This window comes from Salsuginibacillus kocurii DSM 18087, from assembly GCF_000377705.1.
Classification (GTDB): domain Bacteria; phylum Bacillota; class Bacilli; order Bacillales; family Marinococcaceae; genus Salsuginibacillus; species Salsuginibacillus kocurii.
In genome coordinates, this window is sequence record NZ_KB898635.1 from 1 (window position 1) to 54,577 (window position 54,577).

A 54,577-nucleotide genomic window follows, 5' to 3' on the forward strand; every position below is an offset into this window, starting at 1 on the left:
GCCAAGTAAGTAAGACCCCTCAAAGATGATGAGGTTGATAGGTCTGAGGTGGACGCGTGGCGACACGTGCAGCTGACAGATACTAATCGGTCGAGGGCTTATCCTAATGGTTTAAGTCAACGCACCGGTATTTCATCAACGACGCTATCCAGTTTTGAGTGAATAACACTCTATATTGGTCTGGTGGTGATGGCGAAGAGGTCACACCCGTTCCCATGCCGAACACGGCCGTTAAGCTCTTCAGCGCCGATGGTAATCGGGGGGCAACCCCCCGTGAGAGTAGGACGCTGCCAGGCAATTACAAACCCCTCGCATCGAATTGTCGATGTGAGGGGTTTTTTTAGCGAAGAGAAGTATATTATTTCTATTACTCAAGTATAAAAATTCTCCTCACTGGCCATTTTAATAGTATCATTGATTTTTAATACGTATTAAATGAGGTGGGCTTTGTGAATGAAAATGAAAATAGCTGCTGTGCTTTGTGTAAGGAAAATATTTCGTTCCCTTCTCTTACTATTTATGGAGTTCGACTCTGTTTAACCTGTGAGCTCTTGCTTACTTACGAACCAAACCCCGACCCAGCCCCGTTGCTTATTACTGGAGTGGACTATGACTTGGATTGAAAAAGTTTCACGTGGAACGTTCACAAGCTTCCTGGTTTTGCTCTTGTAATTTCAAAGTAAAGCACGTACATTAGCAGATAGAATGTAAGGTGAGAGAGCTGATGGTATGAATGATCAAAAGCAAATGCCTTTATATGAGGCCTTAGAGAAACACAACTCATTAGATGCCGTTTCCATGCATGTACCTGGCCATAAACATGGTCAATTATTTTCTACTTTGTCTTCAACAGCATTTCAACAAATTGGTGCTTATGATCAAACGGAGATTACAGGACTTGATGATTTATATGCTCCTTCTACAGTTATTATGGAAGCAGAGTCTCTTGCTGCCTCTTATTATCGTTCTTTTGCCACGTTGTTTTTAGTTGGCGGTTCCACTGTGGGAAATTTGGCAGCTATTCTTGCTTCTTTTCAAGAAGGAGATAAAGTGCTTGTGCAAAGGGATGTACATAAATCAGTATTAAATGGGTTGGAATTAGCCCGTGTTCATCCAGTATTTCTTGCTCCTGTAATCGAAAAGGAGACTGGTTTATCATTAGGAGTAAAAGCAGAAGAAGTCGAAAAAGCGTGTAAAGAAACCCCAGGCTTAGATGGGATTATCGTCACTTCTCCTTCTTACTACGGGGTTAGCAAGGAGATAAAAGAAATTGTACAAGCTGCTAAGAAATACGGGTTGAAAATAATAGTAGATGAAGCGCACGGAGCACATTTCACATCAAGCAACGCTTATCCGCCTTCTGCTCTTGAAGCGGGAGCGGACATAGTCGTTCATTCTGCCCATAAAACCTTGCCTGCTTTAACAATGGGGGCATGGTTACATGTAAGTGAACATTCGCAGGTAACTGTGGAAGAGTGCCGAAATGCTTTGGCCATGGTGCAATCCAGTAGCCCTTCCTATCTCATAATGGCCTCATTGGATATAGCTAGAGCCTATTTGGCTTCCTTGGAAAATGAGGACGGCTGGCAGCTTAAAAAAATGATGGAAAGGCGTCAAGAAGCGATAGCTAAAAAAACGGGCATACAGTTTATCAGACCAGCGACCGGAGAAATGGATCCATTAAAGTGGGTGATTCGCTCCCCGAAAGGTTTGAATGGGTGGCAATTCCAAGCTGCTCTTGAAAAAGAAAGGGTCTATCCAGAATTGGGGGACTTTTCTTATGTCTTGTTTATCTGGTCTCTTCACTCATCCTCAGAAGAAACAGAACGAGTCATAGAAGCTATAGAACGAGTAGTTAAGAGAGAAGAAGGTCGTCAGGCGGAAGTCGAACCTCTTGAAAGTATTATTTATCCTTCTGTTAGTGAATTGGCTCTAACCTATCAAGAATTGGGAAAAGCCGCTAAAGTAACAGTAGAAGCAAATGAGGCTGTGGGAGAAATTGCTGCAGCTCCTGTGACGCCATATCCTCCGGGCATTCCTTTGATTCAAAAAGGGGAACGTATTACTGCGACCTCCCTAAAGCTACTAAAAGAATGGAAACGAAGGGGTGGACACGTCCAAGGATTTGAACGAGACTGTGTTTTAATCGTTAGTGCTAGTTGTTAAAAGGCTTTATTAAAGGAGGTTTTGGATTAAGAGGGTTTACTTCCAAGAATGGCTCCACTCGTGCGGTGCCAAAGCCTGGCGAGAATGCGAAGAGTGTTAACCTGGGGAATCACGGGTTTGCCTGCGGAAAGGGAGGCCTGATGGGGACGATCAACACTACTTGTTAACAAAGCTAATAAAAAATAAAGAACAAAATGATTACTAAATAAGAAGCGACAGAGATCGCTCAATAGAATACAGAGCAGTATACAATGAACAATGCTCTTACGTAAAGTCCATATTAAGGAGGAAGAATGTGAAAAAAGAAGGGTGTTTTATTACATTCGAAGGCGGAGAAGGAGCTGGGAAGTCCACAGTTATTCAATATGTGTTAGAGAACCTTCAAGCTGACGGTTATGCATGTTTACATACGAGAGAACCAGGGGGCATACATATTGCTGAACAGATCCGTTCTTTAATTCTTGACCCTGAGCATACAGAGATGGATGGACGCACAGAAGCGTTATTATACGCCGCAGCTAGGAGGCAGCATCTAGTCGAAAAAATTGTGCCAGCATTGCAGGAGGGCAAGGTGGTTCTTTGTGATCGCTTTGTAGATAGCAGCCTTGCCTATCAAGGATATGCCAGGGAAATAGGGATGGATGAAGTCGGGGCGATTAATGACTTTGCCATTGAATCCTGGGTGCCTCATCTCACTCTTTATTTTGATTTAGAGCCAAGTGAAGGGTTGGAGCGCGTAAATGCAAATGAAAAGCGCGAGGTTAATCGCTTGGACATGGAGCATTTAACCTTTCATGAACATGTTAGAAAAGGGTATGAGCTCTTGCTTGCTAAGCATCCGGACCGTTTGGTTAAGATTGATGCTTCGCAATCATTGGAGCAGGTATGTGAAAATGTATTGAGCTGTGTTAAAACTGCCCTTTAAAAGAAAAACTAATAAGATATTTGCAAGGGAAAGGTTTCTCTTTCTGCCCCCTCGTAATAAAATATATAGTAAGAAAAATGAATGTATGTAAAGAGAGAATTCCGGAAAGGGTGATAAACCGTATGAAGCTGATTGTAGCGGTCGTGCAAGATAAAGACAGCCATCGCTTATCCAATGCACTCGTAGATGAAGAATACGGAGCTACAAAACTTGCTAGTACAGGCGGTTTTTTAAAAGCGGGTAATACAACGTTTCTAGTTGGGGTAGAAGATGAACAAGTGGAAGACGTACTTCGCTTGATCCAGAAAAATTGTGAAACCCGGGAACAATTGGTTGCGCCAGTTTCTCCCATGGGAGGAAACGCTGATTCGTATGTACCCTATCCAGTTGAAGTTCAAGTTGGCGGGGCGACTGTATTTATTTTATCCGTGGAGCAGTTTGAGCAATTTTAGCAGGAGGAACAGTAATGAATTGGAATTCCTTACAAGCAACTCAACCTGTCCCTATCCAATTATTAAAGGGAAGTTTAGTTAAAGAAAAACTACCCCATGCGTTTATATTTGAAGGCGAGGAAGGGACACCGAAAGAAGAAGCTGCTTTTCATCTAGCTAAAGCCTTCTTATGTATAAATCGCCAGGAAGCGGAGCCGTGCCAAGAATGTCCTGAATGCAGGCGGATTGAAAGCGGCAATCACCCTGATGTGATGGTTATCCGGCCTGAGGGCTTATCAATAAAGAAAGCACAAGTGGAACAACTTCAAAAAGAGTTTACGTATAAAGGAATGGAATCTGAACAAAAAATTTATATTGTATACCAGGCGGATACAATGACAGCCAGTGCAGCCAACAGTTTATTAAAATTTCTTGAAGAACCAGACGGCGAGACACTCGCCGTTCTTTTAACGGACAACCTTCACTTTCTTTTAGATACGGTTATCTCCCGTTCTCAAGTGATACATTTTTCTGCCTTACAAGAGGAAGAAAAAGCTGAGTACTTCATGTCTCAAGGGGAAGGCGAAACCGTTGCAGCACTGCGCGCTTACTTAGCTTCAGAAGAAACCTTATCGAATAAAGAAGAGCCAGCCGCGTGGATTGTACAAGGAAGAACTCTAGTGATACAATTAACGGAAGAGGTATGGAAACGACCTCAGCAAATGCTGTTAACTCTTCAGGATAAATGGTTGAATCATTTTATAGACCGTGATGATATCCAGGTGGGACTGGATATGTTTTTATATTGGTATCGGGATTTGTTATATACGAAGCTTGGGCATACTAAACTTGCCTACCCCGATCAGGTGGAGCGTTTGCAAAAAGAAGCGCTTTACCGTAAAGAACAGACCATTGCTTGGCAAATGGAGGCTGTGCTTGAGGCAAAGCGCCAACTCGCAGCAAACGTGAATCCGCAGCTTCTTATGGAGCGTTTATTGCTCCGCTTACAGGAGGGATCATGACATTGCATCATGTAGTTGGTGTACGATTTAAAAAGGCTGGAAAAATATACTATTTTTCCCCGGGTGACCTAGATCTGAGCGTTGAAGAATGGGTAATTGTTGAAACGGCGCGAGGGATCGAGATTGGTAAAGTAGTGTTAGAAAAGAAAGAAGTAGATGAGGAAGATGTCGTTCTCCCGCTTAAGAAAGTCATCCGTCAAGCAACTGAAAAAGACCGTTTAACGGCTCGGGAGAATAAGGAGCTAGCCAGAGAAGCATTTGATACGTGTCAGCAAAAGATAAATGAGCATGAGTTGGACATGAATTTAGTAGAAGTAGAGTATACATTTGACCGTAATAAAGTGCTTTTTTATTTTACAGCTGATGGCCGTATTGATTTTAGAAACCATGTAAAAGATTTGGCTTCAGTATTCCGCACGCGTATTGAACTTCGGCAAATCGGAGTGCGTGATGAAGCAAAAATGCTTGGGGGAATTGGGCCTTGTGGTCGTGTCCTTTGTTGTTCATCTTTTCTGGGAGATTTTGAACCTGTTTCAATCAAAATGGCAAAAGATCAAAACCTTTCATTGAACCCAGCAAAAATTTCAGGGCTTTGTGGCCGCTTGATGTGCTGTTTGAAATATGAAAATGATGAATATGAGGAAGCAAAACAAGAACTCCCAGATGTCGGCGAGACGTTGCGAACAGAGGAAGGTAAAGGAAAGGTCATTGGTCTAAATATGCTAGAACGGCTGGTGCAAGTCCAACTTTTTGATCCTGAACGTGTGACAGAATATACATTAGATGAGCTTCTTGAGCAAGGTTCACTCACGAACTAACGGTGTTGACGAGGAGACAAGGTGGGAACCGTCTTGAACAAAAAAGAAATATTCTCTCAAGTCATTCATATGGAAGAGCGAATCGGTTCGATGCATCATGAGCTTGGTGAATTAAAAGAACAGCTTGCGATGTTAATTGAAGAGAATCAAGCGCTGCTTCTAGAAAACAAACATTTACGAGAGCTTTTGGAAAATTCCAGTGAAGAGAACGATGCTAAGGAGCAAGAACCGGGTGAACCATCCACCCATATTCGTTCCCAGCTTGGAGAAGGACATGATAATTTAGCTCGTCTCTATCATGAAGGTTTTCATATCTGTAACCTTCATTATGGGAGTTTACGCACAGATGGAGATTGTTTATTTTGTCTTTCCTTTCTTCAGCAAAAATAAAGAAATAACCGGGTTTTAGTCAAAGTCAACTCCCCGAACGTTTCATGCAGCTTTTTCTCTCGCCACATCCATGGCGGGCCAAGGGCGAATGATATAAAGGTGGAGTTGGCTTTTTTGTGTAAACAGCCCTTCGCCCTTTGGTATAAGAGGCTGACGTGCGATTGTATGTCGTTCGTAGCTTGTCTAAATAAGAAAGGCTTGGGGGTTTTGGAAAGGGAGAAAAACAATGGATTTGAGAGTAGACGAGCATATAAACTATATAAATAATCGGTTACAAATTATTCAGAGTGATCATGTTTTTTCATTTTCAATTGATGCAGTCTTACTGGCCCAATTTGTCGGTCTAAGCAAATCTCATAGCCAGGTCATGGATTTATGTACTGGAAACGGCGTCATCCCGCTCGTATTATCCGAGCGAAGTAAGGCTGCAATCACTGGTCTTGAACTTCAGCCCAGGCTGGCTGAGATGGCGCGCCGCAGTATAGCAATGAATCAGCAATCAGAACAAATTAAAATTGTAGAAGGGGACGTTAAGGACGCAGGTAAATTATTTGCACTTGAGCAATATGACATTGTGACCTGTAATCCACCTTATTTTCGACGGAATACGGAGCAAGCATACAGCCAAAACCCTTATGTCGCCATTGCACGACATGAAATGTATTGTACGCTGGCGGATGTGTTGCAAGCTGCGGGCAAATTATTAAAACAGCGGGGGAAATTTGCTTGTGTCTATCGTCCAGAAAGATTAGTTGAAGTGTTTGAAACGATGAGAGCGTACCAACTAGAACCAAAACGAGTCTGCTTTATTCACCCTAAAAAAAGTGAAGCTGCCAATCTCGTGTTAATCGAAGCAATGAAAGGCGGGAAAGCGGGCCTCTTGACGCTCCCTGCTTTAGCTGTATATGATGAACAGAATCAGTATACGGAGGAGTTTCTAGCGTATTATGAAGGAGAAAACTGAACACTACGTATATATTCTTGAATGTTGTGACGGCTCGTATTATACCGGTTATACTACCGATCCCACCCGGCGCTTCCATGTTCACGAAAGTGGAAAAGGGGCAAAATATACGAGAGCGAGAAGGCCGCTTGCGCTTGTCTACACGAAACAATATGCTACAAAACAAGACGCAATGCGAGAAGAATATGCAATCAAACAATTAACGAGGACCCAGAAGGAACACCTCGTTTACAGCGGAGGGAAAAGAGATGCAAGTTCAGTCGCAAGGCCAAGCCAGTGAAGAACAAGGAGCTCTGTATTTAGTGCCAACACCGATTGGAAATTTAGAAGATATGACGTTTCGAGCGGTGCGCATTCTCCAAGAAGTGTCGGTTATTTATGCTGAGGATACCAGGCAGACAAGGAAGCTTTGCAACGCATATGAAATAGCCACCCGGCTTGATAGTTTTCATGAACATAATAAGTTGCAAAAGCTTCCGTCAATTATGGAGCAGCTCTCTCAAGGCTCCACGGTGGCACTAGTTAGTGATGCCGGCACCCCACTTGTATCAGATCCAGGAATAGAGCTCGTAAGGGCCTGCATTGAGAAGAGGGTCCCCGTGGTCCCGCTTCCAGGAGCGAATGCAGCCATCACGTCTTATATTGCTTCGGGACTTGGAAGCGGCAGTTATTACTTTTATGGTTTTTTGCCTCGTAAACAAAAAGCGTTTGAAACAGAAATTGAACATTTATCTATGATAACAGTGCCACTAGTGTTTTATGAAGCGCCGCATCGTTTAAAACAAACGTTGAAACAAATGGTGAAAAGTTGGCCAGAGCGCCAGGCTGTACTTGCTAAAGAACTAACGAAACGTTATGAAACATACGTACGTGGGACGCTTAGTGAGCTGTTAGGCTGGGCGGAGTCACAGGAGGAAGTGAAAGGCGAGTACTGTTTGATTGTGGATGGGATTAGCGAAGAGGAAAAAGAGGAGGCTGAAGGCGAAAAATGGTGGGACTCTCTCACCTATAAGGCCCATGTGGAATCTTATATCGCCGAGGGCCGTTCGCCAAAAGAAGCGATGCGAGAAGCGGCTAAAGACCGGGACGTGCCAAAACGAGACATGTACCAAGCGTACCATAATCTATAAACGAAATGGCGTTACAGTTGGAGAGGGACCGGGCGTTTTTCCCCACTCTGTAAAAAGACTGTTGACGATAAGAAGGAGCTGCTCTGAGTCTAGAGCAGCTCCTTTATATTGGCTATCGTTCGTCTATTATTAAGAACGAGTTTTATGGTTATCTACGTAGCTTTGCAGCTCTTGAATCACATTTTCTGCGCCTTCAGGGCTGAGAATGATTTTCCCATCTGCAAGAGAGAGGTTTTCATCAGAAACTTCACCAGTAATTTGGCAGGTCATGTTAGGCTTGTATTTTTTTAGAACAATTTGATCATTGTCTACATAAATTTCAAGCGCATCTTTTTCTGCGATATCAAGCGTACGGCGCAGCTCAATTGGAATTACAACTCGTCCTAACTCATCAACTTTTCTTACGATACCTGTGGATTTCATAATCGTTATCCTCCTTGGGTAGAAGTTCTTTTTATTGTCATCATTCGACAATTTTCTATCTATACACTAAGAATACCAACCCTACCAAAACAAGTCAATTAAATTACTTTAAAAAACCAATTAAAAATAGAAAAAAATGTGAAACAAGTAAAACTCGCGTCATAGAAAGTATGTAAATCTTACATATTTCCGCTGTTGTTTAATAGATATATCTTTTATGCAGTAATTCCCTTATTCCGGCTAGTTTAATGTGAAGGTTTTGTAAAGATTCGACGTAATTCGACATTCCGCTCATCATACGATGACATAGGTTAAAACGCTAAATAAAACAGAACAGAAGAAATAAATAGACAGATAGTTAGAAAGATTGGAAGTGCGTTTAACTAACAACAACCAGAGGAAGAAACTTGAAAGTATATATTCATTAATTTCAGCTCTCACCCTGGCTTGACAGGCATTTGTCTTCTTCGGTATAGTTTTAATTGGAATTTTTTAAATGGGAGTCCGATGAAGGGATAAGTACGAGTGCGCGAGCGTTGACCAGAGAGCCGGTAATGGTGGGACCCGGCACGTGAGACATTCGGAAGATGGTCCTGGGAGGATGCTTCTTCGAGCCTTTAACGAGATAGAGGTAAGATGAAGCCGTCAATCGACGTTATCGATGTGCATGGGATTCTTTCCCATTGCCTGGAGCCCTGTATAAAAGCAGGGGAAGTAGGGTGGTACCGCGTGAGTTCAAGCTTTCGTCCCTTGGTGGGAGAGGGCTTTTTTTATTTTCCATAACATGAAAGAATTTGCCTGAGGTTGGGAAACTGCTTAGGCAGCGTTCTCGTGCTCAGTCTGAGTAAGAACAGCACGTGAAAAACACTTAGTGTAGTATAAAAAAGGAGGCATCTGGTAAGTCATGAATGAGGCAAAGAAAGATACTTTTTATCTTACGACTCCAATCTATTACCCGAGCGACAAACTGCACATCGGTCACGCTTATACCACAGTAGCAGGGGATGCGATGGCACGGTATAAACGCTTGCGTGGCTATGACGTGATGTATTTAACTGGTACAGATGAACACGGACAGAAGATTGAACGAAAAGCAAAAGAGAAAGGGGTTGAACCTCAAGCTTTTGTTGATGAAATTGTGTCAGGCATTCAGCACCTTTGGAAGAAGCTTGATATTTCCTATGATGATTTCATCCGCACAACAGAAGACCGGCACAAGCAAGTGGTCCAGCAAATCTTTGAACAGCTCAAAGAGCAGGGTGATATCTACTTAAGCGAATATGAAGGCTGGTATTCTGTATCAGATGAAACATACTATACGGAGCGCCAATTAGTAGATCCTATTTATGAAGATGGGAAAATTGTAGGCGGAAAAAGCCCGGACAATGGTGATCCTGTCGAATGGGTCCGGGAAAAATCATACTTTTTCCGTCTTAGTAAATATAGCGACCGCCTGCTTCAGTTTTACGAAGAGAACCCTGAGTTTATCCAACCGGAGTCTCGCAAAAATGAAATGATTAATAATTTCATTAAGCCTGGCCTGGAAGATTTAGCAGTCTCACGTACGGCTTTTGAGTGGGGTGTTCCCGTTCCAAGTGACCCGGAACATGTGGTTTATGTTTGGATTGATGCGTTGAGCAACTATATTACCGCATTAGGATACGGCCGGGAAGACGACGAAAAGTACCAGCGTTATTGGCCAGCAGATGTTCATCTGGTTGGAAAAGAAATCGTCCGTTTTCATACAATTTATTGGCCGATTATGCTGATGGCTCTTGATTTGCCGCTGCCTAAAAAAGTGTTCGGTCACGGTTGGTTGCTTATGAAAGATGGAAAGATGTCTAAGTCCAAAGGGAATGTGGTGGACCCAATTCCACTAATCGACATGTATGGACTGGATGCAGTGCGTTATTATTTGTTGCGGGAAGTACCTTTTGGTTCAGACGGGGTTTTCACTCCTGAGAGCTTCGTCGATCGGTTGAATTATGATTTAGCGAATGATTTAGGCAACTTGTTAAATCGAACAGTTGCTATGATTAATAAATACTTTGATGGTGAAATGCCAGCTTATATTAAAGATGGTACGCCGTATGATGCTTCGCTCCTAGAGCTAGTTGATGCTACTGTAGAAAAAGTTGAAACATCCATGGAAGAGATGGAGTTTTCGGTTGCTTTGACGGCAATCTGGCAGCTGGTCAGCCGCACGAACAAGTATATTGATGAAACACAGCCATGGCTTTTGGCCAAACAAGAAGAAAATCAAGGACAGCTTGGCACGGTCTTGTATCACTTGGCCGAATCACTTCGTTACATCTCCATTCTGATTCAACCGTTTATGACGGAAACGCCGGCTAAAATTTGGGAGCAATTGGGTATTCCTGAATCTATTACGACCTGGGAATCGATGAGAGAATTTGGCCAACTTGAAGACGGGACAAAAGTAGTTAAAAAAGGCACGCCTGTCTTTCCACGCTTAGAAGTAGAAGTAGAAACGAAACGAATTATTGAAGATGTGATGGGCGGGCAGGCGAAGACAAGTTTAGCTGACGAAGAAGAGGAACAGGAACAGAAAGAAGAGCCAGAGCACATTACGATTGATGATTTTTCTAAGGTGGAATTGCGGGTAGCTGAGATTATCGAAGCTGAACCAGTCAAGAAAGCGGACAAGTTATATAAAATTCAGCTCGACCTCGGTTATGAACAGCGCCAGGTTGTTTCAGGGATTGCCAAACATTATTCAGTGGATGAATTGAAAGGGCGCAAAGTCATTTGTGTAGCTAATCTTAAACCTGTAAAACTGCGCGGTGAAAAGTCCGAAGGTATGATTTTAGCCGGTTCCACGAAAAGTGAATTGGCCTTGGCATCGTTTGCTGAATCTCTGCCTAATGGGGCCATCGTCAATTAAGAATCAACCTCATAAGAGTGAAAAGGAGGAGGCGGCTAGGTGTTATTTGATACTCATGTTCATTTAAATATTGACCCATTTGCCGAGGACCGGGAAGAAGTGATTGAGCGGGCGCAGGAGGCTGGCGTCTCTCTGATGAATGTTGTTGGCTTTGACCGGGATACGATTCCTAAAGCAATAGAGCTCGCGGAAATGTACGAATTTATGTATGCGTCGGTAGGCTGGCACCCAGTAGATGCCATTGATATGACAGATGAAGATCTTGATTGGATCAAATCACTTGCCTCGCATCCGAAAGTGGTAGCACTTGGTGAAATGGGATTGGATTATCATTGGGATAAATCCCCTAAAGAGGTGCAAAAAGAAGTGTTTAGACGGCAGATCCAGTTAGCAAAAGAAGTAAACCTCCCGATTGTTATTCATGACCGGGAAGCGCACGCTGATATTGCCGACCTTCTGGAAGAAGAAAAAGCAGGAGAAGTAGGCGGTATCATGCACTGCTTTGGAGGGGACTTGGAGATTGCAAAACGCTGTCTTGATATGAACTTTTATATTTCTTTTGGGGGACCTTTAACATTTAAAAATGCAAAACTCCCAAAAGAAGTAGCAAAAGAAATTCCGATGGAACGCCTGTTAGTAGAAACCGACTGCCCATTTTTAGCGCCTCACCCATATCGAGGAAAGCGTAATGAGCCTGCGTTTGTTAGGTTGGTAGCTGAACAAATGGCTGCATTAAAAGGACTTTCTCTCGAAGAAGTAGCAGAGACCACGACCCGCAATGCAAAAAAATTATTCGACATTTCATAAAGAGACGTCTCCATTTTATAGAGGGAACTGACTAATGCTGAAAAGCAACGTCGGTTCCTTTCTTTTTTTGGTGGGACTCACCTAAAGAGGTCGAGAAGTTTTTCTTTTAATTTCCAATTATTCAAGAGATAATCACCATGGACCATGAGATTCTTCAATGAAAAAGAGAGGAGGAGAGCTCACATCCTGTTAATGAGAGGGGAGAGAGTTTCTGCATGCAGGAGAAAGCAACTCCGTTTTTGTCCAACATGACAAAGGGAAAGAAGCTGGTCCTGGTGTCTGTACTTAGTTTACTTGCAGGTGCTGGAATCATTTATGCAATTTATGAAACGACGAAAGCTACAGTGACAGTGGTAACAGATGAAGAGGAACAAGTGCTTGCTACCCATGCCGAAACAGTTAAAGAGGCTTTAGCTGAAGAAGGATTGGAGGTAGGTGAAGCTGACCAAGTTGAACCAGGGCTTGAAAAAGAAGTTGAAGGATTAATGGTAGTCGAATGGGACCAGGCCCAGGAAATCACCTTCAAAAAAAATAACGAGAAGCAAAAAGTAGTAACGACTGCTGATGATGTTGAAGAGGTACTAGAAGAAAAAGAGATCACTACTCGAAAAGAGGATGTGCTAGAACCTTCAGCTGACACAGCAATTGAAGAAGGGATGACACTTACTTATAAAGAAGCCTTTCCAGTCGTGATTAATGAAGAGGGAGAAGCAGAAGAGATACTAACCACTGCCAACCAAGTATCCGAAGTGTTAGAGGAGAAAGGTATTGAACTAAATGAAGAGGATCGGGTAGAGCCTGGCCTTGAGGGCGAGTTGGAAGAAGGAAGCGATATTGATGTCATTCGCGTAGAGACGTTTATTGATAAAATTGAGGAAGAAATTACTTATGGTACAGTAACCCGCCCTGATGAAACGATGGCAGAAGGTGAAGAAGAAGTGATTGATGAGGGCCGTGTTGGTCTGATCGAAAAACACTATGAAATCACAAAGGAAAACGGGGAAGAAATTGATCGAGAGCTTCTGACAGAAGAAACCGTTCAAGAAAGTGAAGATCGTCTCGTAGCGGTTGGTACGCGTCCTGAAGCGGAAACAGTGTCGCGAGGAGGGGAAGGTTCTGCTGCTTCGTCTTCTCCTGAACAAGCTGGCGGTCAGTCGATGACGATGGAAGCTACAGCTTATACAGCAAACTGTGCAGGCTGTACGGGTGTGACAGCCACAGGCATTAATTTAAATGAAAATCCTAACATGGCAGTTGTAGCGGTGGACCCAAGTGTAATTCCGCTCGGTTCAACTGTACACGTGGAAGGGTATGGGGAAGCTGTAGCTGGAGATACAGGAGGGGCTATAACAGGAAACCGAATCGACCTCCATGTCAGTTCAAAGTCTGAAGCGAACAGCTTCGGGCGTCGCAGTGTTGAAGTAACAGTACTTGATTAAGTCGTGTAAGTTTGTTTAAGTATGCGATAGCACAAGCTAAAGAAGTAACGGTAAAGACAGAAGCCAGCCCGTATAGGGAGGCTTCTTTTTTTACAACGTAAATGTATAAATAGTTGAAGAAAACGGTATACGTGCAACTGTTGAATTCGCTGGAGGCGCACGCTTTCCACGGGTGCTCCTGTGGAGAGAAAAAGGTAGCGGCTTCCATATGCTAACGTTCTTCACTTTTCTTTCTATGTAGTTGATATAGTATACTAATGAGATGGAAGGATTATTTTGAAGGAGACGCGTATGATGATAATACATGAATGTATCGTGGTGGAAGGAAAAGACGATACAGTAGCTATAAAACGGGCGGTACAAGCAGATACGATCGAGACAAACGGCTCGGCTGTCCCACTTGAAGTGTTAGAACAAATTAAACTAGCTTCCGAGCGTCGTGGTGTTATTATTTTTACAGATCCAGATGCGCCGGGAGAACGAGTCCGCCGCATTGTGCGCGAAGCGGTGCCAGGATGCAAGCATGCATTTTTGCCGCGGGAAGAAGCTTTGAATCTTCAAGATTCAGACCTTGGTGTAGAAAATGCTTCAGTGGAAGCTATTCAGCAGGCTTTATTGTTTGCTCAACAAGAACATGGGTTAGAAGATGAAAGTGCACAACAAATTAGCCGAACAGACTTAATCGAAGCGAATCTGCTTGGCAGCCAACAGGCAAAGAAACGACGCGAACATTTAGGGAAACAGCTTAGAATAGGGTATGCCAATGGCAAGCAGCTTGAGAAGCGCCTGCGCATGTTTCGGATTCAGCGTGAAGAGTTTTTCCAAGCAGTTCAAGCAATCGATGAAGGGGAAGAGATTAGATGACAAAAGACATTGCCACCCCAGCGCGTACAAAAGAAATTTTAGAAGCAAACGGATTTACGTTTAAAAAAAGCTTGGGCCAAAATTTTTTAATAGATGTCAACACGCTAAAAAACATCGTTAAAGCTGCAAAATTAACCGCTGAAGATGGCGTGATTGAAATAGGACCGGGAATTGGAGCTTTAACGGAACAGCTTGCCAAGCAGGTGAAAAAAGTCTCTGCTGTTGAAATTGACCAACGATTGATCCCTGTTTTAAACGAGACAATGGCTCCTTATCGGAACGTCTCCATTCATCATGGTGATATTTTAGAAATAGATGTAGGTGAAGTAATTGCCGATCAGTTTCAAGAGGTAGAACAGGTCGCTGTGGTTGGCAACTTACCGTATTATGTTACCACCCCTATCCTAATGGGGCTATTGGAAAGCAGGCTGCCAGTTGACCGGATCGTAGCGATGATGCAAAAAGAAGTAGCCGAAAGACTTGAAGCGGTGCCTGGGTCAAAAGCGTATGGATCGCTTTCAATTGCAGCGCAGTATTATGCAGACGTGGAACAAGTTATGACGATCCCGCGTACTGTATTTGTGCCAAAACCAAATGTTGATTCAGCGATTATACGTATGGAACTTAGGAAGAAGCCCCCTGTAGAAGTGGAAGATGAATCGTGGTTTTTCTATGTGGTTCAGTCAGCCTTTACGCAACGCCGCAAAACCCTTTGGAACAACATGGTTCAAGCGATAGCTACGAAAGAGCGGCGGGGGGATTTGCAGAAAGCATTTGCACGAGCGGAGATTGATTCCACCCGGCGGGGAGAAACGTTAACAATGGAGGAATTTGCCCGACTTAGCGAAGCGATGAAACGTTTTTTCTTTACTCAAGAAGATCACGGATAAGCACATGTCATTACCACTTTGCATAGCGTACTATCGTAAAGGAGGTCTGCGAACGGTGCGTTTTGCAAGCGGAGATCTTGTGAGTAGGAAATCGTATGGAAGTGACATCGTGTTTCGCATTACCGATATTCAAAATGATGTTGCTCAACTCATTGGTGAGGATGTGCGTCTTGGTGCAGATGCTCCGCTTTCCGACTTAGTGCAGGTTGATGACGATGATTTAAACGAACGTCAGAAAGTGGAAAAAGAACGAGCAGATAAGTGTTATCGGCTTTTTCGCCAAGATGCAAAAACATTAAGAGAACAAAATGAATATGAAATGTCGGCCGGCTATGAATCGGAGGAAGGTTATTTTGAAAAAAGAGGACGGGTGCTCCATATTGACGGGGATTCCAAATACCTTGATAAATGCACACATGTGTATGAACGGATTGGGATCCCTGTGTACGGGGCCCATGTCGCTGAAAAAGATATGCCTGAAGAAATTGATTCCTTACTTGAAATGGTACGGCCTGACATATTAGTAATTACAGGCCATGACGCCTATCTTTCTTCAAAAGGCAAGCCGAATGAAATTAAAGCCTATCGCAATTCTAAGTTTTTTGGTCAAGCTGTTCGAAAAGCACGTAAGTTCGAACCTCATCTCGATGATTTAGTAATTTTTGCAGGCGCCTGTCAATCTTATTTTGATTGGCTACTCCGGGCAGGCTCGAATTATGCAAGTTCCCCGGAACGGGTAAACATTCATGCCTTGGATCCTGTTTATATTGCAGCTAGAGTAAGCATCACCCCATTTATGAACCGCGTGCGGTTATACGACCTGCTTCGAAACACACCAACAGGGGCGAGCGGACTTGGGGGCTTAGACACAAAAGGCGTGCTTAGACGAGGTATGCCCAAACAAGATGAAGATGCAACATATCGCCTTCGCTCTTAAGCGTAGGCGTTTTTTTACTCAAATCTCCGAAGAAGCGAGGGCTGTGGTCCAGGGGGGAAAACAACAGCTGAAGAACCCAAACGGTGAGCTTTGCCGAGGGGATGGAAGGGTTGCTATGACAAAGAAGACACGGAGAGGTTAAACGAAGTGAAGATCAAGTCGATGCCGCCCTGGTTCCTGGGGGGAGCGCCTGACCGGAGCGACTTCAAGAAAACTCCCCTATTTTAAAAATATATTGTTGCTAATGGTCGTTGATATGGCGGGCACGACCTGATCTAGCGGCAACAGCGAACATGGCGACAACCCGGAGGCCATTAGCATTGCGAAGATTCCTGGGGCCCCCGTGGAAAGGGAGCGCCGGGAAGAACTACTCCCCTACTCTCCAACAGAGCCTCTGAATAAAGCAACAAATTTTTTGATAAACAAACATTGAAAAATTCTAATTTTTCAAATTACTTATTAAATTGTCGTTAAAAAAGAAGAATATTGTTGACACGGAGAGGGTAGTATTGATAAAATTTAAATTTTATTTGACCTCGCGAAGATTTGATGATATAATATGTTTTAGTGAGGTGGGTGTGGCAATGGGTAAAACATTATTTGAAATTAAACAGTCGCTGGATGAGAATGTTGGTAAACGCATTACGTTGAAAGCAAATGGTGGCCGTCGCAAGATGGTCGAGAGTTCGGGACTGCTTGAAGAAACCTATCCTTCTGTTTTTATCGTAAAGTTGGATAAGGACAAGCATCCAATCGAACGTGTTTCGTATAGTTATACGGACATTTTGACCGAGACGGTGGAGCTTACAGTGTGTGAGGAAGCCCCGTAACGGCTGACCAATGGTTGCATCGCAGGTGAGAAAGGTATACAGCGGGACTGCCTTCATATCTATGAAGACGGTCCTCTTTTTTATGGGAAACGCTCTGTTCATCCGCTGGTTTAAATCTAGAATAGAAAAGGTTAGTACAGCCTGTAGACGAAGGCCTGCTCCCCCACACACAAAAGCGTTAAACTTATCATGAGTGCTACATGATACATAGATTAACTAACTCTTAAACAATTGGATGATGTGTATTTCAATATTAGGTGAAGTTAGTTTTCGGTCTCAAACTGTACAAGCTTGTTCTTTTCGGCTAAAATCAGAAATTGAATTAAACGGAAGAATGGACAAGCACGATTAAGAAGGGGAATGTATTGTGAAATTGCGGATGAAGGCGCCAGCTAAAATCAACTTATCACTAGATGTGCTGTATAAACGCCCCGATGGCTTTCATGAAGTTGATATGATTATGACTCAAATTGATTTAGCAGATCGATTGACGTTGAGCGAATCAGCATCGAAACAGATTGAATTACATTCATCGTCAGGTTTTATACCAACTGACCAAAAAAACCTGGCCGTTCAAGCTGCGAAATTGATGCAGGAGACTTACAACGTACGGGCAGGAGTGCGGATTCATATTGAGAAAAGAATTCCTGTAGCTGCAGGTTTGGCGGGAGGAAGCAGTGATGCAGCAGCGGTGTTAAGAGGGTTAAATGAACTATGGGAGTTAGAGCGGCCAACGGAAGAGCTTGCCCAGCTTGGGTCGCACATTGGATCAGATGTTGCGTACTGTGTATACGGAGGAACGGCTCGTGCTACAGGTCGAGGGGAAATCATTGAACCGATTTCAGCTCCACCTCCAGCATGGGTTATTATTGCAAAACCGCCGCTGGGTGTATCTACGGGCGAGGTTTATAAACGAATGAAGCCTAATAATACATCCGTGTCGGCTTCAGCTACGATGCAAGATGCAATTGCAGTTAAAGATTACGCCAAGATGTGCAGCACCCTTCACAATGACCTTGAAGCTGTCACTTTAGAGATGTACCCGGAAGTCGGACGTATTAAAGAACGAATGATTCAATCCGGTGTAGATGCGGCGCTTATGAGCGGAAGCGGCCCTACTGTTTTTGGCTTAGTCGCAAAAGAGGCGAAATTAAGCCGCGTTTATAATGGACTTAGAGGCTTCTGTGAAGATGTACATGCAGTGCGCCTTCTTCACACGAACAACAGTTGAACAAACCCGTATGAAAGTGTTATATTGACTTTAAATATTCGGGTTCTGGAGGTGGGTATGAAAAAGTTAAAACGCAGTGGCCGCCTCGTCGATATGACACATTACTTGATACAGCATCCACACCAGCTCATTTCTCTTCGTTATTTCTCGGAACGGTATCAATCGGCTAAGTCATCTATCAGCGAGGATTTAACCATCGTAAAAGAGATATTCGAACAAGAAGGTATTGGGTCTTTGTATACGGTGCCAGGCGCAAGTGGTGGGGTGAAGTACATACCTACCGTCGTGGAAAAAGAAGCAGAAGCATTTATTCAAGAGTTTTGCCAGGAGTTAAGTGACCCCGAACGCATTTTGCCAGGTGGTTATTTATACATGATGGACGTCTTAGGGGCTCCGCAGAAAATGAATGAAGTAGGACGCCTTTATGCTTCATTGTTTGCCAATGAACAAGTGGATGCCGTAATGACCGTAGCTACAAAAGGTATTCCGATGGCTTATGCAGTCGCTTCTTTTTTAGATGTTCCAGTAAGTATTGTCAGGCGTGACCACCGGGTGACCGAAGGGTCGATGGTAAGTATTAATTATGTTTCAGGCTCTTCTAAGCGTATTCAAACCATGTCTTTAGCCCGCAGAAGCCTTCCAGAAGGGGCAAATGTTCTTATTCTGGATGACTTTATGAAAGCGGGTGGAACGGTGCGGGGCATGGTGGATTTGTTGAAAGAGTTTCGCGCTAACGTAGTAGGGACAGGTGTACTGGTAGAATCAGAAGATGTAGAAGAACGACTTGTCGAAGATTATATTTCAATCGCCCGCTTGACGGAAGTGAGTGAACGCGAGCGCAGTATTGCTCTTGAACCTGGCAACTATTTAACAAAACTAAAAGAGGTGAAAGCTCATGCGCACGATTTACACGAAGGAAGCACCTGAGGCGATCGGTCCGTACTCCCAGGGAGTGATCGTTAACAATTTATTTTACAGCTCTGGCCAAATCCCCCTTACAAAAGATATGGAGTTAGTCGAAGGTGGCGTAGTAGAACAGACGCATCAAGTCTTTCAAAATGTGAAGGCTGTATTAAAAGAAGCAGGTTCATCACTTGAAGATGTAGTGAAAGTAACGGTTTTTATAAAAAACATGGATGAATTTCCAACAATTAACGAAGTGTACGGGGAATACTTCTCTGACCATCAGCCAGCTCGGTCTTGCGTAGAAGTGGCCCGTCTGCCAAAAGATGTATTGATAGAAATTGAAGTGATTGCTCTGGTAAAAGAATGAAGAAAAAGCTGTCGTGCGTAGCGGCGGCTTTTTTCTATTTTGGGGAGGTTATAGGCGGGCAAAGGGATTACGCGTAACGCTTACGGACAAGAGACCCATTATATGGCCCGAAACGGTCTCTTTTCGGATCGTACCGATCGAGACCGTGGGCATTGCTTTTCCCGTTTTTCTAACTTTTTTTAGATTTTTTTAACATATAGGAAGGAGTTTCTAAAAATCTATTGAATCTAGTCTATCAAGATCCTTATTTGGTAAAAAGGTGGTGAAAGAATGGAAGTAACTGACGTGAGGCTTCGTCGGGTGCAAACGGATGGTCGCATGCGTGCGATTGCTTCCATTACAGTCGATCATGAATTTGTTGTGCACGATATTCGAGTGATAGACGGGAATAATGGTTTATTTGTCGCTATGCCTAGTAAACGTACTCCAGACGGAGAGTTTAGAGACATCGCCCACCCGATCTCCTCTCATACGCGCGATAAAATCCAGACAGCCGTATTGGGAGAATATGAAAAGCAGGGTCGCTCTGAAGAAGACAAAGTAGAATACGAAGAAGCAGGTGCCTCGTAGAAAGTTGGGAGAGACGTGCTTAATGAACCAGCGGACATATTTTTAGCCGCTGGTTTTTTCAAGTAGAAGTAACGCCTTGAAATGACTTTGGTTTTAGGATATATTCGTAAGGGACATTTGAAAGGCTGGAGGACTTGGAATGAACAATCGCTATGCAGTGATCTTGGCTGCAGGTCAGGGAACGAGAATGAAGTCAAGTTTGTATAAAGTGTTACACCCTGTGGTTGGCAAGCCTATGGTAGAACATGTAACCGATCAAGTGAGTCAAGCCGGTTTTGCAGAGATCGTAACCATTATTGGGCATGGTGCTGAGAGCGTAAAAGAACAGCTTAAAGACCGTGTCTCTTATGTGTTGCAGGAGGAGCAGCTTGGTACCGGACATGCTGTCATGCAGGCTCAAAATAAGCTGGCAGCGAAAGAGGGAACAACGATTGTTCTGTGCGGGGATACGCCCTTAATTTCGAGTGAAACGATGGAAGCCTTAGTGAACCATCACGAAGAACAAGGCGCAAAAGCAACTGTCTTAACCGCACATGCTGATGATCCAGCAGGCTATGGGCGCGTGGTGAGAGAGCCTTCAAGCGGACAAGTTAACCGAATTGTTGAGCATAAAGATGCGACGGAAGCAGAGCGCGGGATCCGTGAAATTAATACGGGGACCTATTGTTTTGATAATGCTCGCTTATTTGAAGCTCTAGAACATGTTGGAAATGAAAATGTTCAAGGAGAATATTACCTGCCAGATGTCATTGAAATTATGCAATCTGCAGGTGAAGTAGTTGCTGCTTATCAAACCCCTGATTTTAGTGAAACCATTGGGGTCAATGATCGTCTTGCCTTAGCAGAAGCTGAGAAAGCTATGCGTCTTCGGATCAATCGTTATTGGATGAAACAAGGGGTTACGTTGATTGATCCTGAGCATACATACATTTCGAGTGATGCTGAGATCGGTCCGGATTCCACCCTTTATCCAGGCGTGGTTGTGAATGGCGAGGTAACCATCGGTTCGAATTGTACCATTGGTGCGCATACACAAATTACCGATAGTACGATTGGAAACGGCACAGAGATTCAACAATCCGTGGTCTCCAACAGCACGATCGGAAACGAGGTACAGATCGGTCCATACGCGCATATCCGACCTGATTCGAAGTTGGAAGACCAAACAAAGGTTGGTAATTTTGTTGAGGTGAAAAAATCGACGTTCGGAGCAGGTAGTAAAGCCTCTCATTTAAGTTATATCGGAGATGCAGAAATCGGAAAAGATGTTAACCTTGGCTGTGGGTCTATCACAGTAAATTATGATGGGTCTCAAAAACATCGTACCACTGTAGAAGACGGGGCGTTTATAGGCTGCAACGCAAATTTAATTGCACCGGTCACAGTAGGGGCAAAAGCCTATGTTGCTGCAGGCTCAACGATTACCGAGGACGTGCCTGGGGAATCCTTGTCGATTGCACGAAGCCGCCAAACGAATAAAGAAAATTACTTGAAGTGACACGAGCCTGAATTATATTACGGAGGGAAGCGAACGATGGCAACGTATAATGATCCTTATTTTAAAGTGTTTACGTTAAATTCGAACAAAGACCTCGCTCAAGAAGTTGTAAATGAAATTGGTATAGAGATGGGGAAAAGTTCAATCAAGCGCTTCAGCGACGGAGAGGTGCAAGTAAACATAGAAGAAAGCATCCGCGGTTGTGATGTGTTTCTAATTCAGTCTACGTCCGAACCAGCTAACGAACATATTATGGAACTATTAATCATGGTAGATGCTTGTAAACGTGCTTCTGCCAAGACAATAAACGTTGTCATTCCTTACTACGGATATGCCCGTCAAGATCGTAAGGCACGTTCCCGCGAGCCAATTACTGCAAAACTTATGGCTAATTTGCTAGAGACGGCTGGGGCTGACCGTGTAGTTTCTCTTGATCTGCACGCGACACAAATACAGGGATTCTTTGATATTCCAGTTGATCAGCTAATGGGAGCTCCGCTTTTATCCGATTATTTTAAAGAAAAAGGGTTGGATGATATTGTTGTTGTTTCTCCTGATCATGGCGGGGTGATCCGGGCTCGGAAAATGGCAGACCGCCTGCATGCTCCAATCGCTATCATCGACAAGCGCCGTCCTGAGCCGAATAGATCGGAAGTTATGAATATTGTAGGAAACATTGAAGGGAAAACAGCGATTATTATTGATGATATGATCGACACTGCCGGTACAGTGTCTCTGGCTGCGGATGCTTTAATCGAACAAGGGGCTAAAGCCGTTTACGCCTGTTGCACTCATCCTGTTCTCTCTGGACCGGCAATGGAACGTATCCAAAATTCGCGCATAGAGGAATTGATTGTCACCAATTCAATTGAGCTTCCGGAAGAAAAGAAAATTGAGAAGTTAACGCAACTTTCTGTAGGGCCGCTCATTGCTGAAGCAATCGTTCGCGTACACGAGCAAACATCAGTCAGCACTCTCTTTGACTAAAAGAGAACACACGATTTCCATAGCAAGATAAACACATCTGAGCAAACAAAAACGGCTTGCGTTTTTAAATAGCGGTTGGTAGAATAGTGAATTAAGTGGTGTCGTACGGGACAGACCCCGTGTGAACAAAATTAAATGAGGTGAAAGAGCATGTCTGCATTACTTGAAGCAAAACAACGCGGAGACTTGAAACGCTCCGAGACACGCCGCCTTCGTGCAGAAGGATATATTCCAGGCGTATTATATGGTAAAACACAAGAAAGCACACCAGTTTTCGTAGAGAACGTTTCTTTTATCAAAACAGTTCGTGAAGTTGGTCGTAATGGTATCATTGAGTTGGACCTTGATCAAACAGGCAAAAAACACAAAGTAATCGTGAACGACATTCAGCAGGATTCGTTGAAAGATACTTACGAGCACGTTGACTTTTTCGAAGTAGATTTAACGACAGAGATGGATGCTGACGTTTCCGTAAACCTAGTCGGCGAAGCACCTGGTGAAAAAGCAGAAGGCGGTGTAGTATCTCACCTTCTATTTACTGTGTCGGTACGGGCTCTACCAGAAGAGATCCCAGACCAGATTGAAGTCGATATTTCAGAATTAAACATTGGTGACTCCGTCTTTATTGGTGATTTGAAGGCAGACAAAACGTTTACCTTTAACGATGATCCAGAAGAGCCGGTTGTTACCGTGCTTCCTCCAGAATCAACTGTGGAAGAGGAAGAACCTGCAGATGAAGATGCAGAGCCAGAACTGGTCGGCGACGACAGTGAGTCTGAGGCTGCTGAGGAAAACAACGAAGAAGAATAAACAACATTCTAAAGGTATAGCCTGCACTGCAGGTTATGCCTTTTTTACCGATTGAGGAATGAACGTTCGCTTGCGCTTCTATCTGAACTCTCTCTAAGCTATGCTTGTGAAAGATTAACTTTATCACGTGCAGGGTAGGTAAGAACAAAGGTTTTAAGATGGCAAGAAACAAAAGAGGTGAACTCTCAACTTGAAATTAATTGTTGGTTTAGGCAATCCTGGGCGAAAATATAAAAAAACGCGGCATAACGTAGGCTTTGAAGCCTTAGATGCTGCTGCAAAGCAACTCGGTATTAAATTTAAAAAAGCCAAATTAGTTAAAGGTTCGGTGGCGGAATACGGGATAGCCAATGAAAAGGTTATCTTCTTAAAACCGAAAACTTTTATGAATTTGTCTGGCGAAGCGGTTCAGCCGTTAGCAGATTACTATAATATCGAACTTGAGAATATTCTCGTCATTTATGATGACTTAGATCTCTCTCCCGGAGCTCTGCGCTTGCGCCAAAGTGGCGGACATGGTGGGCATAATGGCATCAAATCGCTTATATCTCATTTGGGCAGTAAAGAATTTAAGCGCATTCGTATTGGCGTAGGTCGGCCGCCGGAAGGAGTTTCTGTAACCAGTCATGTGTTGGGGACATTTGCACCAGATGAAAAAAAGGAAGTAGAGAATACAATAAATACAGCAGCAAAAGCATGCGAGACATGGACGAATTCAGACTTCCAACAGGTAATGAACGAATATAATAAAAAAGTATAAGTTAGACTGACAGCGCCAATACTAGAAGTCATTAAGAGATAGAAGGAGCATATACTTAATGACAGTTCAATATGTTTGCCGCCATTGTCAGTCAGAAATTGGAAATGTGTTGAAAGAGCAAGTAACCGACCATGATTTAGGTTTTACTCAATTAACTGAAGATGAGAAGCAGCAAATGATTCAGAACGAGCAGGACGGAGCTAAAAAAGTACAAGTGATATGCGAGCATTGTTATGAAGCACAGCAACGTAATCCTGCTCTGCATGAACTCGACTATTGGATTCACTAGACGAAAAAAGACAACTGAAGAAGGAAAAAGGCTTTGGGCTAACTCTCCCAAAGCATTTTTCTGTTTTTATCTCGGTCGCCAAGAAAGAAAATACATGTTAGGATGTTCCTTAAGTTTAAGGAAGATCGCATATAGAGCAAGTTATAAGAGAAAGTATGGATAGAAGCAAGGGATAACATAAGCTGAGAGAGAATAACTGATGAAGCGCAATAGATTGAGGAGGAAGCGGGAGCATGAGAGGACTTGAGGAGATCATTCTTCGAAACCCTGAGCTTAACAAAGTCAGGCAAGGGTTGGAAGACGGGGTAAGTGAACAATTAATTACGGGACTCAGTGGGGCTTCAAAGCCTTTGTTTATGTCTGGTGTTCAAGCAGAAATGAAGCAGCCGCAACTGCTTATTACTCATAATTTATACCAAGCACAAAAATGGTATGAAGATTTACAGGACGTATTGGGTGATGACGTCCAGCTATATCCGGTCAATGAGCTTATTTCCTCGGAAATAGCAGTAGCCAGTCCGGAGATGAGAGGGCAGCGTATTGATGTTTTAAATAGGCTGCTGCGTGAAGATGTACAGGTTGTCATTGTTCCGATTGCAGGACTGAGACGCTTGCTTCCGCCCAAAGATTTGTGGTCAGCTTCTCAAACTATCTTAAGGGTGGGAGAAGAAATTGATATCGACAGCTTCCTTGCCCAGCTTCCTGCTTTAGGATATACCCGTGCCGATATGGTTTCTGCACCGGGAGAGTTCAGCGTACGAGGGGGGATTATTGATATTTATCCTCTGACGGAAGAATTCCCGGTTCGAATCGACCTATTTGATACAGAGGTGGATTCGCTTCGCCATTTTCAGGCCGAAGATCAACGTTCGCTTGACCCAATTCATGAAGTGATGATCGGACCAGCAGAAGAGACAATTCTTTTTCAGACGCACGCTGAGGCTGGGGCATCTCAATTACGAGAAGCGCTGGCAACAACTCTAAAAAAACTCGAACGAGATGAAGTCAAGGAGCGAGCGAGTGAAAGGTTAACAGAAGAAATTGAACAGCTCCAGGAAGGACAGCGTTTTCAAGGTATTTATAAGTATATTTCTTATTTGTATGACGAGCCTGCTACCTTACTATCGTATTTCCCGGAGAATTCGGTTATTTTTGTTGATGAAATCAGCCGGGTTCAAGAAATGGCAGAACGACTGGACCAAGAAGAGGCTGAATGGCACACGACGATGCTTGAACAAGGAGAAGCTCCCCATAACATCCGGCTCTCAGTAGAGTCAGCAACGATATTTAGCCGCATCGAGCAGCCTCGTATTTATTTTTCTTTGTTTTTAAGGCAAGTGGCCGGCACGCAACCTGAAACAATTGTCAATATAAATAGTAAAGCTATGCAACAATTCCATGGGCAGATGCCTGTACTCCAAAATGAAATGGAACGTTGGATGAAAGGTAATTATCGTGTGGTCTTTATTGCTGCCGATGAGAGCCGAGCCAAGCGCCTTCAAAACGTGCTTCATGATTACGGAATGGAGGCAGCGTTTGTAGATCGGCACACTCCGATCACCTCGGGTAAGGCTTATATTGTAAGAGGACAGCTGAACAGTGGTTTTGAGCTGCCGCTTGAACGTATTGCGGTGGTTACAGAAGAGGAAACGTTTACTAAAAAAGTGAATCGTACCCGTAAAAAACAAAAGCTCTCAAACGCCGAACGAATTAAGAGTTATTCAGAATTAAAAGTAGGCGACCTGGTTGTTCATGTTGATCATGGGATTGGTAAATATATCGGGATTGAAACACTTGAAGCGAATGGGATGAATGAAGATTACTTGCTCGTGTCTTATGCCGGAAATGACAAGTTGTATGTCCCGGTCGATAAGATCGACCAAGTTCAAAAGTACATCGGTTCAGAAGAAAAAGATCCAAAAATCCATGCCCTCGGTGGCGGAGACTGGAAGAAGACGAAACGAAAGGTGCAGTCATCCGTTCAAGATATAGCCGATGATTTAATTAAATTATATGCTGAACGCGAAGCATCTAAAGGACACGCTTTTTCACCAGACGATGAAGAGCAGAAGGCATTTGAAGCAGCTTTCCCTTATCAAGAAACAGAAGACCAGATGAGAGCTGCAGAAGAAATTAAAACAGACATGGAGCGAGAACGGCCTATGGATCGTCTGCTGTGCGGCGATGTGGGCTACGGGAAAACAGAGGTGGCCATCCGCGCCGCTTTCAAGGCGATTATGGATGGAAAGCAAGTAGCGCTCTTAGTACCAACTACGATATTAGCCAAACAGCATTATGACACGATAAGTGAGCGGTTCGCCGATTATCCGATCAATATTGGTCTGTTAAATCGCTTTCGCAGTAAAAAACAGCAAAAAGAAACGCTGAACTCTTTAAAAGTAGGCGGTATAGATCTTGTCATCGGAACGCACCGCCTCTTGTCTAAGGATGTACAATTCAAAGAGCTTGGGTTTTTGATTGTTGATGAAGAGCAGCGCTTTGGCGTCACTCATAAAGAAAAAATTAAACAGCTTAAATCAAATATTGATGTGCTTACGTTAACTGCTACGCCAATCCCCCGCACACTGCATATGTCGATGCTTGGAGTGAGAGATCTCTCTGTGCTAGAAACGCCGCCGGAAAATCGTTTTCCTGTGCAAACATATGTTATGGAGTACAATGGGGCCTTGTTAAGAGAATCGATTGAACGAGAACTGAGCCGGGGCGGGCAAGTATTTTTGTTATATAATCGTGTCGATGATATTTCTCGAATGGCCGAGCAAGTACAAGCACTTGTGCCTGATGCCAATGTTACCTATGCTCATGGTCAAATGAATGAACAGGAACTTGAAGCCCGGATGATTGACTTTCTAGAAGGTGAACAAGATGTGTTGGTCACCACTACAATTATCGAAACAGGCGTAGACATTCCAAATGTAAATACGTTAATTATTTACAACGCTGATAAAATGGGGCTTTCTCAGCTGTATCAGATTCGAGGCCGGGTTGGTCGTTCGAACCGCGTCGCTTACGCTTATTTCACCTATGCTAGAGACAAAGTATTAACGGAAGTGGCAGAGCAACGCTTACAGGCTATTAAAGAATTCACGGAACTCGGCTCTGGCTTTAAGATTGCAATGCGCGACCTATCCATTCGAGGTGCTGGTAACCTTTTAGGTGCCAAACAGCATGGATTTATTGATTCCGTCGGTTTTGACATGTATTCGCAAATGTTAAAAGAAGCGGTGGAGGAACGGAAAGGAACAACTGGGGCTGCTAAGGAGAAGGCTGCCGAAGCTGAGCTTGATATTCAAGTGGAAGCTTACATTCCTGCTTCTTATATTGCAGATGCGAAGCAGAAAATTGAAATGTATAAGCGGGTAAAAGGCCTTAGCAGCTTTGAAGATCTTCAGGAACTGCAGGATGAATTAATTGACCGCTTTGGGGAATACCCCGATGAAGTTAAACGCTTGCTTACGTTTGCAAACATTAAATTATTAGCAGGAGAGAACGGAGTGCAATCAATCAAAGAACAGGCCGGTAAATGCACTATTATATTTAGTGAAGAGCAAAGTGCAGTTATGGACGGCGCTGAACTTTTCTCGCTTGTTAATGAATTAGGACGTGATGTCGGCCTCGGTACCGAAGGATCTCAAATTAAGGTCGTTCTTCACTCAAAACGTTTATCATCTACGGTATATCTACATGTCTTGGAGCAGCTTCTTAAAAACATTCCGCGTGTTTATAAACAAGAAAAACACGCGTAATCCGCCTCGGAACAGGAAGAGGCTTGAATTTTCTCTCGATTTTCCATAAAAACCGAAAAACTGTGTATAGTTCTTCCACGCAGAAGGATAATAACGGTAGCCGGTAAAAACAGGCACGCCTATAGCAACAGGATTACCGTTATCAACGAGAGAAAGTGAGGCATGTAGAATGAAAGCTACAGGTATTGTACGCCGTATTGATGATCTAGGCAGAGTCGTTATCCCTAAAGAAATTCGTCGTACACTTCGCATCCGTGAAGGTGACCCGCTGGAGATATTTGTGGATCGCGACGGTGAAATCATTCTTAAAAAATATTCCCCTATAACAGAGCTTGGAGATTTCTCGAAGGAATATGCCGAAGCCTTATATGACACCCTCCAGCACCCGATATTAATTGCAGACCGTGATACGTACATTGCCGTTTCTGCTGGTTTAAAGAAGGATTATAATAATAAACACATTGGCGATGTAGTAGAGCGAGTCATTCGAGAACGCCAAGTCGAAGTACAAACAAAGCGTGGCGATTATAACTTGGTGAGTGATGTACACGAAGAAATGCGTGGTTATGCGATCGCCCCTATTATTGCAAATGGGGACCCAATCGGCGCTGTTGTATTAATGGCTAAAGAGCAGGAGCTTGACCGTTCCTTGAGTGAAAAAATGCTCGAAACGGCAGCCAGCTTTTTAGCAAGACAGATGGAACAATAACACACTCTAAAAGACGGTCTTTCCCCCTTTGCTTATGAGGGTGAGGGAGATCGTCTTTTGCTTTTCATGCTACAATAAGGATTGATTTCATTTTGGCTACCAGGTGTACATAAAAGACAAGAAGTTTAAAATGAAGGTAGTGTGGAAGGAAGAGGCAGGATTGATTGGAAAGGGTGATTGAAAGCATGGAGGAGACTTCCTTTAAACCAATTGTACAAGTAGTAGGGCTTGGACCTGGTACGCTAGAGCAAATTCCGCTTGGCATATACCGTTTAATTCATAATGAAAAGCAGCTTATTTGCCGTACTAAAGAGCATCCAGCCATTAGGGAGCTGCAGGCAGAAGGAATAGAGATTGAGAGCTTTGACGAGTTATATGAAGCTCATGATGAGTTTGCTTCAGTATATGAAGCCATTACTGAGCAGCTTGTGCAAAAAGCAGAAGCAGATGAACGTCCAGTTTACGCTGTTCCCGGCCACCCTTTAGTGGCAGAGGAAACAGTTCAACAACTTAAAATGAAAGAAGCAGAAGGGGCTATCGCGTTAAAAATTTGGGGGGGACAGAGTTTTCTTGACCCTATTTTTCAAGCGCTCGGCATAGATCCAAACGATGGTTTTCAATTGCGTGATGGTACAAGCTTTTATAATACTACCTGGGAAATGACGACGCATCTCCTTGTAACCCAAGTATATGATTCGATGATTGCTTCGGATTTAAAGTTGACACTGTTAGAGCGGCTTCCGGAGACGTACGAAGTGAAGCTTGTTCGAGCGGCAGGAACAACAGAAGAACGGGTTTTCTCCTTGCCGCTTGTAGATTTGGACCGAAGCATGGAGGTGGACAACCTAACGGCGCTTTATGTACCGCCAGTAGAAGAGCCAACACTTACGTATCGAGACTTCTCCACCCTGCGTGAGGTTATCCAGACGCTAAGGGGACCTGGTGGTTGTCCATGGGATAAAAAACAGACCCATGCTTCCTTAAAAAAGTACTTGATTGAAGAAACATATGAAGTGTTAGAAGCAATTGATGAAGAAGATGATGAACACCTTGTTGAAGAGCTTGGAGATGTGCTGCTGCAAGTGATGCTCCACGCTCAAATCGGAGAAGATGAAGGCTTTTTTAATGTGGAAGACGTAATAGAAACGCTCACTGCTAAAATGGTAAGGCGACATCCCCATGTATTTGGGGAAGGGACGGCAGGGAATGCTGACGATGTAAAGTTGACCTGGGAAGCTGTGAAACAAGCTGAGCGAGAGACAGGGAAAACTTCTTCCGTCCTTGAAGAAGTTTCAAGTGCCCAGCCGGCTTTGCTTTTTGCCTATGAACTTCAAAAAAAGGCAGCCAAAGTAGGTTTTGACTGGGGGGAGTCCGCCCCGATGTGGGAGAAGTGGAAAGAAGAGACGCTGGAATTAGCTGAGGAATTGAAAAGCGGCTCACATGAAAACGCAGTAAAAGAATATGGTGATGTGTTATTTGTCCTTGTAAATATTGGAAGGCATTTTGGCATCCATCCTGAAGAAGCTTTGCTTACTTCTAACCAAAAATTCATTAAACGTTTTCGTTATATTGAAAGAAAGTTAGAAGAAGAAGGAATAACACCTGAAGAAGCAACACTTGTGAAAATGGATCAGTTATGGGACCAAGCCAAAGAAGAACAAAGAAAGGGAGAATAAAGAATGAGACTAGATAAATTTTTAAAAGTATCCCGTTTAATTAAACGACGTACGTTAGCAAAAGAGCTCGCTTCAAACGGGCGTGTCACAGTGAATGGCAATAAAGCGAAGGCCGGCACTGAACTAGAGGTAGGGGATGAATTGACCTTGCAGTTTGGCCAAAAGGATGTCGTCGTTCGGGTAGAGGAATTAAAAGATACCACAAAAAAAGAAGCATCCGCAGGGATGTATACCGTATTAAGCGAAACCCCACGCAACGCTGAAGATTAAAAGGAGAAGCTTTCAATTGTAAGGAAGTAATCAAAGCGATGTCATTAAAGGAATAGTCAGTTAAGGCAAGCTATGCCTCGGACAAAGAAGACACGGCGAGGTCAAATGAAGAAAGACCAAGCCGATGTCGCACTTGTGGCCTGTGTGGAAAGGGTTCATCCGGAGCGAATTCATAAGTGGTTTATAGTGAGGAGCTGGCCTTTTTGGCCAGTTTCTTTTTTTAGATGTTCTATCTGAAGTTCTGTTTACATAGAGTAAGAGCAGACAGGCTGTCATACTGGAGGGCTGAAAGATGGATTATCGACCAGAATTTAACAAAAGCAAAATTGAGCGGGAACATGATGTAGTATTAAAAGGGCGCAACCGGATGGAGATCACAGGAGTGAAAGAAATTGAACATTTCGATAGCCAGGAGTTTCTTATTGAAACAGTCTTAGGGTATTTGTCTGTACGCGGGGCAGACCTTCACATGAAAAATGTAGATGTAGAGACCGGGCTCGTATCGCTCGAAGGCAAGGTAGACGATCTGATATATATGGATACTCCAAGCGGCGGTGAGAAAAAAAGCTGGATCGGTAAGTGGCTTAAGTGACATTATCAACTCAGTTTGAGACATTTGGCTGGATGATGGTCGCAGGGGCCATTATAGGCATGAACCTCGATGTTTATCACCGCTTGCTGCATTCCTCAATTACAAAGCTAAAACGTTCGTTTCTCGATATTTTCTTTTGGGTCGTACAAGCAGCTGTAGTATTTTATATGCTGCTTTTAGTAAATCACGGAGAAATCCGAATTTATTTCTTACTTGCGATCGCATTAGGTGCCTACATGTATAGAAAAACGTTCCGTCGTGTCTTTACCAACACGCTCGAAGTTATTATCCGTTTTGTTATTTCAGTATGTAGAGTGTTCAAGTGGTTTTTTCAGTTTGTTTTTCTTATTCCGCTTAAAACTGTGTTGAAACTCTTTTATCGCTCGGGTATGATAGGGTTAACAACTTTTCGAACGATTCTCTTAACAACGAGTCGATTTTTTTTAGCTCCTGTTTTTCGTATCTTGAAACGAAGTACACGGAAAGTACTGGCCCGTTTTCCCAACCTAGAGTTTCAGCTTTTTAACCTAAGGGAAAAGTTTAAAATTATCATTCGGACTTTTTGGCCTCGTAAAAGGAAAGGAGATGAATAATTTGACGTCACCGCGTTCGGGTTCCAAACGGTCAGTTACTGCTCTTTATCCAGAGCAACAACGAGCCGAAGAGCAAAAAGAACAATATCGGAAAAAACAACAACGAGGCTTGAAGCGTCGCCTTATCGTCTTTGGCACGCTTATGGCGGTTCTTGGAATCGTGGCTATATCTATATTGATTTCACAATATACAATGATTCAGGCTAAAGATTCCGAGATTGCCGAACTTGAAAAAGAATATGCAGAACTTTCCACTGAAGAAAAACAGTTGCTGCAGGATATAGAAAATTATAATGACTTAGACTATATTGGCGAAGTTGCCCGTACAGAGTACTACTTTACCAAGCCGGGAGAGACCATTTATAAAGTTCCTCCAGGTTCATCAGATTGACACTTTTTTCCCATGTCGCTTATACTTAGTACGATCTGCTTTTCCCAAACGAATATGGGAGAGGGATCCTGAGATACAATACAAGGAGGAACGTAACGTCCATGTCCATTGAGGTAGGCAACAAGCTCGAAGGTAAAGTCACAGGAATCACTAAATTTGGTGCGTTTGTTGAACTAGAAGCAGGTAAAACGGGTCTGGTCCACATCAGTGAGGTGGCTGACCAATATGTTAAAGATGTCAACGAGTTCCTTCAAGTCGGGGATACAGTAACAGTTAAGGTATTAAAGGTAGAAGATGATGGGAAAATTGCATTATCTATTAAAAAAGCAAAAGACCGGCCGTCCTCAGACTCGAAGAAACCATCTGGGGGAGGCAGCAAGCAGAAAGGACGCAGTCTTTCGTTTGAGGACAAAATGAATCGCTTTTTAAAAGACAGCGAAGAGCGCCTTTCTTCATTACGTAAACAGTCCGACAACAAACGTGGTGGTTCAAAGCGCTAAAGAGCAGTTGCTTACATGTTAATATAATAGAAAGGACAAGGGCTGGACAAGCAAAGCCCTTGTTTTCTCTTCTCTCTCAAGTTCACCTTTGCTTTATTTAATAAATCTTTTTAAAAAGGATTGACATCTTTATGTACGTCCGATAGAATACAATATGTCGCAAAAAACGGCGGCGTAGCTCAGATGGCTAGAGCGTACGGTTCATACCCGTAAGGTCGGGAGTTCGATTCTCTCCGCCGCTACCATACATACAAAAGTAAGCTGTCCTGTAGAGGGCAGCTTTTTTGATTGGCTCGTAATAAGTTATTTTGCCTCTTGCCTTCTATATGCTGTCGCTTAGCACCAAACCTCTTCTTCTTTTTCCCTTTTTTTATATTCCATACAGTAATCCGTCGAATGTTTTTTCAGAATGCTCTGTACTTTTGACATACATTTCCAAAAAGATTCGGTATACTCAGAGCTAAACACGTGAAACGGGTGGTGGGACGCTTGGGAGTAAATCGAGTATATCAAGGAACTGGGAGTACTCAAATGGGTGTGAAAAAACAACGTCTTTATCTTCAGCGCTTAAAACAGCGCACAATTCAAGCTTGTTTATCCATGGCCGAAGTTGTGCTGTGGAGATGGGGTCTTTTGCTGATCCTTGCCGGTGTCTTACTTGGACGAGCCGCTATCTTAACAGACCTTTATCCATTCGCTCTTCCTTTTTTTGCCGTCGTATTTGCTTGGAAGCGTAACCGGGCCTGGCTTGCTGGTGCGGCTTTGCTTATTGGAGCAAGTTGGGGAATGCTGGTTCACTTGCCTTATTTGATGACCGGGCTGTTAGTATTTATTCTCGGTTATGTGTGGGTCGAAAAAAGGACGAAGCAGCGAACGAAAAGCATGCTGCCACTGCTCGTCTTGGTTTCGACTAGTGTGGCACGCGCCTTTACGCTTTGGTTAACAAGTGGAGGTTTGAATCAAGTTCCTTCCTATGATTGGATTATGCTCGGCGTGGAAAGCTTCCTTGCCTTTGTGCTCACCATGATTTTCGTTCAAAGCCTGCCCTTGCTTATGCATCGGAAACGTAAAGCGCCGCTTACTAATGAGGAAATGATATGTTTTATTATTTTAATTGCTTCCGTCTTAACAGGGGCAATTGGTTGGATGGTCTACGGTCTTCATGCCGAACATATTCTGGCCCGCTATCTCGTTTTATTATTCGCATTTGTTGGTGGTGCCTCTATTGGAGCTACAGTTGGAGTGGTCACAGGATTAATCTTAAGTTTGGCTTCTGTAGCGAATTTATATCAAATGAGTTTACTTGCTTTTGCCGGACTGCTCGGCGGTTTGATGAAAGAAGGCAAAAAAATTGGAGTAAGCGCCGGCCTTTTAGTCGGTACTCTGTTGATTGCACTTTATGGAGAAGGTCTCTATGGCGCTGAGCTGACGATGGCGGAATCTGCCGTGGCGGTAGCTATGTTTTTACTTACACCAACGGTTTTAACTTCTTATATGGCTAAATATATTCCTGGAACGCTTGAACATTCCAATGAACAGCGACAATATCTTAAAAAAATGAGAAGTGTAACAGCGTCACGTGTAGAGACGTTTTCTCAATTGTTTCAAACGCTCTCTTCTAGTTTTTCATTGACCCAGCCCCTTCCTGAAGCCAAAGAAAAGGAAATGGATCAATTTTTAAGCAATGTGACAGAAAGGACCTGTCAATCATGTTTTCGAAAAGAAAAATGTTGGGTGCAAGGGTTTAACCAAACGTATGAAGGGATGACGACATTAACGGAAGATTTGGAGCATGATGGAAAGATTCGTTCGAAGACGACAGGAAAGTGGCGGAAGCTTTGTTATTATCCAGAACGCGTGAGTAAAGTGATGGAAGAAGAATGGGACAAGTGGCAGTTTGAACACCGCTTGAACCGGCATGTAGAAGAAAGCCGAAAACTTGTCGCTGACCAGTTGCAAGGCGTGTCAAAAGTTATGGAGGACTTCGCCCGTGAGATGAACCAAGAAAAAGAAGCCCATTACTTGCAGGAACAAAAAGTACATGATGCTCTCATCCGGGCAGGAGCGGATGTGGACCAAATTGAAATATATGACTTAACGCCACGCCGAATCGATGTAGAAATGAATGTAGTTCAGGCAAATCATGGAGAAAGTGAAAAAGTGATTGCACCGATGCTCTCTGATATTTTAGAAGACCATATTGTCGTAGAAAGTGAAGAAGTGCTCGATAAAAAAGGAATGAAACGTGTTCGTTTTGGCTCAGCACGAACCTATACTGTCTCCACTGGAGTAGCAACAGTTGCTAAAGGCGGAGCCTGGGTTTCCGGAGACAGTCATACGGCAATGGATGTTGGCGCAGGAAAATATGCAGTGGCTATTAGTGACGGGATGGGGAATGGAAGAAGAGCGAATGAAGAGAGTCGGGAGACGTTATCCCTTCTTAAAAATATTCTCCAATCGGGAATGAATGAAGCCATAGCTACAAAAACGATTAACTCTATTCTTTCACTTCGAACGACAGAAGAAATGTTCTCCACGCTTGATTTAGCCATGATTGATTTGCAGACTGCTGACGTTAATTTTGTCAAAGTAGGATCAGTTCCTGCTTTTATTAAACGTGACCAAGAGGTTCGAAAAGTAGAAGCGAACAATCTGCCAATGGGTGTATTTGCTACAGTAGAGGTGGATATGGTAGAAGAAAATCTGCAGGATGGCGATCAGCTAATTATGATGAGTGATGGCGTGTTAGATAATGTCCATGCAGTTGAAAATAAAGAAATTTGGCTGAAGCGGTTAATTCGACAAATGGATAATATTCCGCCGCAGGAGGTGGCAGATGTCTTACTAGAAGAAGTTATTCGAGCCAGCAATGGAGCGATTGAAGATGATATGACGATTGTGGTGACAACGATTGAACGCAATAATCCGGAATGGGCAGCTATTCCTGTGTGGCAATACTACGCGTAGCTAGAAGTATACTTCCCTACCAATTGGTTAAAATGATTGATAGTAACGATTGGAGGGAATTTATATGAGTGTAGCGACTCTGAGGCAAATTTTATTAATCACTGATGGCTGTTCCAATCATGGCGAAGATCCTTCTATGGTTGCTTCATTAGCACATGAAGAAGGTATTACTGTAAATGTCATTGGCATTTTAGATCAAGGTTCAATGAGCCAGGAAGGGGAAAGAGAGGTTGAACAAATAGCCCTTGCTGGCGGCGGTATAAGCCAAGTCGTGTATACAAAACAGCTTGCCCAAACGGTACAGATGGTTACACGCCAGGCAATGACACAAACCTTGCAAGGTGTAGTTAACAAAGAGTTGCAAGGGATATTAGGTGAACAATCCGAATGGGAAGACCTTCCCCCCGACCAACGTGGAGAAGTGTTGGAAGTTGTAGATGATTTAGGAGAGTCTGTTCAGCTCGAATTGTTTATTCTCGTGGACACAAGTGCCAGCATGAAAACGAAACTTCAATCTGTTCAGGAAGCGTTGCGTGATTTATCGATCAGCTTGCAATCTAGGGAAGGTGGAAATCTATTTACCCTTTCTGGTTTTCCGGGCAAACGAAAAGAAATAGACCAGTTGTTAAACTGGACCCCAAAACTTGATTCCTTAACGAATGTTTTCCGAAAAATGACCCCCAGTGGTGTGACGCCTACTGGTCCTGCTTTAAAAGCTGCTTTAAATCAAATGACCAAGCGCAAACAACGACGCCAATTATTATCTGAATCTTCTGGTGGTGAAGACGTTGAAGAGGCAAGCTCCTGAGCTTATACCTGGTACAAAATTAACCGGGAAGTGGCATGGACAGACGTACCGTGTCATAAAAAAACTTGGACAAGGTGCGACTGGAACGGTGTTTTTAGTAGAGAGTGAAAGAGGGCCTCTTGCGCTTAAAATCGGTCATGAAAACCCTTCGATTACATCCGAAGTGAATGTATTACAACGGTTTTCCAAGGTCCAAGATGTGAAACTTGGACCTTCTCTTATCGAAACGGATGATCTGAAAATTGGAGATGAATCATTTGCTTTTTATACAATGGAATATATCCGCGGGGCACCATTTTTTTCCCATATTAATAAGTATGGAAAAGAGTGGGGTTCTATTTTCATTGTCCAGCTATTAGGTGATTTGGATCGCCTTCATCAAGCTAGTTGGGTGTTTGGCGACTTGAAGCCGGACAATTTGCTCATCACTAGCTCTCCCCCCCGAGTGCGATGGTTTGATGTAGGCGGAACCACTCTTATGGGAAGGTCGATTAAAGAATATACGGAGTTTTTTGATAGAGGATATTGGGGATTAGGAGATCGTAAAGCAGAGCCTTCTTATGATTTATTTTCTGTAGCAATGGTAATGATTAATATAGCTTATCCCCACCGCTTTGAAAAAGGCCAAGCAGAAGGCCTGGAGATTTTAACTGAACGTATTGAAGCACACACCTGGCTGCGCCCTTACCGGAAAGTGCTTCGAACAGCACTGCTTGGGCGGTATACTGATGCTCAACTGATGAAAAAAGATATGATGGAAATCATTTCGGAAACAGATTCTAAAAAACGATTTTCTTCCTCCACAAAGAATCGTATGAAACAAGGAAAACAGTTTAAGAAAACAGAAGGTAAAAGGGGGAACGTTTGGGATGCGATGCTAGCCGCCTCTTTTATCATTCTTGCTTCTGTTCTATACTGGGTGGGACAATTGATGTAGAGGTTCACAGAAACTGGGGGACACAAGATGGGAAAGACTGAGAAAGCGATTGAAGTGTGTCTTTTTGCTGGAAAACTCATGATAAAATACGGTGCGGAAACATACCGAGTTGAAGATACGATGCAGCGTATGGGTGAGGCTGCTGGGATGAAAAATGTCCATACATTCGTGACGACAACAGGTATTTTCTTTTCTTGCCAGACCGAACAAGAAGAAGACTTAATGCAGATGATTCGTGTCGACCAGCGTTTTCAGGACTTAAATAAAGTAACAGAAGTCAACCAGGTTTCTCGGGAGTTTGTGTGGGGGGATGTATCACTTGTAGATGCAAAAAAACGCCTCATTGAAATCTCGGAAGCTCCCATGAATTACCCTATCTGGTTTATTTACTTAGCTTCAGGGGTGGCTGGGGCGGCTTTTTCTTATTTAATGGGTGGGTCGGTTGTGGATATGGGCCCTGCGTTTATCGGCGGTCTTATAACGATCCTCAGTCTTGTGTTCCTGCAGCGTTATATTCAGGGGAAGTTCTTCTCTGAGTTTTTGGCTGCTTTTTTAGGAGGAGTAACCGCCTTGCTCCTTGTTCATATTGGTATTGGCACTAATATTGATCAGGTCATTATCGGTTCAATGATTCCGCTAGTGCCAGGTATCCCAATTACAAACTCAGTTCGAGATTTAATGTCGGGCGACCTGGTGGCCGGTGTCTCGCGCGGAGCAGAAGCAGCAATAACTTCCTTGTCTATCGCTGCAGGTGTAGCTTTAGCGCTATCTTTATTTTTAACGTGACGGGGGCAAAAAAAGATGTGGCTTGAAATCATCCTCTGTTTTATTGCAACGGCATCATTTGCCGTCATTTTTAACGTACCTGCACGCCTCGTGTGGATTGGTGGCTGTATAGGAATTGCCAGCTGGTATTCGTATTCATTTCTCCCCATCCTTGGGGTTATTCCAGTGTTTGCGGCTGCCAGCGCTGCCTTTATTGCTGCGTTTCTCAGCCATTTATTAGCTCGCTTCCTCCATGTTCCGGTCACTACATTTGCCATACCGGGGGTCATCCCGCTTGTTCCGGGTGGACGAGCCTATTCAACCATGCTTGCCTTTGTAGAAGAAGATTATTTAAATGGATTAGAACGCGGCATTGAGACTATTCTCCAGGCAGGGGCAATTGCTGCCGGGATGGTATTTGCCCTTTCAATTTTCTCCATACGCAGAGGAGTGGCGCAGCGCTATGAAACAAACCGTTCGTAAGTTTGTAAAACGCCATCAGCTTTGGGAGCAGGGGGATCACTTGATTGCAGCAGTGTCTGGTGGAATTGATTCGATGGTTCTTCTCTATTTGCTAGCGGACTTAAGAGCACTAGATAAGATGCAGTTGACGTGTCTGCATATTGATCACAGTTTACGTCCTGAAGATGCTGAAAACGAGAAACTTTTGGTTCAAGAAGCCTGCGAGAAGCTTCATGTTCCTTTTATCGCAAAACAGGTTGATGTTCCGTTTGCTAAGTTGGAGGGAAAGTCATCGACCCAAACAGCGGCCCGGAATCTTCGCTATGAAGCTTATCAGAAGGCATTGGAAGAAACTCAGGCTGTCGCAGTTGTTACTGCCCATCATGCAGATGATCAAATGGAAACAGTTTTAATGCAGCAAGTTAGGGGAACATGGCTTGGAGGAGCACCAGGCATTCCCGTTAAAAGAGAAATAGGGAAAGGGCGGGTGGTTCGTCCATTTCTTTCTGTAGGAAAAAAGGAATTGATAGACTATCAGCAAAGTCAGAACGTCCCCTACTTGGATGACCCATCTAATCAAAGTGAGGCTTACACTCGAAACCGGTTCAGGAAATATGTCATTCCGTATTTACTAGAAGAAAACCCAAGTGCCCACCTTCATTTTCAAGCTCAAGTAGAGAGACTAGAAGAGGACCGAGCCTTTATGTTTCAAGAAGCGAGAAAATGTATTGATGAAACGGTGACCTTTTCTAGGTCGGAAGAAGCTGAGATCTCTATTTCAACGTTTAAGAAATGGCCGATTCCTTTACAACGCTATGGGTTTCATCTAGTATTGAACTATCTGTATAGTTCATTAAAAGAACCTGTTTTAGATGTACATATATCGGCTTGTATGGAACTCCTTTATTCTGATCATCCTTCAAAGGCAATTGACTTACCTGTTATGGGGAGGGCCTGGCGCTCCTATGATATGCTATATCTTTCTGTGAAGAAGGTGGGAGACGCTGAGGAGACTGAAGAGGAAAAGAGGCTTCCAGTACCAGGCTCGGTGGAAACAGAGCTAGGGTTTTTGACAGCCAGAATTGAAAATTCCATCCCCAATGCTTCTAGCTGTGAAGAATGTTTGGTTGTTCCCCTGCATTGGGTAACGCTACCTCTCAAAGTTCGAACGAAACATGCCGGGGACAGGATCCAACCATTTGGAATGAAAGGAAAACGGCAGAAGCTCTCACGCATCTTCATTGACGAGAAAGTGGATAAGCATTTGCGGCAAAAGTGGCCTGTTGTAACAGACGCGAATGATAATATCTTATGGTTGCCCTTATTAAAACAGTCAGAATGGGCTAATCTAGAACAGGAGCCACCACCTTATCTAGTTTGTTCGTTCACTTCTATGGAGTCTTAGTGAAAATGATGCGATTTTAGGCGAAACATGGTAAGATATGTTGCGAATAAGAAGGCTTTTAATGAGTTAAATGACTTACAGGGGGCACGTAAAGCATGCACGATGAAATTGAGAGTATACTTATTTCTGAGGAAGAAATTTTAAACAAAACAAAAGAATTGGGGGCCAGCATAACCCAAGAGTATGAAGGAAGATTCCCATTGGTTATTGGTGTCTTAAAAGGGGCCATGCCTTTTATGGCAGACTTAACCCGGCGGATTGAAACCCATGTAGAACTTGATTTTATGGATGTATCCAGCTATGGAGCGGGAACAGTCAGTTCAGGGGAAGTGAAAATTGTAAAAGACTTGGACACTTCTGTTCAAGACCGGGATATCCTGATTGTGGAAGATATTATAGACAGTGGGCTTACGTTAAGCTATCTTGTCAGCTTATTTCATCACCGGCAAGCAAACTCTGTGAAAATCGTCACACTGTTGGATAAGCCCGAAGGAAGAAGTGTAGATCTCGTCCCAGATACTGTAGGTTTCACAGTTCCAGATGAATTTGTTGTAGGTTATGGATTAGATTATGCAGAACGTTACCGGAACCTCCCTTATATCGGGATTTTGAAACCGGAAATTTATAAGGGTTCATGATTGTAGGCGCAAATGAATATATGGTACTATAATTTAAGCTGTGATTGCCTGCGGGAGGAGGTCAGGAATGAACCGAATATTTCGTAACACTGTTTTTTATTTACTCATTTTTCTCGTGATTATCGGGATTGTAAGTTTCTTTAGTGGAGATACAACAGAGGCTGACCCTGTTAGCTCTGATGAATTTTTTGAGATGTTAGAGCAGAATGAAATTGCTGCCATGGAAGTTAAATGGGAACGTGAAACGTACTTAATCGAAGGTCAAACCGTTGATGCTCAGGATGAGGATGATACGTTTGAGACTCATATCCTGATATCAGAGGAAACAACGAATATGATCCAAAATGCTGAAGGGCCGGACGGAGCACCTTTAGAGATATACACAGAGCCGGCCGATGAAACCGGCGGCTGGGTTACTTTTTTCACTTCGATCATTCCATTTATTATTATCTTCATTTTGTTCTTCTTCTTGTTGAGCCAGGCTCAAGGCGGCGGAAGCAAAGTCATGAACTTTGGCAAAAGCAAAGCGAAGATGTATCAGGAAGATAAGAAGAAAGCACGCTTTAAAGACGTGGCAGGGGCTGATGAAGAGAAGCAAGAGCTCGTTGAAGTTGTCGAATTCTTAAAAGACCCTCGTAAATTTGCCAGCATCGGTGCCCGCATTCCAAAAGGGGTGCTGTTAGTCGGACCGCCGGGAACGGGTAAAACACTTCTCGGACGAGCTGTAGCTGGTGAAGCAGGGGTTCCTTTCTTCTCCATCAGTGGTTCGGACTTCGTCGAAATGTTTGTAGGTGTCGGGGCTTCGCGTGTTCGTGATTTGTTTGAAAATGCGAAGAAAAACGCGCCATGTATTATCTTTATTGACGAAATTGATGCCGTCGGACGTCAGCGTGGAGCTGGTGTAGGTGGAGGCCATGATGAACGAGAGCAGACATTGAACCAGCTGCTTGTTGAGATGGATGGATTTGGAGCAAATGAAGGTATTATCATTATTGCTGCAACAAACCGCTCTGATGTGCTAGACCCAGCCTTGTTGCGTCCTGGTCGTTTTGACCGACAGATTACAGTCGGGCTTCCAGATGTGAACGGTCGTGAGCAGGTGCTTGGTGTCCATGCGAAAAACAAGCCGCTTGCAGATGATGTCAATCTACAATCGGTAGCGCAGCGTACACCTGGTTTCTCCGGGGCAGATTTGGAAAACCTCTTAAATGAAGCGGCTCTCGTTGCGGCGCGTGCAGATAGCACTGAAATCCACATGGTGCATGTTGAAGAGGCCATTGACCGTGTTGTAGCAGGTCCTGCCAAAAAGAGCCGGGTTATTTCCGAAAAAGAAAAGAACATCGTTGCTCACCATGAAGCAGGGCATACGGTGGTCGGTGTGAAACTTCGGAATGCCGATATGGTGCACAAAGTAACAATTGTCCCACGCGGACAAGCCGGCGGTTACGCTGTGATGCTTCCGAAAGAAGACCGCTACTTTATGACCAAGCCAGAACTTCTTGATAAAATTGTTGGTCTCTTGGGCGGACGTGTAGCTGAGGAAGTCATGTTTGATGAAGTGAGCACCGGGGCTCATAACGACTTCCAGCGTGCAACGAACATTGCGCGCAAAATGGTAACTGAATACGGAATGAGTGAAAAGCTTGGACCGCTTCAGTTCGGCTCTGGCTCTGGCGGACAGGTTTTCCTTGGCCGCGACATTCAAAATGACCAGAATTACAGTGACGCCATTGCTCATGAGATTGATACAGAGATCCAGCGTATTATTAAAGAGTGTTATGAACGCTGTAAAGAGATTTTGACAGAGCATAAAGATAAACTTGAATTAGTGGCAGAAAAGCTGCTTGAAATTGAAACCTTAGACGCTGAACAAATTAAATCGCTCGTTGACGATGGCAAGTTGCCGGAAGGCCATCATTCGAATGCAAGTCAGCAAGATGCGATTGATAAAACAAAACGTTCAGATGCAAATGGGGATGATGACGAGGATGTGCGAGTAAACATTCAGTCAAAACCCGAAGAGGATGGTACTGAAGCAGAAGATGCAACAACCGATGAGGATGAAAAGAAAGAGGAATCTGATTCACCGTCCTCAAATGAAGAGCGCTCGGATGAAGAAGATAACAACGATCCGGACAAACGGACGTAAACGTTTCTTGTCCTTGCCTCTTGTAAAAGAGAGCGATGCTAGGAGAGGGGTGCCGGGGCACCCCTCTTTTTTAATATGAAGATGTGAGCGTGAGTAGTTTACCCATAGAGGGGAATGCTGGTGTGAGGGGATGAAAGATAGAATGGTACTGGTAATTGATGTAGGGAATACAAACATTGTATTAGGTGTGTATAAACAAGATGAACTTATTTATCACTGGCGCATAAATACAGATCAAGAAAAAACAGAAGATGAATACGGAATGGTAGTAAAAGCACTGCTAAATAATGAAGGTCTTTTCTTTGAAGATATTCAAGGCGTCATTATTTCCTCTGTCGTTCCTCCTATTATGTTTGCGCTTGAACACATGTGTAAAAAATACTTTAAGCTGGAGCCTATGATTATTGGTCCTGGAATCAAAACGGGGTTGAACATACGTTATGATAGCCCGCGTGATGTCGGGGCTGACCGAATTGTCAATGCAGTGGCGGCATTAAACGAATATGACCCGCCATTTGTGATTGTGGACTTTGGGACGGCGACTACGTTTTGTTATATTGACGAAGAAGGTCAATATATTGGCGGTGCGATAGCCCCAGGCATTGCCATATCAACGGAAGCCTTATATACGGAAGCTTCCAAGCTGCCCCGGATAGAAATAACCGCCCCCGATTCAGTGGTGGGTAAAAATACGGTACACGCTATGCAAGCAGGGATTTATTATGGCTATGTCGGCCAAGTGGATGGAGTAGTAAATCGTATGAAAACCCAGGCCAACCAACCACCAACTGCTCTAGCTACGGGAGGCTTGGCCCGCCTAATTGGTAAAGAAGCAACTTCTATTGATATTGTAGATCCACTGCTCACTTTAAAAGGCTTAAAACTTATTTACGACCGAAATAAAGAATGAGAACCTAACGTTTTTAGAAGAAAAGATGGCTCGGAATTGAAGTTGATCCTCAACTAAATGAGGGCGTCGCTATCTAAACTGATGAGGAAATAGAAGCATACTAAAGAAAAAGGTGAAATCAATGAGTGACTATATGGTAAAAGCGCTAGGTTATAATAAACAGGTTCGGGCTTATGCTGCACGCACGACAGATATGGTTAACGAAGCGGTACGACGTTCTCAGGCTTGGCCTACAGCAGCTGCTGCTTTAGGACGAGCGATAACGGCAGGTTCGATGATGGGCTCGATGTTAAAAGGCGAGGAGAAGCTGACTATTAAAATTGAAGGCGGTGGCCCAATGGGGGCTATTGTCGTTGACAGTCAGTCAAATGGCAACACCAGAGGATATACTCATAATCCAAACGTTCATTTTGATTTGAATCAGCATGGGAAATTAGATGTGGCTCGTGCTGTTGGAACATCTGGCACACTTTCTGTGGTGAAAGACCTGGGGATGCAAGAACAATTTACTGGCCATGTGCCGCTTGTTTCAGGGGAAATAGGGGATGATTTCACTTACTATTTTGCGTCCTCAGAACAAGTCCCTTCTTCCGTTGGACTAGGCGTTCTCGTGAATCCGGATGAAACAGTTTTAGCAGCAGGCGGATTTATTTTGCAGGTTCTGCCGGAAGCGGAAGATACACTAATTGAACAAATCGAAACGCACCTCCAACACCTCCCACCTCTTTCAAAATTAATTGAAAAGGGTAAAACACCGGAGGAAGTACTTCATTTGCTGCTTGGAGATGATTATCAAATACTCGAAACGGCACCAGTGGCATTCGAATGCCATTGCTCGAGAGAAAGAATCAGCCAAGCTTTAATCGGGTTGGGAGAAGAAGAACTCCGCGCCATGATTGAAGAAGATGAGGGAGCAGAGACAGAGTGCCAATTTTGTCATGAAGTATACAACTTCAGCAAGCAGGACCTAGAGGAGTTGGCAGTAGAAAGCCCCTCTCAAAACTCCTACTAATGCTGAAGGCTTGACGAACTTTCCAAAGATTGCTACCCTTAAAATAGATTAAACCTACTTATTAACTCAGGATTAAAGGGAGGCTTTTTTATGAAAGTTGCTCAAAATATTACAGAATTAATTGGAGAAACGCCCCTCGTTAAATTAAATCGCTTGCCTGGGGAAAATGATGCTGATGTTTATTTGAAGCTTGAATTTATGAATCCTGGGAGCAGTGTAAAAGACCGTATTGCTAAAGCCATGATTGAAGCGGGAGAAAAAGATGGATCGTTAAAAGCAGGAGATACCATCATTGAACCTACCAGTGGAAACACCGGAATTGGCTTAGCTATGGTAGCAGCTGCCAAAGGCTATAATACTATATTGGTAATGCCGGAAACGATGAGCTTAGAACGACGCAATCTCTTACGTGCTTATGGTGCTGAACTCGTATTAACGCCAGGACCTGAAGGAATGGGCGGAGCGATTCGAAAAGCAAATGAGCTTGCGAATGAAAACGGGTACTTTATGCCGCAACAATTTGAAAACGAGGCCAACCCAACGGTGCATAGAGAAACGACAGGCCGGGAGCTGCTGGAGCAGTTGGACGGGCCAATTGATGCCTTCGTAGCGGGAATTGGCACGGGCGGTACAATTACAGGCGCAGGTGCTTTCTTAAAAGAGCATTACCCTGCGTTGAAAAATGTTGCGATTGAACCAGCAGACGCTCCGGTTTTATCCGGCGGGAAGCCAGGCCCTCATAAAATTCAGGGCATTGGGCCAGGATTTGTGCCAGACATTCTGGATACGGACATTTATGATGAAGTAGTGACTGTAGGTACAGAAGAAGCCTATGAATATGCACGCCGGGCTGCCCGGGAAGAAGGAATTCTTGGTGGGATTTCTTCAGGCGCAGCCATTTATACAGCACTTGATAAAGCAAAAGAGTTAGGCAAAGGGAAAACGGTCGTAGCTGTTATACCTAGTAACGGTGAACGTTACTTAAGTACGCCGCTTTATCAGTTTGAAGAAGACCAAGCATAATGAAGTAGAACAAAAGCTATTGCATACACCCACTTTAACAACCCCGGTCTGCATTTGGACCGGGGTTCAGTTCGTTTTAGTGAACGGAGGAGGCCGCTGTTAATGAATGGCTACGCTTAAAATAACGTATAAACCCTTTTTGGGAGAAGATGCAGCAAGCTAGATACCTCAAGTATCAGCACAATGTGGCCCCTTGAACGAGCAGGGATACAAGAACTGAAAGATGTCATAGCTATCACTCACCTTTTAAACAATGGTAGAATAAAGCTGTTACTTTTCGAAATGGAACGGAGGAAACGTTCAATGAGTGCAGCCTTAGCGCCGTTCCCTGATATGAGCGGAGAACGGATCGTAAAATATACATCAATTTCTTTATCTGAAGAGGAATGGTTTCATACCTACCAAACCCTTGCCGGCGTAGAACCGTATCATATGCTATTAGAAAGCGGAAGAGCAGGTCAATTTAGCATCATGGGGTTGAAGCCGTTTGCCATCTTACAAGGAAAAGACCAGACCTTAAAGGTTACCACTGCAGGTGGGGAGGAAGTGTTGAAGGGGGATTTGCTCACCTTAATGAGAGAGTGGATGTCCCCATTTATGACAGCACGGATAGAAGAACTCCCTGACTTTCATGGCGGAGCACTTGGTTTCGTCAGTTATGATTTAATTCGCCAGATTGAAGAGCTCCCTGAGAAAGCAAGTGATGATCTGGAGACCGATGATCTTTACTTTCTTGTGTTCGACGAAGTTTTTGTCTATGACCATGCGGCCCAAAAGCTTTGGATCATTGTGCACGGCACACGTGAAGAAGAAAAGAAAGCAGAAGAAAGGCGAGATGAATGGACGAGCGTGTGGCAGCAACCTTTTACCAGCTGGTGCTGGGAAGCGATGGTCGAAAAAGAAGAAAAATGGGAACCTTCGTTTGACCAAGATTCATTTGCCGAGGCGGTCCAGCAAATTCAACACTATATCCGGCAGGGAGATGTGTTTCAGGTGAATGTCTCGGTTCGGCAGACCAAGCCACTGCGAACGCCGCCTTTTCATATTTATGAGAAACTGAGGGAGCTGAATCCTTCACCTTATATGAGTTATATGCATACCCCGGACTTCCAGCTCGTCAGTGGGTCTCCGGAGCTTCTGATAAAAAAGCGCGGCAATGAAGCGAGCACGCGCCCGATTGCAGGGACAAGGCCGCGCGGTAAAGATGATGAAGAAGATCAATGCCTAGTCGATGAGCTGCTTGAAAATGAAAAAGAAAAAGCAGAGCACGTCATGCTCGTAGATTTAGAACGAAATGATTTAGGCCGGGTCTGTACGTATGGCAGTGTGCATGTGGACGAGCTAATGGTCGTTGAAAAATATTCTCATGTTATGCATATTGTATCGAATGTAAAAGGTTTTCTTGGCAGTGAAGTCGATGCGTATGATATGATAAGAGCAACTTTTCCTGGAGGTACAATTACCGGGGCCCCGAAAATTCGCACGATGGAGATCATCGAAGAACTGGAGCCGGTAAGAAGAGGCATTTATACGGGTTCGATTGGCTGGATTGGCTTTAACGGCGATATGGAGTTAAATATTACGATCCGTACGATGCTGGCCAAAGAAGGGCAAGCGTTCGTGCAAGCAGGAGCGGGAATTGTTATTGACTCCGATCCGGTGGCTGAATACCACGAATCCCTTAGAAAAGCCGAAGCTCTTTGGAAAGCCAAACAGTTGAGTGAAGAAGAGTTTAGGAAAGCAAGATTAGTAGAGTAGAGGAGGAAGCAACATGATTTTAATGATTGATAATTACGATTCATTCACGTACAACTTGGTCCAGTATTTAGGAGAGATGGGCGAAGAACTGGTTGTACACCGCAATGATGAAGTGACCATACAAGAAATCGAAGACTTGAAGCCAGAGGTGATTATGATCTCTCCAGGCCCGTGTTCACCCGATGAAGCTGGGATCAGCATGGAGGTAATCCGGCATTTTGCAGGCAAGATTCCGATTTTTGGCGTTTGCTTAGGACACCAATCGATAGCGCAAGTATTTGGCGGGGACGTCGTGCGGGCCGAGCGTTTAATGCACGGTAAAACATCTGCTATTCTTCATGATGGAAAAGGCGTGTATAAAGACTTGCCTAATCCGCTGACAGCGACGCGTTATCATTCGTTAATTGTGAAAAAAGAAACGCTGCCTGACTGTTTTGAGGTAACCTCGTGGACAGACGAAGGGGAGCTGATGGGGATTCGTCATAAAGATTACCCGTTAGAAGGCGTGCAATTTCATCCTGAATCGATCATGACCGGCGAAGGAAAAACACTTCTTCGCAACTTTATGGAAACGCATGTCTTGGCAAAAGGGGTTTAATACAGATGTATATAAGCATGAATGGGGAGTTGATGGCGCCGGAAGAGGCCCGTCTCTCCCCTTTTGAACATGGGTACATGTACGGGCTAGGCGTATTTGAGACACTGCGCGTGTACAAGGGCTATCCATTTTTATATAAAGACCACTTAAAGCGCCTCAGCGAAGGAATAAAAGAAATTGGGATTGATACTGAAATTACAGAACAGTATTTCTATGAAGAGATTGAGCGGGTAGTCAAGGCGAATGAGTGGCTTGATGCGTATGTGCGCTTCAACGTTTCGGCCGGCGAAGGCCCGCTCGGCTTGCCCGTAGAGAGCTACACAGACCCCCAGACTATCATCTATACTAAACCCCTGCAGGAAAAAGCGATGCCGGTTGAAAAACAAGCAGTTACCTTAACGCTGAGGCGGAATTCGCCTGAAGGTGATATTCGTTTAAAATCGCATCATTTTCTAAATAATATATTAGGCAAAAAAGAATTGAAAAACAGAGCGGATGTGGAAGGGATTTTCTTGACAGACGAAGGCCATGTGGCAGAAGGTATTGTCTCTAATATATTTTGGGTGAAGAATGGAGAGCTCTACACCCCAACTATAAACACCGGTATATTAAATGGCGTTACGAGGCAATACATTTTAAGACTTGCCAACGAACTAAACATCCCGGTGCATGAAGGTTATTTTAGTAAAGAAGAGCTACAAGCCGCAGATATGGCATTTATAACAAACAGCATTCAAGAAATTGTTCCGCTCTCTGCAGTAGATGATATTTCATATGAGTCTCCCGCAACATCGCTTATTGCTGAACTGCAGGCTGAATATAAGCGGCACCGCTTCTATTTGTCTTCATATAAGGAACTTACAGGAAAGAAGGGTAATGCAAATGATATGGAGAAATAAAAAAATAAATTTCACAGAAAAAACATATGTGATGGGAATATTAAATGCTACCCCTGATTCGTTTTCTGATGGCGGGAAGTACGTTGAAGTAGACCGTGCGCTAGACCGTGCATTAGAAATGGAGAGAAACGGAGCGGACATTATTGATGTTGGTGGAGAATCAACCCGGCCGGGCGCCGAAAAAGTCTCAGGAGAAGAAGAACTAAACCGGGTTATCCCGGTAATTGAACGAATTGCTCCGCAGGTAAGCGTTCCACTATCTATTGATACGTACAAAGCAGAAACGGCTAGACAGGCTATTGAAGCAGGCGCTGCCATCATTAATGATGTGTGGGGAGCAAAAGCTGACCCCGACATGGCAAAGGTAGCTTATGAAACACAAGCTCCGATTATTTTAATGCATAACCGGGATAATACGAATTACTATGATCTCATGATCGATATTAAACGAGAGCTGAACGAAAGTATTCGTATTTGTCATGAAGCAGGGGTGAAGGATGAACAAATCATTCTTGACCCGGGGATTGGATTTGCGAAAACGTATGAGCAAAATCTCGAAGTCATGCGCAGGCTCGATGAAATTACGAGCATGGGTTACCCTGTGTTACTTGGTACATCTCGCAAGTCGCTCATCGCCAAAACCCTGCAATTAAATGCAAATGAACGAGTAGAAGGGACAGGGGCAACAGTAAGTCTCGGTATTGAACGTGGCTGTCACATTGTTCGGGTTCACGACGTTTTAGAAATGAGCCGAACCGCGAAAATGATGGACGCCATGCTTGGCAAAGGAGAGATGGTTACGCATGGATAAAATTTATTTGAACAAAATGGAATTTTATGCTTATCATGGCGTGTTTTCAGAAGAGAACAAAATGGGCCAGCGCTTTTACGTCGATCTTGTGCTCGAGGCGGACTTACAACCATCAGCGACTGATGATGATCTTGAAAAAAGCGTAAATTATGCAGACGGTTATCAGCTTGTAAAAGAGGTTATTGAGAATAATACATTTAACTTAGTAGAGACGATTGCCGAAACGATCTCTACGGAAGTTTTTGCTCAATTTCAAATTGTGGAGCGGCTGACTGTAAAAGTTACCAAGCCAGACCCCCCCATACCGGGGCATTATGAATCAGTAGCGATTGAAATCACGAGGGAACGAAAATGACAAATGTTGCTTACATCGCTCTTGGTTCCAATATTGGGGACCGAGAGTCCTATTTACACCAAGGGATAGAGGCGCTTCGAACTACCGAGGAAGTTTCCTCGGAGATCATACATTCTTCTATTTATGAAACCAAGCCAGTAGGTGTGACCGAACAAGCTTCCTTTTTAAATATGGTAATAAAAATTAATACAACAAAAGAAGCGGCCGATTTACTAAGCGTTACGCAGAATATTGAAGAAAAAGCAGACCGAGTACGTGAAAAGAGGTGGGGGCCGCGCACGCTAGACCTTGACATTCTGCTCTACAACCAAGAGAATATGGAACGTGAAGACTTATGTATCCCGCATCCCCGGATGACAGAACGTGCATTTGTTCTCGTTCCGCTTGCCGAAATGGCTCCCCACATGATTATCCCCTCAGTTCAGCTAACGGTGATGGAATGCTTACAGCAACTACCGGATGCGGAAAGGGAAGGGGTGGTTAAATGGAAGAGCCAAAGTGGTCCGGACGAATTCGAGCGTTCCGAAAGCTAAAAGGCTATACACAAATTGAATTAGCGAAAGAGCTCGGCGTCGCTGTTTCGATTCTTGGAGATATTGAACGTGGAACACGTTATCCTGATGAGTGGTTACTTGAGAAAATTGCTGGAGTCCTTGGTATTACGAAAGAAGAGCTTGGCGAAGAGTGAAGCTTGAAGGAGGAACACCGATGTTAAATATAGATGGCATCGAGATGCAGAACCGGGTCGTGTTAGCGCCGATGGCAGGCGTATGTAATCCTGCATTTCGCTTGATTGCAAAGGAGTTTGGCACCGGTCTGGTCTGTGCGGAGATGGTAAGTGACAAAGCCATTTTGCAGGAAAATGAAAGGTCAATGAGCATGCTTTATGTAGATGAGCGAGAAAAACCGCTAAGTCTGCAAATATTCGGCGGGACCGAAGAAACCCTTAGTGGTGCGGCCCAAGTCGTAGACCAACAGACAAATGCGGATATTATTGATATAAATATGGGTTGTCCGGTGCCTAAAGTGACTAAATGTGATGCTGGGGCAAAGTGGCTGCTTGATCCTGATAAAATTTATCGAATGGTTGCAGCAGCTGTGAGTAAGGTTGATAAACCCGTTACTGTGAAAATGCGGACAGGCTGGGATGAAGATCACGTTTATGCCGTAGAAAATGCCCAGGCTGTCGAAGCAGCTGGAGGGAAGGCTGTTTCCGTGCACGGGCGTACCCGCTACCAAATGTATGAAGGTGAAGCGGATTGGGATATCATTAAACAAGTAAAAGAGACAGTAAATATCCCGGTTATTGGAAATGGCGATGTAAAGACCCCTCAAGATGCTAAGAAGATGTTAGATGATACTGGAGTCGACGGGGTCATGATCGGTCGAGCGGCATTGGGTAACCCATGGATGCTTTACCGTACGGTCGAGTATCTCGAAACAGGTGAGCTAGGCCACGAACCAACCCCGCGCGAAAAAATTGACGTTTGCATGCTTCATATGAAACGCTTGATTGATTTAAAAGGAGAAGACGTAGCGGTGCGGGAAATGCGCAAGCACGCAGCGTGGTACCTTAAAGGCCTTAAACGCAACTCCCGGGTTCGAGACCAGATCAATTATTTAACCACACAACAGGAGGTAGCCGACGCCCTTTACGGCTATGTTGAAGAGTTGGAACAGAAAGAAGCAGAACGTGTAAGCGTTGGATAAACGGAGTGGTTTGACTTCAACCTTGGCTTTTTCTATAATCGAAAGTAGAATCCGGGCTGTCAGCTTGAGGCTGGCAGCTTTTTCATGTACATTTTCAAAAAGAACGACCACGGGCCTATATAAGCTATGACGTATGAAGCGGTGATGAAGCTTAGAAAGCGGCACGGTGAAATGCCCTTTTGGACAAGCCTGAACCGATGAAATAAAAAATCAAATTTGAGAAAAGGGGAGGAAGCGACCTTTTATGAGTCAAGAACAAGAATTAAATGACCAAATGAAAGTACGCCTCGAAAAAATGCAGACGATGCAGGCGGAAGGAAATGACCCATTCGGCCAACGTTTTGACCGTACCCACACTGCCTCTACAATGAACGAGGCTTTTGACGAATTCTCAAAAGAAGAATTAGAAGAAAAAGAAGCACCAGCTACCTTAGCCGGACGTATTATGACGAAGCGCGGAAAAGGAAAAGCTGGATTTGCTCATATTCAGGACTTAAGTGGCCAAATTCAAATTTATGTCCGGAAAGATACTGTAGGTGAGGAACAATACGATCAATTCACTAATGCAGATATCGGTGACATTGTAGGAGTAACAGGTGTAGCTTTTAAAACAAAAGTCGGCGAATTGTCGGTGAAAGCAACTGAATTTCAACTGCTTTCCAAATCACTGCGTCCGCTTCCTGATAAATTCCACGGCTTAAAAGATGTGGAACAACGCTACCGCCAACGTTATCTTGATCTTATTGTTAACCCGGAAACAAGAGCAACGTTTGTGATGCGCAGTAAAATTTTACAATCCATGCGTCGTTACTTAGATGATAATGGCTATTTGGAAGTGGAGACACCAATGATGCATTCCATTCCTGGTGGTGCCTCCGCGCGCCCGTTTATTACTCACCACAACGCTTTAGATATGGAATTATACATGCGCATTGCGATTGAGCTTCATTTAAAACGTTTAATTGTGGGTGGCATGGAAAAGGTGTATGAAATTGGCCGCGTGTTCCGAAATGAAGGGGTATCCACACGCCACAACCCTGAATTCACGATGATTGAATTGTATGAAGCATACGCGGATTATCAAGATATGATGACGTTAACGGAAAATGTAATTGCGTATGTGGCCAAACAAGTAAATGGAACCACCACATTAACGTATGGAGAGTTGGAAGTGGATCTTTCTGAAGGGTGGAAACGGGTCCATATGGTGGATGTCATCAAAGAATACACCGGTGTGGACTTTTGGCAGGAAATGTCGGACGAAGAAGCAAGAGCGCTTGCTAAGGAACATAAGGTTCCGGTAAAAGAAACGATGTCATTTGGCCATGTGGTTAATGAGTTTTTCGAACACTTTGTAGAAGAGCATTTAATCCAGCCTACTTTCGTATATGGTCATCCAGTGGCTATTTCCCCTCTAGCAAAGAAAAGTACAGAAGATGAGCGTTATACCGACCGCTTTGAACTTTTCATTGTCGGAAGAGAACACGCCAACGCCTTTACAGAGTTAAACGACCCTGTTGACCAACGCGAGCGCTTTGAAGCTCAAGTGGCTGAACGAGAACAAGGGGATGACGAAGCTCATATGATGGATGAAGATTTTCTGGAGTCGCTTGAATATGGTATGCCTCCGACCGGCGGTTTAGGAATCGGAATTGACCGGTTAGTAATGCTGTTGACGAACTCCCCTTCTATCCGGGACGTCTTGCTCTTTCCACAAATGCGGAGCCGCGATAGTGAAACGGAAGCATAAAGCTCTCTCCCAAGTTCTCTGTCTGAGAACTTGGGAGTTTTTTAATGGTGGTGGGCAAGTTAAGAGCTATACAAAGTGAAGACGGAACAATAAAAAATACTTAGAGAAGTGATTGTTAACTCTGGAGGTACCCGTACCGTGGTATAGGGAGGGTTAGAAAAAATATCAACATTACTCTTTAATAGAGCCAAAGGAGAGGCCCAGCACGGCATTTAGAAGCAATGAAGGAGTTTGGTGTGTGCACGTTTTATCTCTTTTACCACCTGTGGAAATAGACTTTATATATTTTAAATAAAAAAATTCAATTGTATGGTTGCGCAAATTTGGGGAAGGTGTTATATTATTATTCGTCGCTGACACAAACAGCGCAAAGCATTACAAAAACGACAACGAAATCAATAAAAAAAGTTATTGACTTTTGAATGTGTTTCTTGTTATTATTAAAAAGTCGCTTGCAGAGAGCAAGTTAATCGCCCTTTGAAAACTGAATGAAAGAAAGCGCCTGTCAATTTTAATTGATAGTTTATATGAGAGCGAGTCAAATCGCTTCGAAATTACGCAGGTAAGTGTTAAGGAAGGCCGACTAACGTCGCGACGTCCTGTCGCAACGTCGGCACTTGCACATCCCTGTGCTTCGGAGAGTTTGATCCTGGCTCAGGACGAACGCTGGCGGCATGCCTAATACATGCAAGTCGAGCGCGTGAAGCAGGTTGATCCCTTCGGGGTGACACCTGTGGATCGAGCGGCGGACGGGTGAGTAACA

General features: G+C 43.8%; 54 protein-coding genes, 1 tRNA gene and 3 rRNA genes. 57 read left to right on the forward strand and 1 reads right to left on the reverse strand.

Going from position 1 to position 54,577, the window contains the following annotated elements:
- The 11 genes from D469_RS0117595 to rsmI all read left to right on the forward strand — a co-directional run.
- Nucleotides 1–106 (forward strand): 23S ribosomal RNA (locus tag D469_RS0117595); the annotation flags it as partial.
- 73 nt (nucleotides 107–179) lie between these two features.
- Nucleotides 180–296, forward strand: a 5S ribosomal RNA gene (gene rrf, locus D469_RS0117600).
- Between the two features lie 433 nt (nucleotides 297–729).
- Nucleotides 730–2,166, forward strand: coding sequence for an aminotransferase class I/II-fold pyridoxal phosphate-dependent enzyme (locus D469_RS20735; RefSeq protein ID WP_018924705.1), 1,437 nt, complete (start codon nucleotides 730–732; stop codon nucleotides 2,164–2,166).
- A 295-nt stretch (nucleotides 2,167–2,461) separates the two neighbouring features.
- A complete protein-coding gene (gene tmk, locus D469_RS0117615) occupies nucleotides 2,462–3,091 on the forward strand; it encodes a dTMP kinase (protein WP_018924706.1) in 630 nt (209 codons plus the stop codon).
- 122 nt (nucleotides 3,092–3,213) lie between these two features.
- Entirely contained in the window at nucleotides 3,214–3,543 is a 330-nt protein-coding gene (locus D469_RS0117620) for a cyclic-di-AMP receptor (protein ID WP_018924707.1), read from the forward strand.
- 14 nt (nucleotides 3,544–3,557) lie between these two features.
- Entirely contained in the window at nucleotides 3,558–4,544 is a 987-nt protein-coding gene (gene holB / locus D469_RS0117625; RefSeq protein ID WP_018924708.1) for a DNA polymerase III subunit delta', read from the forward strand.
- Nucleotides 4,545–4,546: 2 nt separating this feature from the next.
- Entirely contained in the window at nucleotides 4,547–5,362 is an 816-nt protein-coding gene (locus tag D469_RS0117630; RefSeq protein WP_026286298.1) for a PSP1 domain-containing protein, read from the forward strand.
- A 33-nt stretch (nucleotides 5,363–5,395) separates the two neighbouring features.
- Nucleotides 5,396–5,752, forward strand: a complete 357-nt coding sequence (gene yabA, locus D469_RS0117635; RefSeq protein WP_018924710.1) for a DNA replication initiation control protein YabA — start codon at nucleotides 5,396–5,398, stop codon at nucleotides 5,750–5,752.
- A gap of 226 nt (nucleotides 5,753–5,978) precedes the next feature.
- Nucleotides 5,979–6,716 carry a tRNA1(Val) (adenine(37)-N6)-methyltransferase gene (locus D469_RS0117640; RefSeq protein ID WP_018924711.1) on the forward strand — a complete coding sequence of 246 codons (738 nt, stop codon included), beginning with the start codon at nucleotides 5,979–5,981 and terminating at the stop codon, nucleotides 6,714–6,716.
- Nucleotides 6,700–6,996 carry a GIY-YIG nuclease family protein gene (locus D469_RS0117645; RefSeq protein ID WP_018924712.1) on the forward strand — a complete coding sequence of 99 codons (297 nt, stop codon included), beginning with the start codon at nucleotides 6,700–6,702 and terminating at the stop codon, nucleotides 6,994–6,996. Before D469_RS0117640 ends, D469_RS0117645 begins: the two co-directional genes overlap by 17 nt.
- On the forward strand, nucleotides 6,965–7,846 hold the full coding sequence (rsmI, locus tag D469_RS0117650) for a 16S rRNA (cytidine(1402)-2'-O)-methyltransferase (protein WP_018924713.1): 882 nt from the start codon (nucleotides 6,965–6,967) through the stop codon (nucleotides 7,844–7,846). Before D469_RS0117645 ends, rsmI begins: the two co-directional genes overlap by 32 nt.
- Nucleotides 7,847–7,975: 129 nt before the next feature.
- On the opposite strand, the gene D469_RS0117655 is transcribed toward rsmI, so the two are convergent.
- The gene (locus D469_RS0117655) at nucleotides 7,976–8,269 is read right to left on the reverse strand and encodes an AbrB/MazE/SpoVT family DNA-binding domain-containing protein (RefSeq protein WP_018924714.1); all 294 of its coding nucleotides are present in this window, start codon (nucleotides 8,267–8,269) and stop codon (nucleotides 7,976–7,978) included.
- A gap of 904 nt (nucleotides 8,270–9,173) precedes the next feature.
- On the opposite strand from D469_RS0117655, the gene metG reads away from it, so the two are divergent.
- From metG to D469_RS0117885, 46 genes are all read left to right on the forward strand, one after another.
- A complete protein-coding gene (metG, locus tag D469_RS0117660) occupies nucleotides 9,174–11,174 on the forward strand; it encodes a methionine--tRNA ligase (RefSeq protein ID WP_018924715.1) in 2,001 nt (666 codons plus the stop codon).
- 39 nt (nucleotides 11,175–11,213) lie between these two features.
- The gene (locus D469_RS0117665; RefSeq protein ID WP_018924716.1) at nucleotides 11,214–11,981 is read left to right on the forward strand and encodes a TatD family hydrolase; all 768 of its coding nucleotides are present in this window, start codon (nucleotides 11,214–11,216) and stop codon (nucleotides 11,979–11,981) included.
- 215 nt (nucleotides 11,982–12,196) lie between these two features.
- Complete coding sequence (locus tag D469_RS0117670) at nucleotides 12,197–13,420, forward strand: G5 and 3D domain-containing protein (RefSeq protein ID WP_018924717.1); 1,224 nt, start codon at nucleotides 12,197–12,199, stop codon at nucleotides 13,418–13,420.
- 294 nt (nucleotides 13,421–13,714) lie between these two features.
- The gene (gene rnmV, locus D469_RS0117675) at nucleotides 13,715–14,284 is read left to right on the forward strand and encodes a ribonuclease M5 (protein ID WP_018924718.1); all 570 of its coding nucleotides are present in this window, start codon (nucleotides 13,715–13,717) and stop codon (nucleotides 14,282–14,284) included.
- The gene (gene rsmA / locus D469_RS0117680) at nucleotides 14,281–15,174 is read left to right on the forward strand and encodes a 16S rRNA (adenine(1518)-N(6)/adenine(1519)-N(6))-dimethyltransferase RsmA (RefSeq protein ID WP_018924719.1); all 894 of its coding nucleotides are present in this window, start codon (nucleotides 14,281–14,283) and stop codon (nucleotides 15,172–15,174) included. Before rnmV ends, rsmA begins: the two co-directional genes overlap by 4 nt.
- A gap of 55 nt (nucleotides 15,175–15,229) precedes the next feature.
- On the forward strand, nucleotides 15,230–16,111 hold the full coding sequence (gene yabG / locus D469_RS0117685; protein WP_018924720.1) for a sporulation peptidase YabG: 882 nt from the start codon (nucleotides 15,230–15,232) through the stop codon (nucleotides 16,109–16,111).
- A 584-nt stretch (nucleotides 16,112–16,695) separates the two neighbouring features.
- On the forward strand, nucleotides 16,696–16,941 hold the full coding sequence (gene veg, locus D469_RS0117690; RefSeq protein WP_018924721.1) for a biofilm formation stimulator Veg: 246 nt from the start codon (nucleotides 16,696–16,698) through the stop codon (nucleotides 16,939–16,941).
- 367 nt (nucleotides 16,942–17,308) lie between these two features.
- Nucleotides 17,309–18,172 (forward strand): 4-(cytidine 5'-diphospho)-2-C-methyl-D-erythritol kinase, encoded by an 864-nt coding sequence (gene ispE, locus D469_RS0117695; protein WP_018924722.1) that lies wholly within the window; start codon nucleotides 17,309–17,311, stop codon nucleotides 18,170–18,172.
- Nucleotides 18,173–18,229: 57 nt separating this feature from the next.
- Entirely contained in the window at nucleotides 18,230–19,099 is an 870-nt protein-coding gene (gene purR, locus D469_RS0117700; protein ID WP_018924723.1) for a pur operon repressor, read from the forward strand.
- Entirely contained in the window at nucleotides 19,068–19,445 is a 378-nt protein-coding gene (locus D469_RS0117705; RefSeq protein ID WP_018924724.1) for a RidA family protein, read from the forward strand. Before purR ends, D469_RS0117705 begins: the two co-directional genes overlap by 32 nt.
- Before the next feature lie 270 nt (nucleotides 19,446–19,715).
- Nucleotides 19,716–20,015 (forward strand): septation regulator SpoVG, encoded by a 300-nt coding sequence (spoVG, locus tag D469_RS0117710; RefSeq protein WP_018924725.1) that lies wholly within the window; start codon nucleotides 19,716–19,718, stop codon nucleotides 20,013–20,015.
- A 139-nt stretch (nucleotides 20,016–20,154) separates the two neighbouring features.
- Nucleotides 20,155–21,513, forward strand: coding sequence for a bifunctional UDP-N-acetylglucosamine diphosphorylase/glucosamine-1-phosphate N-acetyltransferase GlmU (gene glmU / locus D469_RS0117715; protein WP_018924726.1), 1,359 nt, complete (start codon nucleotides 20,155–20,157; stop codon nucleotides 21,511–21,513).
- Between the two features lie 36 nt (nucleotides 21,514–21,549).
- Nucleotides 21,550–22,500, forward strand: a complete 951-nt coding sequence (locus tag D469_RS0117720; protein ID WP_018924727.1) for a ribose-phosphate diphosphokinase — start codon at nucleotides 21,550–21,552, stop codon at nucleotides 22,498–22,500.
- Between the two features lie 150 nt (nucleotides 22,501–22,650).
- A complete protein-coding gene (locus tag D469_RS0117725) occupies nucleotides 22,651–23,310 on the forward strand; it encodes a 50S ribosomal protein L25/general stress protein Ctc (RefSeq protein ID WP_018924728.1) in 660 nt (219 codons plus the stop codon).
- A gap of 190 nt (nucleotides 23,311–23,500) precedes the next feature.
- Nucleotides 23,501–24,070 carry an aminoacyl-tRNA hydrolase gene (gene pth / locus D469_RS0117730; protein ID WP_018924729.1) on the forward strand — a complete coding sequence of 190 codons (570 nt, stop codon included), beginning with the start codon at nucleotides 23,501–23,503 and terminating at the stop codon, nucleotides 24,068–24,070.
- Nucleotides 24,071–24,128: 58 nt separating this feature from the next.
- Nucleotides 24,129–24,359, forward strand: a complete 231-nt coding sequence (locus D469_RS0117735) for an anti-sigma-F factor Fin (protein WP_018924730.1) — start codon at nucleotides 24,129–24,131, stop codon at nucleotides 24,357–24,359.
- Nucleotides 24,360–24,592: 233 nt separating this feature from the next.
- The gene (mfd, locus tag D469_RS0117740) at nucleotides 24,593–28,126 is read left to right on the forward strand and encodes a transcription-repair coupling factor (protein ID WP_018924731.1); all 3,534 of its coding nucleotides are present in this window, start codon (nucleotides 24,593–24,595) and stop codon (nucleotides 28,124–28,126) included.
- Nucleotides 28,127–28,295: 169 nt separating this feature from the next.
- Complete coding sequence (gene spoVT / locus D469_RS0117745) at nucleotides 28,296–28,835, forward strand: stage V sporulation protein T (protein WP_018924732.1); 540 nt, start codon at nucleotides 28,296–28,298, stop codon at nucleotides 28,833–28,835.
- Between the two features lie 185 nt (nucleotides 28,836–29,020).
- Nucleotides 29,021–30,511, forward strand: coding sequence for a bifunctional methyltransferase/pyrophosphohydrolase YabN (gene yabN / locus D469_RS0117750; RefSeq protein ID WP_026286299.1), 1,491 nt, complete (start codon nucleotides 29,021–29,023; stop codon nucleotides 30,509–30,511).
- A gap of 3 nt (nucleotides 30,512–30,514) precedes the next feature.
- The gene (locus D469_RS0117755) at nucleotides 30,515–30,781 is read left to right on the forward strand and encodes an RNA-binding S4 domain-containing protein (RefSeq protein WP_018924734.1); all 267 of its coding nucleotides are present in this window, start codon (nucleotides 30,515–30,517) and stop codon (nucleotides 30,779–30,781) included.
- Nucleotides 30,782–31,073: 292 nt separating this feature from the next.
- Nucleotides 31,074–31,373, forward strand: coding sequence for a sporulation protein YabP (gene yabP, locus D469_RS0117760; RefSeq protein WP_018924735.1), 300 nt, complete (start codon nucleotides 31,074–31,076; stop codon nucleotides 31,371–31,373).
- Nucleotides 31,370–31,966 carry a spore cortex biosynthesis protein YabQ gene (yabQ, locus tag D469_RS21340; RefSeq protein ID WP_018924736.1) on the forward strand — a complete coding sequence of 199 codons (597 nt, stop codon included), beginning with the start codon at nucleotides 31,370–31,372 and terminating at the stop codon, nucleotides 31,964–31,966. The genes yabP and yabQ overlap by 4 nt, the downstream gene beginning before the upstream one ends.
- Nucleotide 31,967: 1 nt before the next feature.
- Nucleotides 31,968–32,357 (forward strand): FtsB family cell division protein, encoded by a 390-nt coding sequence (locus tag D469_RS0117770; RefSeq protein WP_018924737.1) that lies wholly within the window; start codon nucleotides 31,968–31,970, stop codon nucleotides 32,355–32,357.
- A gap of 101 nt (nucleotides 32,358–32,458) precedes the next feature.
- Entirely contained in the window at nucleotides 32,459–32,857 is a 399-nt protein-coding gene (locus tag D469_RS0117775; protein WP_018924738.1) for a S1 domain-containing RNA-binding protein, read from the forward strand.
- A 168-nt stretch (nucleotides 32,858–33,025) separates the two neighbouring features.
- Nucleotides 33,026–33,102 (forward strand) — tRNA-Met (locus D469_RS0117780).
- Nucleotides 33,103–33,337: 235 nt separating this feature from the next.
- The gene (gene spoIIE / locus D469_RS0117785; protein ID WP_420834860.1) at nucleotides 33,338–35,824 is read left to right on the forward strand and encodes a stage II sporulation protein E; all 2,487 of its coding nucleotides are present in this window, start codon (nucleotides 33,338–33,340) and stop codon (nucleotides 35,822–35,824) included.
- Nucleotides 35,825–35,888: 64 nt separating this feature from the next.
- On the forward strand, nucleotides 35,889–36,632 hold the full coding sequence (locus D469_RS0117790; RefSeq protein ID WP_018924740.1) for a vWA domain-containing protein: 744 nt from the start codon (nucleotides 35,889–35,891) through the stop codon (nucleotides 36,630–36,632).
- Nucleotides 36,604–37,569: a protein kinase domain-containing protein gene (locus D469_RS0117795; protein ID WP_338053740.1), complete on the forward strand. Its 966-nt coding sequence runs from the start codon at nucleotides 36,604–36,606 to the stop codon at nucleotides 37,567–37,569. Before D469_RS0117790 ends, D469_RS0117795 begins: the two co-directional genes overlap by 29 nt.
- Nucleotides 37,570–37,596: 27 nt before the next feature.
- Nucleotides 37,597–38,355: a threonine/serine exporter family protein gene (locus tag D469_RS0117800; protein ID WP_018924742.1), complete on the forward strand. Its 759-nt coding sequence runs from the start codon at nucleotides 37,597–37,599 to the stop codon at nucleotides 38,353–38,355.
- A 15-nt stretch (nucleotides 38,356–38,370) separates the two neighbouring features.
- On the forward strand, nucleotides 38,371–38,817 hold the full coding sequence (locus D469_RS0117805; protein WP_018924743.1) for a threonine/serine exporter family protein: 447 nt from the start codon (nucleotides 38,371–38,373) through the stop codon (nucleotides 38,815–38,817).
- Nucleotides 38,798–40,201: a tRNA lysidine(34) synthetase TilS gene (tilS, locus tag D469_RS0117810; RefSeq protein WP_018924744.1), complete on the forward strand. Its 1,404-nt coding sequence runs from the start codon at nucleotides 38,798–38,800 to the stop codon at nucleotides 40,199–40,201. Before D469_RS0117805 ends, tilS begins: the two co-directional genes overlap by 20 nt.
- Before the next feature lie 95 nt (nucleotides 40,202–40,296).
- Nucleotides 40,297–40,839 carry a hypoxanthine phosphoribosyltransferase gene (hpt, locus tag D469_RS0117815; RefSeq protein ID WP_018924745.1) on the forward strand — a complete coding sequence of 181 codons (543 nt, stop codon included), beginning with the start codon at nucleotides 40,297–40,299 and terminating at the stop codon, nucleotides 40,837–40,839.
- 67 nt (nucleotides 40,840–40,906) lie between these two features.
- Complete coding sequence (ftsH, locus tag D469_RS0117820; RefSeq protein ID WP_018924746.1) at nucleotides 40,907–42,988, forward strand: ATP-dependent zinc metalloprotease FtsH; 2,082 nt, start codon at nucleotides 40,907–40,909, stop codon at nucleotides 42,986–42,988.
- Between the two features lie 142 nt (nucleotides 42,989–43,130).
- The gene (locus D469_RS0117825; protein WP_018924747.1) at nucleotides 43,131–43,898 is read left to right on the forward strand and encodes a type III pantothenate kinase; all 768 of its coding nucleotides are present in this window, start codon (nucleotides 43,131–43,133) and stop codon (nucleotides 43,896–43,898) included.
- A 121-nt stretch (nucleotides 43,899–44,019) separates the two neighbouring features.
- Nucleotides 44,020–44,910 carry an Hsp33 family molecular chaperone HslO gene (gene hslO / locus D469_RS0117830; protein ID WP_018924748.1) on the forward strand — a complete coding sequence of 297 codons (891 nt, stop codon included), beginning with the start codon at nucleotides 44,020–44,022 and terminating at the stop codon, nucleotides 44,908–44,910.
- A gap of 90 nt (nucleotides 44,911–45,000) precedes the next feature.
- Nucleotides 45,001–45,933: a cysteine synthase A gene (gene cysK / locus D469_RS0117835; protein WP_018924749.1), complete on the forward strand. Its 933-nt coding sequence runs from the start codon at nucleotides 45,001–45,003 to the stop codon at nucleotides 45,931–45,933.
- A gap of 303 nt (nucleotides 45,934–46,236) precedes the next feature.
- Nucleotides 46,237–47,691 (forward strand): anthranilate synthase component I family protein, encoded by a 1,455-nt coding sequence (locus D469_RS0117840; protein WP_018924750.1) that lies wholly within the window; start codon nucleotides 46,237–46,239, stop codon nucleotides 47,689–47,691.
- Nucleotides 47,692–47,704: 13 nt separating this feature from the next.
- The gene (gene pabA / locus D469_RS0117845) at nucleotides 47,705–48,289 is read left to right on the forward strand and encodes an aminodeoxychorismate/anthranilate synthase component II (protein WP_018924751.1); all 585 of its coding nucleotides are present in this window, start codon (nucleotides 47,705–47,707) and stop codon (nucleotides 48,287–48,289) included.
- Nucleotides 48,290–48,294: 5 nt separating this feature from the next.
- Nucleotides 48,295–49,188, forward strand: coding sequence for an aminodeoxychorismate lyase (gene pabC / locus D469_RS0117850; protein ID WP_018924752.1), 894 nt, complete (start codon nucleotides 48,295–48,297; stop codon nucleotides 49,186–49,188).
- On the forward strand, nucleotides 49,166–49,999 hold the full coding sequence (gene folP / locus D469_RS0117855; protein ID WP_018924753.1) for a dihydropteroate synthase: 834 nt from the start codon (nucleotides 49,166–49,168) through the stop codon (nucleotides 49,997–49,999). Before pabC ends, folP begins: the two co-directional genes overlap by 23 nt.
- On the forward strand, nucleotides 49,992–50,354 hold the full coding sequence (gene folB / locus D469_RS0117860) for a dihydroneopterin aldolase (RefSeq protein WP_018924754.1): 363 nt from the start codon (nucleotides 49,992–49,994) through the stop codon (nucleotides 50,352–50,354). The genes folP and folB overlap by 8 nt, the downstream gene beginning before the upstream one ends.
- Complete coding sequence (gene folK / locus D469_RS0117865) at nucleotides 50,351–50,887, forward strand: 2-amino-4-hydroxy-6-hydroxymethyldihydropteridine diphosphokinase (RefSeq protein WP_018924755.1); 537 nt, start codon at nucleotides 50,351–50,353, stop codon at nucleotides 50,885–50,887. Before folB ends, folK begins: the two co-directional genes overlap by 4 nt.
- On the forward strand, nucleotides 50,839–51,042 hold the full coding sequence (locus D469_RS0117870; RefSeq protein ID WP_018924756.1) for a helix-turn-helix domain-containing protein: 204 nt from the start codon (nucleotides 50,839–50,841) through the stop codon (nucleotides 51,040–51,042). The genes folK and D469_RS0117870 overlap by 49 nt, the downstream gene beginning before the upstream one ends.
- Nucleotides 51,043–51,062: 20 nt before the next feature.
- A complete protein-coding gene (gene dusB, locus D469_RS0117875) occupies nucleotides 51,063–52,064 on the forward strand; it encodes a tRNA dihydrouridine synthase DusB (RefSeq protein ID WP_018924757.1) in 1,002 nt (333 codons plus the stop codon).
- 244 nt (nucleotides 52,065–52,308) lie between these two features.
- Nucleotides 52,309–53,814, forward strand: coding sequence for a lysine--tRNA ligase (lysS, locus tag D469_RS0117880; RefSeq protein WP_018924758.1), 1,506 nt, complete (start codon nucleotides 52,309–52,311; stop codon nucleotides 53,812–53,814).
- 631 nt (nucleotides 53,815–54,445) lie between these two features.
- A 16S ribosomal RNA gene (locus D469_RS0117885) occupies nucleotides 54,446–54,577 on the forward strand; the annotation flags it as partial.

Excerpts from the sequence above, each read along its gene's own strand:
- D469_RS20735 (WP_018924705.1), top strand. The coding sequence starts at position 730 with ATGAATGATCAAAAGCAAATGCCTTTATATGAGGCCTTAGAGAAACAC.
- D469_RS0117620 (WP_018924707.1), top strand. The coding sequence starts at position 3,214 with ATGAAGCTGATTGTAGCGGTCGTGCAAGATAAAGACAGCCATCGCTTA.
- holB (WP_018924708.1), top strand. The coding sequence starts at position 3,558 with ATGAATTGGAATTCCTTACAAGCAACTCAACCTGTCCCTATCCAATTA.
- D469_RS0117640 (WP_018924711.1), top strand. The coding sequence starts at position 5,979 with ATGGATTTGAGAGTAGACGAGCATATAAACTATATAAATAATCGGTTA.
- D469_RS0117645 (WP_018924712.1), top strand. The coding sequence starts at position 6,700 with ATGAAGGAGAAAACTGAACACTACGTATATATTCTTGAATGTTGTGAC.
- rsmI (WP_018924713.1), top strand. The coding sequence starts at position 6,965 with ATGCAAGTTCAGTCGCAAGGCCAAGCCAGTGAAGAACAAGGAGCTCTG.
- D469_RS0117655 (WP_018924714.1), bottom strand. The coding sequence starts at position 8,269 with ATGAAATCCACAGGTATCGTAAGAAAAGTTGATGAGTTAGGACGAGTT.
- metG (WP_018924715.1), top strand. The coding sequence starts at position 9,174 with ATGAATGAGGCAAAGAAAGATACTTTTTATCTTACGACTCCAATCTAT.
- D469_RS0117670 (WP_018924717.1), top strand. The coding sequence starts at position 12,197 with ATGCAGGAGAAAGCAACTCCGTTTTTGTCCAACATGACAAAGGGAAAG.
- rnmV (WP_018924718.1), top strand. The coding sequence starts at position 13,715 with ATGATAATACATGAATGTATCGTGGTGGAAGGAAAAGACGATACAGTA.
- rsmA (WP_018924719.1), top strand. The coding sequence starts at position 14,281 with ATGACAAAAGACATTGCCACCCCAGCGCGTACAAAAGAAATTTTAGAA.
- veg (WP_018924721.1), top strand. The coding sequence starts at position 16,696 with ATGGGTAAAACATTATTTGAAATTAAACAGTCGCTGGATGAGAATGTT.
- purR (WP_018924723.1), top strand. The coding sequence starts at position 18,230 with ATGAAAAAGTTAAAACGCAGTGGCCGCCTCGTCGATATGACACATTAC.
- D469_RS0117705 (WP_018924724.1), top strand. The coding sequence starts at position 19,068 with ATGCGCACGATTTACACGAAGGAAGCACCTGAGGCGATCGGTCCGTAC.
- spoVG (WP_018924725.1), top strand. The coding sequence starts at position 19,716 with ATGGAAGTAACTGACGTGAGGCTTCGTCGGGTGCAAACGGATGGTCGC.
- glmU (WP_018924726.1), top strand. The coding sequence starts at position 20,155 with ATGAACAATCGCTATGCAGTGATCTTGGCTGCAGGTCAGGGAACGAGA.
- D469_RS0117720 (WP_018924727.1), top strand. The coding sequence starts at position 21,550 with ATGGCAACGTATAATGATCCTTATTTTAAAGTGTTTACGTTAAATTCG.
- D469_RS0117725 (WP_018924728.1), top strand. The coding sequence starts at position 22,651 with ATGTCTGCATTACTTGAAGCAAAACAACGCGGAGACTTGAAACGCTCC.
- D469_RS0117735 (WP_018924730.1), top strand. The coding sequence starts at position 24,129 with ATGACAGTTCAATATGTTTGCCGCCATTGTCAGTCAGAAATTGGAAAT.
- mfd (WP_018924731.1), top strand. The coding sequence starts at position 24,593 with ATGAGAGGACTTGAGGAGATCATTCTTCGAAACCCTGAGCTTAACAAA.
- spoVT (WP_018924732.1), top strand. The coding sequence starts at position 28,296 with ATGAAAGCTACAGGTATTGTACGCCGTATTGATGATCTAGGCAGAGTC.
- yabN (WP_026286299.1), top strand. The coding sequence starts at position 29,021 with ATGGAGGAGACTTCCTTTAAACCAATTGTACAAGTAGTAGGGCTTGGA.
- D469_RS0117755 (WP_018924734.1), top strand. The coding sequence starts at position 30,515 with ATGAGACTAGATAAATTTTTAAAAGTATCCCGTTTAATTAAACGACGT.
- yabP (WP_018924735.1), top strand. The coding sequence starts at position 31,074 with ATGGATTATCGACCAGAATTTAACAAAAGCAAAATTGAGCGGGAACAT.
- D469_RS0117775 (WP_018924738.1), top strand. The coding sequence starts at position 32,459 with ATGTCCATTGAGGTAGGCAACAAGCTCGAAGGTAAAGTCACAGGAATC.
- D469_RS0117790 (WP_018924740.1), top strand. The coding sequence starts at position 35,889 with ATGAGTGTAGCGACTCTGAGGCAAATTTTATTAATCACTGATGGCTGT.
- D469_RS0117800 (WP_018924742.1), top strand. The coding sequence starts at position 37,597 with ATGGGAAAGACTGAGAAAGCGATTGAAGTGTGTCTTTTTGCTGGAAAA.
- D469_RS0117805 (WP_018924743.1), top strand. The coding sequence starts at position 38,371 with ATGTGGCTTGAAATCATCCTCTGTTTTATTGCAACGGCATCATTTGCC.
- tilS (WP_018924744.1), top strand. The coding sequence starts at position 38,798 with ATGAAACAAACCGTTCGTAAGTTTGTAAAACGCCATCAGCTTTGGGAG.
- hpt (WP_018924745.1), top strand. The coding sequence starts at position 40,297 with ATGCACGATGAAATTGAGAGTATACTTATTTCTGAGGAAGAAATTTTA.
- ftsH (WP_018924746.1), top strand. The coding sequence starts at position 40,907 with ATGAACCGAATATTTCGTAACACTGTTTTTTATTTACTCATTTTTCTC.
- D469_RS0117825 (WP_018924747.1), top strand. The coding sequence starts at position 43,131 with ATGGTACTGGTAATTGATGTAGGGAATACAAACATTGTATTAGGTGTG.
- hslO (WP_018924748.1), top strand. The coding sequence starts at position 44,020 with ATGAGTGACTATATGGTAAAAGCGCTAGGTTATAATAAACAGGTTCGG.
- cysK (WP_018924749.1), top strand. The coding sequence starts at position 45,001 with ATGAAAGTTGCTCAAAATATTACAGAATTAATTGGAGAAACGCCCCTC.
- D469_RS0117840 (WP_018924750.1), top strand. The coding sequence starts at position 46,237 with ATGAGTGCAGCCTTAGCGCCGTTCCCTGATATGAGCGGAGAACGGATC.
- pabA (WP_018924751.1), top strand. The coding sequence starts at position 47,705 with ATGATTTTAATGATTGATAATTACGATTCATTCACGTACAACTTGGTC.
- pabC (WP_018924752.1), top strand. The coding sequence starts at position 48,295 with ATGTATATAAGCATGAATGGGGAGTTGATGGCGCCGGAAGAGGCCCGT.
- folP (WP_018924753.1), top strand. The coding sequence starts at position 49,166 with ATGCAAATGATATGGAGAAATAAAAAAATAAATTTCACAGAAAAAACA.
- folB (WP_018924754.1), top strand. The coding sequence starts at position 49,992 with ATGGATAAAATTTATTTGAACAAAATGGAATTTTATGCTTATCATGGC.
- folK (WP_018924755.1), top strand. The coding sequence starts at position 50,351 with ATGACAAATGTTGCTTACATCGCTCTTGGTTCCAATATTGGGGACCGA.
- D469_RS0117870 (WP_018924756.1), top strand. The coding sequence starts at position 50,839 with ATGGAAGAGCCAAAGTGGTCCGGACGAATTCGAGCGTTCCGAAAGCTA.
- dusB (WP_018924757.1), top strand. The coding sequence starts at position 51,063 with ATGTTAAATATAGATGGCATCGAGATGCAGAACCGGGTCGTGTTAGCG.
- lysS (WP_018924758.1), top strand. The coding sequence starts at position 52,309 with ATGAGTCAAGAACAAGAATTAAATGACCAAATGAAAGTACGCCTCGAA.